This window comes from uncultured Proteiniphilum sp. (genome assembly GCF_937873925.1).
Taxonomy (GTDB): Bacteria; Bacteroidota; Bacteroidia; order Bacteroidales; family Dysgonomonadaceae; genus Proteiniphilum.
The window spans coordinates 1-57,671 of record NZ_CALNAT010000256.1 but is presented as its reverse complement, the minus strand read 5'-3'; the positions used below and the strand labels follow the sequence as shown (position 1 = coordinate 57,671).

At 47.7% G+C, this 57,671-nt stretch carries 45 protein-coding genes (1 of these 45 running past the window's edge); 22 read left to right on the top strand and 23 right to left on the bottom strand.

Annotated features, from left to right (window positions below):
- The 5 genes from Q0502_RS18525 to Q0502_RS18505 form a co-directional block, all read right to left on the bottom strand.
- Positions 1–394: the 5' end (the start) of a polyprenyl synthetase family protein gene (locus tag Q0502_RS18525; protein WP_298653986.1), read on the bottom strand. 587 nt of this gene lie to the left of the window's left edge; 394 of the gene's 981 nt are visible here — the first part of the coding sequence; the start codon lies at positions 392–394; its stop codon lies off the left edge, out of view.
- A 70-nt stretch (positions 395–464) separates the two neighbouring features.
- Positions 465–1,166, bottom strand: coding sequence for an energy transducer TonB (locus Q0502_RS18520; RefSeq protein WP_298653984.1), 702 nt, complete (start codon positions 1,164–1,166; stop codon positions 465–467).
- A 249-nt stretch (positions 1,167–1,415) separates the two neighbouring features.
- On the bottom strand, positions 1,416–1,952 hold the full coding sequence (hpt, locus tag Q0502_RS18515) for a hypoxanthine phosphoribosyltransferase (protein ID WP_298653982.1): 537 nt from the start codon (positions 1,950–1,952) through the stop codon (positions 1,416–1,418).
- Between the two features lie 75 nt (positions 1,953–2,027).
- Positions 2,028–2,459: a DCC1-like thiol-disulfide oxidoreductase family protein gene (locus tag Q0502_RS18510; protein ID WP_298653980.1), complete on the bottom strand. Its 432-nt coding sequence runs from the start codon at positions 2,457–2,459 to the stop codon at positions 2,028–2,030.
- A gap of 100 nt (positions 2,460–2,559) precedes the next feature.
- Positions 2,560–3,276, bottom strand: a complete 717-nt coding sequence (locus Q0502_RS18505) for a methyltransferase (protein WP_298653979.1) — start codon at positions 3,274–3,276, stop codon at positions 2,560–2,562.
- 103 nt (positions 3,277–3,379) lie between these two features.
- Between Q0502_RS18505 and lon the strand changes: the two genes are divergently transcribed.
- Positions 3,380–5,851, top strand: a complete 2,472-nt coding sequence (gene lon, locus Q0502_RS18500) for an endopeptidase La (RefSeq protein WP_298654018.1) — start codon at positions 3,380–3,382, stop codon at positions 5,849–5,851.
- On the opposite strand, the gene Q0502_RS18495 is transcribed toward lon, so the two are convergent.
- Positions 5,846–6,799 carry a calcium/sodium antiporter gene (locus Q0502_RS18495; protein WP_298653977.1) on the bottom strand — a complete coding sequence of 318 codons (954 nt, stop codon included), beginning with the start codon at positions 6,797–6,799 and terminating at the stop codon, positions 5,846–5,848. The genes lon and Q0502_RS18495 overlap by 6 nt on opposite strands.
- A 164-nt stretch (positions 6,800–6,963) precedes the next feature.
- Positions 6,964–7,482, bottom strand: a complete 519-nt coding sequence (locus Q0502_RS18490; protein WP_298653975.1) for an RNA polymerase sigma factor — start codon at positions 7,480–7,482, stop codon at positions 6,964–6,966.
- Between the two features lie 401 nt (positions 7,483–7,883).
- On the opposite strand from Q0502_RS18490, the gene htpG reads away from it, so the two are divergent.
- Complete coding sequence (gene htpG, locus Q0502_RS18485) at positions 7,884–9,779, top strand: molecular chaperone HtpG (protein WP_298653973.1); 1,896 nt, start codon at positions 7,884–7,886, stop codon at positions 9,777–9,779.
- A gap of 219 nt (positions 9,780–9,998) precedes the next feature.
- Positions 9,999–10,949 carry a type I pantothenate kinase gene (coaA, locus tag Q0502_RS18480; RefSeq protein ID WP_298653971.1) on the top strand — a complete coding sequence of 317 codons (951 nt, stop codon included), beginning with the start codon at positions 9,999–10,001 and terminating at the stop codon, positions 10,947–10,949.
- Between the two features lie 106 nt (positions 10,950–11,055).
- Here the strand turns inward: coaA and Q0502_RS18475 are convergent, their stop codons facing one another.
- From Q0502_RS18475 to Q0502_RS18465, 3 genes are all read right to left on the bottom strand, one after another.
- Entirely contained in the window at positions 11,056–11,448 is a 393-nt protein-coding gene (locus Q0502_RS18475; protein ID WP_298653970.1) for an HIT family protein, read from the bottom strand.
- A gap of 111 nt (positions 11,449–11,559) precedes the next feature.
- On the bottom strand, positions 11,560–12,030 hold the full coding sequence (gene greA, locus Q0502_RS18470) for a transcription elongation factor GreA (RefSeq protein ID WP_298653968.1): 471 nt from the start codon (positions 12,028–12,030) through the stop codon (positions 11,560–11,562).
- A 144-nt stretch (positions 12,031–12,174) separates the two neighbouring features.
- Positions 12,175–13,332, bottom strand: a complete 1,158-nt coding sequence (locus Q0502_RS18465; protein WP_298653966.1) for a TlpA disulfide reductase family protein — start codon at positions 13,330–13,332, stop codon at positions 12,175–12,177.
- Positions 13,333–13,762: 430 nt separating this feature from the next.
- Here Q0502_RS18465 and Q0502_RS18460 point away from each other — a divergent pair, with 430 nt between their 5' ends.
- From Q0502_RS18460 to Q0502_RS18415, 10 genes are all read left to right on the top strand, one after another.
- Positions 13,763–15,628 carry a response regulator gene (locus Q0502_RS18460; protein WP_298653964.1) on the top strand — a complete coding sequence of 622 codons (1,866 nt, stop codon included), beginning with the start codon at positions 13,763–13,765 and terminating at the stop codon, positions 15,626–15,628.
- Positions 15,629–16,125: 497 nt separating this feature from the next.
- Positions 16,126–16,503, top strand: a complete 378-nt coding sequence (locus Q0502_RS18455) for an HU family DNA-binding protein (protein ID WP_298653962.1) — start codon at positions 16,126–16,128, stop codon at positions 16,501–16,503.
- A 60-nt stretch (positions 16,504–16,563) separates the two neighbouring features.
- Positions 16,564–17,205, top strand: a complete 642-nt coding sequence (locus tag Q0502_RS18450) for a hypothetical protein (protein WP_298653960.1) — start codon at positions 16,564–16,566, stop codon at positions 17,203–17,205.
- 61 nt (positions 17,206–17,266) lie between these two features.
- Positions 17,267–20,161 carry a hypothetical protein gene (locus Q0502_RS18445; RefSeq protein WP_298653958.1) on the top strand — a complete coding sequence of 965 codons (2,895 nt, stop codon included), beginning with the start codon at positions 17,267–17,269 and terminating at the stop codon, positions 20,159–20,161.
- An 856-nt stretch (positions 20,162–21,017) separates the two neighbouring features.
- The gene (gene pnp, locus Q0502_RS18440) at positions 21,018–23,174 is read left to right on the top strand and encodes a polyribonucleotide nucleotidyltransferase (RefSeq protein ID WP_298653956.1); all 2,157 of its coding nucleotides are present in this window, start codon (positions 21,018–21,020) and stop codon (positions 23,172–23,174) included.
- 385 nt (positions 23,175–23,559) lie between these two features.
- Complete coding sequence (locus tag Q0502_RS18435) at positions 23,560–25,167, top strand: thiamine pyrophosphate-dependent enzyme (RefSeq protein WP_298653954.1); 1,608 nt, start codon at positions 23,560–23,562, stop codon at positions 25,165–25,167.
- Entirely contained in the window at positions 25,160–25,735 is a 576-nt protein-coding gene (locus Q0502_RS18430) for an indolepyruvate oxidoreductase subunit beta (RefSeq protein ID WP_298653952.1), read from the top strand. The genes Q0502_RS18435 and Q0502_RS18430 overlap by 8 nt, the downstream gene beginning before the upstream one ends.
- Before the next feature lies 1 nt (position 25,736).
- Entirely contained in the window at positions 25,737–27,032 is a 1,296-nt protein-coding gene (locus Q0502_RS18425; RefSeq protein ID WP_298654016.1) for a phenylacetate--CoA ligase, read from the top strand.
- A 52-nt stretch (positions 27,033–27,084) separates the two neighbouring features.
- Positions 27,085–27,510: an ACT domain-containing protein gene (locus Q0502_RS18420; RefSeq protein WP_298653950.1), complete on the top strand. Its 426-nt coding sequence runs from the start codon at positions 27,085–27,087 to the stop codon at positions 27,508–27,510.
- Positions 27,511–27,707: 197 nt separating this feature from the next.
- Positions 27,708–28,907 carry a PLP-dependent aminotransferase family protein gene (locus Q0502_RS18415; RefSeq protein ID WP_298653948.1) on the top strand — a complete coding sequence of 400 codons (1,200 nt, stop codon included), beginning with the start codon at positions 27,708–27,710 and terminating at the stop codon, positions 28,905–28,907.
- A 126-nt stretch (positions 28,908–29,033) separates the two neighbouring features.
- Here the strand turns inward: Q0502_RS18415 and Q0502_RS18410 are convergent, their stop codons facing one another.
- The 4 genes from Q0502_RS18410 to Q0502_RS18395 form a co-directional block, all read right to left on the bottom strand.
- Positions 29,034–30,242, bottom strand: a complete 1,209-nt coding sequence (locus Q0502_RS18410) for a sodium ion-translocating decarboxylase subunit beta (RefSeq protein ID WP_298653946.1) — start codon at positions 30,240–30,242, stop codon at positions 29,034–29,036.
- Between the two features lie 3 nt (positions 30,243–30,245).
- Positions 30,246–32,162 (bottom strand): biotin/lipoyl-containing protein, encoded by a 1,917-nt coding sequence (locus tag Q0502_RS18405; protein ID WP_298653944.1) that lies wholly within the window; start codon positions 32,160–32,162, stop codon positions 30,246–30,248.
- A gap of 19 nt (positions 32,163–32,181) precedes the next feature.
- The gene (locus tag Q0502_RS18400; protein WP_298653942.1) at positions 32,182–32,448 is read right to left on the bottom strand and encodes an OadG family transporter subunit; all 267 of its coding nucleotides are present in this window, start codon (positions 32,446–32,448) and stop codon (positions 32,182–32,184) included.
- Between the two features lie 181 nt (positions 32,449–32,629).
- Positions 32,630–35,305, bottom strand: coding sequence for a calcium-translocating P-type ATPase, PMCA-type (locus Q0502_RS18395; RefSeq protein ID WP_298653940.1), 2,676 nt, complete (start codon positions 35,303–35,305; stop codon positions 32,630–32,632).
- Between the two features lie 446 nt (positions 35,306–35,751).
- On the opposite strand from Q0502_RS18395, the gene Q0502_RS18390 reads away from it, so the two are divergent.
- On the top strand, positions 35,752–37,908 hold the full coding sequence (locus Q0502_RS18390; RefSeq protein ID WP_298653938.1) for an elongation factor G: 2,157 nt from the start codon (positions 35,752–35,754) through the stop codon (positions 37,906–37,908).
- A gap of 66 nt (positions 37,909–37,974) precedes the next feature.
- Here Q0502_RS18390 and Q0502_RS18385 read toward each other — a convergent pair whose 3' ends face one another.
- The 4 genes from Q0502_RS18385 to Q0502_RS18370 form a co-directional block, all read right to left on the bottom strand.
- The gene (locus tag Q0502_RS18385) at positions 37,975–39,201 is read right to left on the bottom strand and encodes an NADP-dependent isocitrate dehydrogenase (protein ID WP_298653937.1); all 1,227 of its coding nucleotides are present in this window, start codon (positions 39,199–39,201) and stop codon (positions 37,975–37,977) included.
- A 4-nt stretch (positions 39,202–39,205) separates the two neighbouring features.
- A complete protein-coding gene (locus tag Q0502_RS18380; protein WP_298653935.1) occupies positions 39,206–40,561 on the bottom strand; it encodes a citrate synthase in 1,356 nt (451 codons plus the stop codon).
- A 100-nt stretch (positions 40,562–40,661) separates the two neighbouring features.
- On the bottom strand, positions 40,662–41,918 hold the full coding sequence (gene icd, locus Q0502_RS18375) for an NADP-dependent isocitrate dehydrogenase (protein WP_298654014.1): 1,257 nt from the start codon (positions 41,916–41,918) through the stop codon (positions 40,662–40,664).
- Between the two features lie 94 nt (positions 41,919–42,012).
- A complete protein-coding gene (locus tag Q0502_RS18370) occupies positions 42,013–44,268 on the bottom strand; it encodes an aconitate hydratase (protein WP_298653933.1) in 2,256 nt (751 codons plus the stop codon).
- Between the two features lie 295 nt (positions 44,269–44,563).
- Between Q0502_RS18370 and Q0502_RS18365 the strand changes: the two genes are divergently transcribed.
- The 8 genes from Q0502_RS18365 (at position 44,564) to Q0502_RS18330 (ending at position 51,862) form a co-directional block, all read left to right on the top strand.
- Entirely contained in the window at positions 44,564–44,989 is a 426-nt protein-coding gene (locus Q0502_RS18365; RefSeq protein ID WP_298653931.1) for a SoxR reducing system RseC family protein, read from the top strand.
- 157 nt (positions 44,990–45,146) lie between these two features.
- On the top strand, positions 45,147–46,016 hold the full coding sequence (locus Q0502_RS18360) for a Fe-S cluster domain-containing protein (protein WP_298653929.1): 870 nt from the start codon (positions 45,147–45,149) through the stop codon (positions 46,014–46,016).
- A gap of 17 nt (positions 46,017–46,033) precedes the next feature.
- On the top strand, positions 46,034–47,365 hold the full coding sequence (gene rsxC, locus Q0502_RS18355) for an electron transport complex subunit RsxC (protein WP_298653927.1): 1,332 nt from the start codon (positions 46,034–46,036) through the stop codon (positions 47,363–47,365).
- Positions 47,366–47,385: 20 nt separating this feature from the next.
- Positions 47,386–48,351, top strand: coding sequence for an RnfABCDGE type electron transport complex subunit D (locus tag Q0502_RS18350; protein WP_298653926.1), 966 nt, complete (start codon positions 47,386–47,388; stop codon positions 48,349–48,351).
- Entirely contained in the window at positions 48,344–49,069 is a 726-nt protein-coding gene (locus Q0502_RS18345; protein ID WP_298653924.1) for an RnfABCDGE type electron transport complex subunit G, read from the top strand. Before Q0502_RS18350 ends, Q0502_RS18345 begins: the two co-directional genes overlap by 8 nt.
- Positions 49,062–49,661 (top strand): electron transport complex subunit E, encoded by a 600-nt coding sequence (locus tag Q0502_RS18340; RefSeq protein ID WP_298653922.1) that lies wholly within the window; start codon positions 49,062–49,064, stop codon positions 49,659–49,661. Before Q0502_RS18345 ends, Q0502_RS18340 begins: the two co-directional genes overlap by 8 nt.
- A gap of 12 nt (positions 49,662–49,673) precedes the next feature.
- On the top strand, positions 49,674–50,258 hold the full coding sequence (rsxA, locus tag Q0502_RS18335) for an electron transport complex subunit RsxA (RefSeq protein WP_298653920.1): 585 nt from the start codon (positions 49,674–49,676) through the stop codon (positions 50,256–50,258).
- A gap of 146 nt (positions 50,259–50,404) precedes the next feature.
- On the top strand, positions 50,405–51,862 hold the full coding sequence (locus Q0502_RS18330; protein ID WP_298653918.1) for a DUF6600 domain-containing protein: 1,458 nt from the start codon (positions 50,405–50,407) through the stop codon (positions 51,860–51,862).
- 72 nt (positions 51,863–51,934) lie between these two features.
- Here the strand turns inward: Q0502_RS18330 and Q0502_RS18325 are convergent, their stop codons facing one another.
- The 5 genes from Q0502_RS18325 to lpxD form a co-directional block, all read right to left on the bottom strand.
- Complete coding sequence (locus Q0502_RS18325) at positions 51,935–52,810, bottom strand: carbon-nitrogen hydrolase (RefSeq protein ID WP_298653917.1); 876 nt, start codon at positions 52,808–52,810, stop codon at positions 51,935–51,937.
- Positions 52,811–52,935: 125 nt separating this feature from the next.
- Positions 52,936–53,958, bottom strand: coding sequence for an agmatine deiminase family protein (locus Q0502_RS18320; protein ID WP_298653915.1), 1,023 nt, complete (start codon positions 53,956–53,958; stop codon positions 52,936–52,938).
- 3 nt (positions 53,959–53,961) lie between these two features.
- Complete coding sequence (lpxA, locus tag Q0502_RS18315) at positions 53,962–54,750, bottom strand: acyl-ACP--UDP-N-acetylglucosamine O-acyltransferase (RefSeq protein WP_298653913.1); 789 nt, start codon at positions 54,748–54,750, stop codon at positions 53,962–53,964.
- A gap of 18 nt (positions 54,751–54,768) precedes the next feature.
- On the bottom strand, positions 54,769–56,151 hold the full coding sequence (locus Q0502_RS18310) for a bifunctional UDP-3-O-[3-hydroxymyristoyl] N-acetylglucosamine deacetylase/3-hydroxyacyl-ACP dehydratase (RefSeq protein WP_298653910.1): 1,383 nt from the start codon (positions 56,149–56,151) through the stop codon (positions 54,769–54,771).
- A 170-nt stretch (positions 56,152–56,321) separates the two neighbouring features.
- Positions 56,322–57,368 carry a UDP-3-O-(3-hydroxymyristoyl)glucosamine N-acyltransferase gene (lpxD, locus tag Q0502_RS18305; RefSeq protein WP_298653908.1) on the bottom strand — a complete coding sequence of 349 codons (1,047 nt, stop codon included), beginning with the start codon at positions 57,366–57,368 and terminating at the stop codon, positions 56,322–56,324.
- Positions 57,369–57,671: the final 303 nt, after the last annotated feature.

Sequence of the window (57,671 nt, the reverse complement as noted above, 5' to 3'; positions counted from 1 at the left end):
AAATAACGGGAAGCACGCTGACGGGAGTTTTCGCGATATATTTATAAGCCTCGATCACTAACGCATCACCCGAAAGGATAGCACTGTTGTCACTCCATTTCTTGTGTACCGTCGGATATCCCCGCCTCAGATCGGCATCATCCATCAAATCATCATGCACCAGGGAAAAATTATGGAATATTTCTACTGCTAATGCGGCATCCAGAACCTCTTCCGCATTTTTACCAAAAAGATCTGCCGCCATAAGCGTCAAAAGTGGCCTGAGCCTCTTCCCTCCCAGCGACAGCATATATTCGGCGGGAACGAACAGCGTCCGGGGCTGACAATCTCTCAATATCCCCCTGATCGCTCCGTCGACAATTTTTTCAAAAACAGGTATTTTACCACCCATCATTCTAGTAAATATGAGTAAAAAAAGCTGCTTTTGGGATTCAAAAGCAGCTTTCCTTCTTTATATAATCATTTTAGTTTTGCAAGCGGAATACTACCGGCAGTGTAAACCGAACACGTACCGACGATCCACGCTGTTTTCCCGGTTTCCAACGAGGCATCTGTTGGATCACACGGATAGCTTCCCTGTCGAGTGAAGGGTCTACCCCACGTACCACCTGTACGTCGGTAATACTACCGTCCCTTTCTACCACAAAGTTACAAATCACGCGTCCCTGGATACCGTTTTCCTGTGCAATGACCGGATACTTGATATTGTCGCCCAGGAACTTCATCATAGCTGCATTCCCTCCGGGGAATTCCGGTTGTTCTTCCACCACCACGAAGATCTCTTCGGTCACCTCTTCCTCTTTCGGTTTGGGTGGTGGGGGTGGAACATAGGTCTGCATCTGTTTCTGAGACTGGTCGTCTTCAGACTGTATTTCCATTCTTACATCCACTTTTTCGTCTACCACCTCGATGATCTCCGGAGCTTCCGGTTCTGGCGGAGGCGGGGGGGGCGGAGGAGTCGGATCCCGACGAGTAATCTCGATTTCCTCTTCGGCCAAAACATCCTGAACAAGCACGTTCTCGTCCAGTTTTCTGGTTTCGGTCGACCATTCAAAAGCGAAGAAAAGGAGAGAAATACCCAACACCAACCCCATCAGGATGTAGGTGTTCCGTTGTCTTTCCAGATTCGCTTTTGGCGATTTTTTTACTTCATCTTTTTTGCTCATTGTGTGTCTTTTTTTATCTACTGCTTGTTTTTATCACTCCTAAGTTTAAATGCAAAAATAGCTATTTTTTTATTCCGTACCGCAATTTATAGAGAAAATTCCGAAAAAAGAACTTTTTAATTTCTTTTATACGATTATTATATATTTTGCACCCTGTTACATATGGAACCTGCAATGACTTTCAGTTATGCCGGTTTCGTCTTTTTTAATAAGACGATTTAAATCGGGTGAGGTTTAATGGAAACCGCTTTATTTTACCTTATAGATATCTTTCAGATTTCTTCCGTATCCGTCATAATCCAGTCCGTAACCGACGATGAAATCATTGGGGATCTCAAGGGCCACGTAATCGATAGGAAGTTTTTGCCGCAATGCAGCGGGTTTAAACAGCAAAGTGGCTACCTTCACCTCCCGGGGATGATATTTCTCAAGCTCCTTCTTTAATGCAACCATAGTATTTCCGCTATCCACGATATCTTCCACGATCACCACCGAGCGGCCTTCGATACTTTCGTTCAAACCCAGCACCTCCTGCACCCGGTTAGTGGTGGATGTCCCATGATAGGAGGCGAGACGCACAAATGTAATTTCACTGGGGATGGAAACCTCTTTCATCAACTCTCCGGCAAACATAAAAGCACCGTTGAGCACAGCCAAAAAGATAGGATCCTTTCCTTTCAGATCCGAATTTATCCGTCCGGCAATCCGTTTTATTCCCTGTTCAATGATCTCTTGTTCAATAAACAATTCAAACTGTTTATCTCTGATAGTAATGACTTCTTTCACTATTCCGGATTTTTTAAAGCGTCAAAATTACTACTTTTTATGATTCTACGAAAATGAAAATAACTTTTTCGGTATTTATAATGGATTATTCTCAGACAACCATTCCAAGAAATCCACATCGTTCAGAAAAAGTGTTTTTTCTTCTCTGTTAAACACGCGGCAGGTTCGCATGCTGATTTTTTTACGAACTGCTGCCATGCAATCATATCCGATGTCTGAGAGGAAACGGGGAAACACTTTCAGCATTTTATAGAAAATGGAACCGGGATTCAATTGAGAGAAAATATAGGAAACCGCTTCCGATTTGACTAAGAATTCCGTCCCATCCTTAAAGATGACGATGGAGTCTAAAGTCGCCTTCTTATCAAAATGCAAGAACAAATCGTTGGCGAAATCTGATTGCAATGATGCAAACCTGAAAACCCGGCCGGCATCTCTATCTATGATCCATTGCACCCAACGATGACAGAAGCCACATTCTCCGTCGTAAAAAACAATGGGTTTCATTTTCCTATTGATTATAAAAAAACAAAGATAAAAATAATTCAATGAAAGGAATCAAAAGGAGTCGGTTTTAAAACACTTTCGAAAAAGACCGGATAAAAATTCAGAGATGTAGGTAAAAACCACTTACCAAGTCGGAGAAATCTTTGGTGTATTGATGCCGGCTATTTTCGATGATCAGCGAACTTGTTTCAGTAAGGCCGGTATGTCGCAGGGTCAACTCAGTCAATAGTCGCTTCGGTTCGGTACCCGGCAAAGGATATACAATGGTTTTCCTTTTCATATAAAATGTATGCTTTTCACACAGGCACTTTAATTCGTCGCTCTTATCGTAGGGAAGAATAAGGGAAAGCGTTCCGTCGTTTTTAAGGCAACCCTGAGCGGATAACAATAAATCATCCAATGTCAGCGAGACGGAATGCCTTGCTTTTGCCCGTTCTTTATCCGGGGGCAAAAGAGAATCTGAAAAGTAAGGCGGATTGGAAACAATCAGGTCGAAACGTTTCGAAGTATTTTGAACAAACTGCCGGAAAGCAGAAAATTCCACGGTAATTCTGTCAGAAAAGGGGGAATTCCCGATATTTTCCATCGCCTGTCCCACAGCATTTTCATCCACATCAATAGCTATCACCTTTGCGAGAAGATTGCGCTGAGCCACCATTAATGCGATGAGTCCGGTGCCTGTTCCCACATCCAGTATCTCTGCCGCATTTTCCATGCTCGTCCAGGCCCCAAGCAGCACACCATCGGTTCCCACCTTCATGGCACACTTATCGTGAAAAACGGTGAATTGCTTGAATCGGAACCAGGGATTACCCATCACGGAACAAATTTTGATATATTTGGCACGGATTTTGTCTTATCCTATACAAAACTAAAACAAAAGTAAACATTTTTCTGTTTTGATGACAGAGATAGCTAAAATGATGAATCCATTCAAAAAATATATGACGCCTGAAGAGGCTCCCGAAGCAAATGTAATATCTTTCATTGCCAACGACTTCGTTGACGGCAACCAGGAGATCGACGAATCCCGGTTAAAGGAGACCCTTCCCTTGCTCCCTTTGCGCAATACCATCGTTTTTCCGGGGAGTACGCTCCCCATATCCGTGGGAAGAAAAAAATCGCTGGATCTGATCAAATCGCTTGGCAAGAAACAAAAATATATCGGACTGGTATGCCAGAAAGACTCGTCTGTGGACGACCCCGAAGAGGGCGATCTTTATCCGATCGGTGTGATCGCCGAAGTGATCCGTGTTATTGAACTTGGAGATAACAACTTCAGCATCATCGTACAGGCAAAGAAACGGTTTGAGTGGCAGCAGATCACACAGACCGAACCCTATATAAAGGCAACGTTCAGGCTGAGGGACTATGTAAAAGCGTCGAGAGAGGATAAAGAGTTCAAGGCGATCCTCGACTCCATCCGTGATTCCCTGCTCCATATGCTGCACCTGCTGGGAGAACCGCCCAAAGAGTTGACACAAACCATTAGCAGTGAATCTTTTTCCGATATGCTTATCAGCTACAGCGGCACCAACCTGCCCCTCGAGGGTCATGAAAAGCAGGAGTTGCTGAGTATCAACGACGAAAAAGAGCAGGCCTACCGCCTGTTGATGATCCTCAACCGCGAGTCTCAGGTACTGGAACTGAAGATGAACATCCAGATGAAGACCCGGGAAGACCTCAATCAACAGCAGAAAGAGTATTTTCTTCAGCAGCAGATCAAGACCATCCAGGAAGAACTGGGAGGGAATACCCAGCAGATCGAGATCAATGAATTCAGGAAACAGGCGAAGGAGAAGAAATGGAGCGAAGAGGTAGGAAAAACATTTGAAAAAGAGATACAAAAACTGGAACGTCTGAACCCGCAATCACCCGATTATTCGGTACAGTTCGGATACCTTCAGACCATTCTCGACCTGCCGTGGGGTGAATACACCAAAGACAATTTCAATTTGAAGAACGCCCAGAAGGTGCTCGACAAAGACCACTTCGGTATGGAGAAAGTAAAGGAACGTATTATTGAACACCTGGCCGTACTGAAACTCAAAGGCGATCTAAAATCTCCCATCCTGTGCCTTTACGGCCCTCCGGGTGTGGGAAAGACCTCCTTGGGCAAATCCATCGCCGAGGCACTTAACCGCAAATACGTACGCGTTTCGCTCGGCGGGCTGCATGATGAAGCCGAGATCCGCGGCCACCGCCGCACCTATATCGGCGCCATCCCGGGCAGGATCATCCAGAACATACAGAAAGCCGGCGCTGGAAATCCTGTGTTCGTACTGGATGAGGTGGATAAGATAGGGAATGATTTCCGGGGCGACCCATCCTCAGCGCTGCTCGAGGTACTGGACCCGGAACAAAATTCCGCATTTCACGACAACTATCTCTCTATTGATTATGATCTGTCGAAAGTGCTTTTCATTGCTACGGCGAACAATCTGAACTCCATTCCCCAACCGTTGCTCGACCGCATGGAACTGATCAACGTGGGAGGCTATATAACGGAAGAGAAGATCGAGATCGCCCATCGCCATCTTATCCCCAAAGAGCTTCAGAATCACGGTATCGAAAAAGGGGCTTTCTCTGTTTCCAAGCCCGCCCTGCAAAAGATCATCGAAAACTATACAAGAGAGTCGGGCGTGCGTGAACTGAATAAAAAAATTGCCAAAATCATGCGGAAGGTAGCCCGGAAGATCGCGTCGGATGAGCCCTATCCGAAAATCCTCAAAATATCCGACCTGAAAGAATACCTGGGTATGGAAGAATACAGCAGGGACAGTTATCAGGGCAACCAATATGCGGGTGTAGTAACAGGGCTGGCATGGACCGCAGTGGGTGGTGAGATCCTTTTCGTGGAAAGTTCACTCAGCAGAGGGAAAGGGGCTAAACTCACCCTCACCGGGAATCTGGGGGATGTAATGAAAGAATCGGCGATGCTGGCCATGGAATATGTGCATTCCCATGCACAAGAACTGGGGATCGATTCCGGAATATTCGAGAACTGGAACACCCACGTCCATGTGCCGGAAGGCGCCATACCCAAGGACGGTCCGTCGGCAGGCATCACAATGATCACTTCGCTGGCTTCGTTATATACCCAACGGAAAGTGCGCCCCAACCTGGCAATGACCGGCGAAATCACCCTGCGCGGGAAAGTACTTCCCGTAGGTGGTATCCGCGAAAAGATCCTTGCCGCCAAACGGGCGGGTATCAAAGAGATCATCCTCTGTAAGGAGAATAAGAAAGATATCGATGAGATCAACGCCGAATATGTGAAGGGACTGACCTTCCACTATGTAGGAGATGTGAAGGAGGTGCTGGATCTTGCGCTCATGAACGAGAAAGTAGATAGCCCGAAAGATTTTTCGGATACCCCTTCTATTTTATGATACGGAGAGTTTGATGAAAAAATAAATCAGATAAAACAAGATAAAGGCTACTCCCTGCCATCGGGTAATACGGGTGCTTGTCTTCATAAAGATCCATAACAGCAGGCTGATGCCTATCACGAACAGACTGTCCATAGAACTGATATCAGGCGTACTGATCGGATGGATCAATCCCGCCACCCCCAGGATAAACAGGATATTGAAGATATTTGATCCCACCACATTCCCTATCGCTATATCGGCCCGTTTTTTCATGGCCGCCACCACCGACGTGGCCAGCTCCGGCATACTGGTCCCTGCTGCCACAATGGTGAGTCCTATCATTGCTTCCGACATCCCCAGCCGCCCCGCAATAATTACCGCGTTCTCCACCAGCAAGCCGGAACCGTACACCAGGCCCAGTAACCCCACTCCGATAAACAGAATATCCAATGTCCAGTGTTTGCTCAAACGAATCTCAATCTCGATCTCATTTTCGTTATCATGATCCTTTACTTGTGCACTGTTCTTTTTTGAACTGATCAGAAGATATCCGGTATAGGAGACGAACAGAACAATAAACACCAGGGCTTCGATCTTCGAGATTTCGAAATCGAGAAACAACAGGAAAAACAACAGTGCTACCAGTACCATCACCGGCACATCGAACTTCAACAACTGCCTCTTCACCGCCAACGGGTAGATCATGGCCGACAGCCCCAGAATAATTCCTATATTAAAAAAGTCCGAACCCAGTACGTTGCCGATAGAGAGTGCACTCTGCCCGTTCAAAGCAGCCTTTACGCTCACCACCAGTTCCGGCGCGCTGGTGCCTATGGAAACAATGGTCAGTCCGATTACCAATGGACTGATGCCTATACGTTTCGCCAGTGACGATGCCCCGGAAACCAAACCTTCCGCGCTAAAATACAAAATAACCAGCGAAAGTAATAACCAAATAATCTCCATAATCCCATCTATTTTTCAATTACGATAAAATATATATTGCTATTTCAGTCCATAAGCAGAGAAATCACCGTATCCAAAAATATTCTATCTACTCATAAAAAAACCCCTTTACGTAAAAGGGGTTTCATGCACTGTTTTTCGTTCTTTACTCTTTATCCTCTATCTTACTCAGCGTAAAATCTAAAATCCTTAAGTAGCTCCTGAAGCCTTTTCCTGGCGAAAAATATCCTGCTTTTTACAGTTCCAATCGGTAATCCGAGGTGTTTGGCGATCTCTTCATATTTGTATCCTGAAACATGCATCGAAAAGGGCACCTTGTATTCATCGGTAAAACTGTTGATCGCCTTGTTGATCTCCTTGATCGTATAAGCCCCGTCGGGAGTATCGAAACCGGAATCCTGCGGCAGATTCAGATGATACAGGTTCTCGGTCTTGTCGATAATAGTCTGGCTCCTGACGATCTTGCGATAATTATTTACAAAAATATTATGCATGATGGTGAAAACCCACCCTTTGAAATTTACATTCTCATAATATTTTTCCTTATTATCCAGTACACGAAGAGTTGTTTCCTGCAACAAATCTTTGGCTTCTTCCCTGTCGGCTGTCAATGTCAATGCGAAATTGAACATGTTGTCCTGCAGCCCCAATAGCTGTTTTTCGAAAGAAATCTTTGTTTTCATAAGCGATGCGCTTTAGTTGTGTTAAATGACCGTTGTCTTTGCAAATATAAAAAGATATATTTAAAACCTGTCTCATTCATGCACGTAAAAACGATTAATGATTGTTAATAAAAAAAGAATACCCGAAATTGCACTGATAAACAGGTAGATAAATAGCAAAAAAAGCATCTTTGATAACCTTGATAACAGATAAAAATTATTTATATACCTGCTTATAGAATAAATTATTGTAATAAATACGGAAATTTAAGTTTTTTAGATTGATTCTAAATAGGAACTTCCGATTACGAACAGGAACTTTATATGTTAATTCCCTCTTCTGACAGGTGGCTTTATGGCATACAATTTGCATCGGGAGGGTATGATCAGATGTGAAAGATAAACCACTAAACAATAAATATATGGTACAAAAAGGACAGATAGGGGTAACGACTGACAATATTTTCCCCATTATCAAAAAGTTTCTCTATAGCGATCATGAGATTTTTATCCGTGAGATCGTATCGAACGCGGTGGACGCCACCCAGAAAATGAAAACTCTGGCCGATGTAGGCGATTTTAAAGGTGAGTTGGGCGATCTCTCCATACATGTTTTTATCGATAAAAAGAAGAAAACGCTCACGGTCACCGACCGCGGCATCGGCATGACTGCCGGAGAGGTGGACAAATACATTAATCAGATAGCGCTTTCCTCCGCCAATGATTTCCTGGATAAATACAAGGAAAACGCGAATGCCATCATTGGCCATTTCGGATTGGGGTTCTACTCCTCCTTCATGGTGTCCGGAAAAGTGGAGATCATCACCAAATCCTACAGGGAGGATGCACAAGCCGTGAAATGGTCATGCGACGGTACGCCGGAATTCACCATGGAGGAGGTTGAAAAAAAGGATCGCGGAACCGACATCATCCTATATATAGATGAGGATAACAAGGAATTCCTGGAAAAAGAAAAGGTTGAATCGTTACTCAAAAAATATTGTAAATTCCTCTCCGTACCGGTCGTTTTCGGAAAAAAACAGGAGTGGAAAGACGGAAAATACGTGGACACGGAAGAAGATAATATCGTCAACGACACCAATCCGCTATGGCGGCAGAAGCCGGCAGGATTAAACGAAGAAGACTACCTGAAATTCTATCGTGACCTGTATTCATTCTCCATGGCGGATGAGCCCATGTTCTGGATCCATCTGAATGTGGATTACCCGTTCCACCTTACCGGCATCCTCTATTTTCCGAAAATAAAAAGCAACCTCGATCTGCAACGCAATAAGATACAGCTTTACAGCAATCAGGTTTTCGTGACCGATTCGGTGGAAGGGATAGTCCCTGAATTCCTTACGCTACTGCACGGCGTGATCGATTCGCCCGATATCCCGCTGAATGTCTCCCGCTCTTACCTGCAAAGCGACCAGAACGTGAAAAAGATCTCGAACCATATCACGAAAAAAGCAGCCGACAAGTTGGAAGAGTTATTCAAAAAAGAGCGTACCCGGTATGAAGAAAAATGGGATAGCCTGAAACTCTTTATTGAATACGGAATGCTCTCCGACGAAAAATTTTGCGACAGGGCCATCAAATTTTCCTTATTGAAAAATATGGAAGGTAAATATTTCACTCCGGAAGAATACAAAACCCTTACCGAAACAACGCAGACCGACAAAAACGGAGACCTCATCTACCTCTATGCCAGCGACCGGCAGGACCAATACAGTCATATCGAGGCGGCGAAGGAAAAAGGTTACGATGTGCTTCTGATGGACGGTCAACTCGATATCCACTGGATGGGACTTCTGGAACAAAAATCGGATAAGACCCGCTTTGTGAGGGTGGACAGCGATACCATCGGACATATCATCGAAAAGGAGGAGACGACAAAAGTAGAATTGACCGATAAACAGAAAGAGAATATGTCGGAAGCGGTGAAATCGCAACTGCCGCCCATGGAAAAAACGGAATTCAATGTCGATTTCAAAGCGCTCGGAGAGACCTCCAGGCCTGTTCAGATCACGCAGAACGAGTTCTCCAGGCGGATGAAAGAGATGGCCGCCATGCAACAGCAAATGGCTTTCTACGGTGAGATGCCCGACACATATCAGATAGTATTGAATGTACAGCACCCGATGGTCAAAGCGCTCATCGACAAGAGTGAACACAAGGACAAAGAGCAGCTCCTGGCGCAAGTCTCGGCCGACAACCGTTTGAAACAGATGGTCGACCTGGCCCTTCTCTCCAACGGAATGCTCAAAGGAGAAGCATTGAGCAACTTCGTAAAAAGAAGTTTCGAAATGATTTGATTCAAGATTTCAGATTCAAGATTCAAGATTCAAAATCTTGAATTGAATTGAAAATCGACGTAATCAAATTATGAATTGAAAATCAACGTAGTCAAATCGTGAAATTTTCACTTTTAATGATATTCATGGTCGTTTCACCAAGAATCAATCGAGTAAAAAACCGGTAAACGGGTTCCGTTTACCGGTTTTTCGTCTATCTTTGCAGCAAAAAGCAGTGCAATGAATAAAGCCTACGAGGTGACCTTTTCTCCTTTTCGCGCCTTCACCCGTGAGGAGTGGAGTACACTGGAGGAGCATCCCATGTTTCCTATTTCTGATATAGATCTCACCAAACTGCAGGCGCTCAATGAGCCGCTCACCCTCAGCGAAGTGGAAAATATCTACATTCCCATGATCCGGCTGTTACAGATTCATCTCACCCACTACCGCAACCTGCACAAAGAACGGGATCAGTTTTTCTCCAACACAAGCAAACCCATCCCCTACATCATCGGCATTGCCGGTAGTGTGGCGGCAGGAAAGAGTACAACGGCCCGGGTATTGCAAAAACTGCTTTCCATGACACCGGAGCAACCAAGGGTAGAACTGATCACCACCGACGGCTTCCTCTATTCCAATGATGAGTTGCAAAAGAGGGGCCTGCTGAACAAGAAAGGATTTCCCGAGAGCTACAATGCCAAACAATTGCTGGCATTCCTTGCAAGTGTGAAATCAGGGCGGGATATGCTCGAAGTCCCCGTCTATTCGCATCTCTATTATGATGTGATCCCAGACGCGATCCAAACCGTTGAACGACCCGATATCCTCATCGTGGAAGGGATTAATGTGTTACAGGTCTCACCGGGTAAAAAAATGCGAAGAAGGGTCTTTGTGTCTGATTTCTTCGATTTTTCCATTTATGTGGATGCGAGTGAGAAAGATCTGCGTGAGTGGTATCTGGAACGATTTAAGAAACTGCAACAGACGGCTTTTCAGGATCCTTCCTCCTATTTCCATAAATACGCCTCTTATTCGGAAAAGAAACTGCTGAAATTTGCCAACAAGGTGTGGGATGAGATCAATCTGCCCAATCTGTTGCATAATATTCTCCCTACCCGCTTCCGGGCCGATCTGATCCTTGAAAAAGGAGAATGCCATTTTGTCAGAGGTATACGCATCAGGAAAATATAACCACCGCCGTTACTTCTAAAGATATTTACGGAGCATCTCACATACGGGAAATAAAAAAAGATGAGCCTCGCAGGAAACCCATCTTATTTTATCGTGATTCAATTTTCTACAACATTTGCCGGATCTTCTCCGCAATTTCCTCGAACTCTTCCGCCGGGAGTTGGAGTTTCGGGTTGGCAAGGCTCATATCTCCCTCTTTCCGGATGGGAATCAGATGGATATGTGCATGCGGCACCTCCAGGCCGATTACCATCATCCCCACCCTCTTGCAGGAAACAGCCTTTTCAATCGCCTTCGCCACCTTTTTGGCAAAAACAGCCATATCGCCCAGAAGAAGATCATCCAGATCGAAAAGGTAGTCGGTCTCCTGTTTAGGAACGACCAATGTGTGGCCCTTTGACATAGGGCTTATATCCAGGAAAGCATAAAACCGGTCGTCTTCGGCTATTTTATAGGAAGGGATCTCACCCGCGATAATTCTGCTGAAAATAGTTGCCATTTGAAAATTAAAAGTGGAAAAGTGAAAAACTAAATCCACGTAGTTAAAAGTAAAAAATTAGAAGCCCTGAATCTTGAATCTGAAATCTTGAATCCTGAATCCTGAATCTATTCAAATCGAGATTTCCACGATTTCAAATGTCATCATACCCGACGGCACTTTAATTTCGGCCACATCACCCACTTTTCTCCCCAGCAAACCCTGGGCAATAGGAGTGTTCACGGCAATCTTACCGCTCTTCAGGTCAGCCTCGCTCTCCGATACAAGCATATAAGTCATCATCTTCTTGGTATGCAGGTTTTTGATCGTCACTTTGTTCATGATCTGCACCTCATCTGTACCAATAGCGTTCTCATCAATGAGGCGGGCATTGGCAACAAGATTTTTCAATTGGGATATCTTCGCTTCCAGCATACCTTGCGCCTCTTTTGCCGCGTCATATTCGGCATTTTCCGACAGGTCCCCTTTATCTCTCGCTTCGGCAATCTGGCGTGATATTTCAGGTCTCTGTACAGATTCCAGTTCTATCAATTCTTCCTTCAATTTCCGAAGGCCTTCTTCGGTCATATACGTTACAGCCATAATCTCTTTTTTTATTCTCAAAACTCAACGTAAAGAAAAAGAATTCCGGCCTTTTATTACAAGACCGGAACCCCTTTTTTCCATGTTAATACTTTTACAAAGATAGCACTTTATTACCATTACACAAAATTTTCCGGATATGTTTTACAACACCTTATCCAGTTCGCCGGACAACTGACCATAATCCTCAATCCGGGCTATGATGTCTCCTTCCCGGTTGATGAGGAACGCCGTGGGGATCTGGCGCACATTATAGGTGGCCAGTAATGTGGTATTGACCGATTGGGGATCTCTTACGGTAAGCCAGGGGAGATTGGCAGCCGATGTTTTCCAGAAATGCTCATCCGAGTCGAACGAGATCTGATATATTTCAAAGCCCCGTGAATGGTATCGTGCATAGAGGCTGTTCAGCTCCATATTGTGTTTGGGTGAAAAATCGGCACCGTACACTACAAAATCGAGCAGTACCACCTTCCCGTTCAGGGATGATAACGCCACTTTCCGTCCATCCACTTCAGACAGGACAATATCGGGTAAACCCGTTCCCTCTTTCACCGGGATGTTCTCGAACAGTTTTGCCTGCTGTTCCTGCTGTCTCCGTGTTCTCAGCGCGTTCATGGTAAATTCATACAGATGTTTCGTCCTTTCGGTACCGGGATAATATCGATTCCATGAAGTAGCCACCGCGCCGAACATAGCATAATCCTGCCTGTTGTAGGGATCGAAGATCAGATAATCGTTTATTTTCTGGAAGATGGCATAATAGGCTGCCGCACCCGAGGGATTTCCCAGCACCAGCCGCGATACCGCCGTTTTATATTTCTGCAATGCGGTATCCAGTTGTGCGATGAACGTCATGTCGTCGATTGATCCGGCCTTATGCCGGTCTTCGAGGTTGGTGATCTCACGGGCGGCCAAACGGGTAAGGGCATCCACCTCTTTTATCTGGTCATTGGCGGGCGAATTTTCTACCGTAAACGAATAGTACAAGTCCGGGGCATCGGCGCTGACACGGAGAGTTTCCGTCGAATCCACCGCGAAGACGGCGATCCGGTCCCCGATACGCAACTGGTAGAACTCGGGGTTTTCGGGGGCTGGCTGCCTGAAGGCAAACGATCCCTCGTTTTTCAATACCGTGGAATCGAGTGCTCTGACACCCGCCAGGCCGCGATGTTCCAGATACAATGTATCTCCCTCCGCAGAGCCGATATTTCCCTCCACTTTAAAAGTCTCCCCCTGTTTACAGGAAAAAAGCACCGTACCGGCCAGCAAGACCGGCCACAATCTTCCCAATAATTTCATATTTATTTATCTTTATTTTTTAGATCGAATGAGATTGAAGGAGATCGAAGGAGATTAAACAACACATCAACACATCTGCAAATCTTCATTCCTTCGCAAATTTACATGATTTTCTTTTGAAACCGATACGATTCGAATAATTATTCCACATTCCCGACACTTCAGCCGGACTCCGCACAGATCAGTAAATCCGTCTTCGCATCTCATAGATTAACCAAGATAGGGCAAACTTAAAAAAATGCTAATTGTGGAGTTCATGATATTCCATTATGAAAAAAATATATTGTTAAAGATAAATAAAAAATCAGTCTTCGACCTATCAGCGTTTATGGGGAATTTTCAACATAAAAAAATGCCGGCATATTAGGAAAAAAAAGCATTATATTGCAAACCCAATATAGAGGTACGTATAAAACAAAATTCAAACATTGTGGAAACTCTTATTCTCTTGCTTCAAGTAAAAGAATACCTTATCAATTTACATCCTATGGAGCTATTTTACCTGCATCCATGCAATTTATCGCCGGACAACCTCCTTCCGTCCGGTATATCCGCCGAAGCCGTTTTTCTGCCAGTGTTGAACATACAGCTCCCCGATGTTTATTCCGGAAGAACAAGCATATATATCGGAGCGATCCTGTTCGTATTCGCCTTACTGACCCTATTATTCTCCCTCTTCGAGCGGATGAAAAACAATCGCATGCAGCAACAGGAAGAACGGCTCCTCAGTGATATCTTCGCCAAGATCACCCATGAACTCCGCACCCCGCTCACCGTCATCCTTGGGTTAAGCAAGCAACTCAAGGACCAAAAGAACCTGTCCAACGGCAATTTATCCACTTATCTCAACGCGATTGAACGGCAGGGAAGGAGCCTCTCCGATCTGGTGAACCAGCTGCTCGATATTGCCAATCTACAAACGTCCGACAAAACCGTGGAATGGAAAACCGGCAATATAGTCACTTTTGTGGAGATGATATCGGAAACCTTCCGTATTTATGCAAAGCAGAAGGAAATCGAGTTGTTCTTTTTCAGTAGTGAAACGGAGATTGAAACCGATTTCGTACCCGATTATCTTCAAAAGATCCTGTACAACCTTCTTGCCAACGCCATCAATTACAGCGACGAAGGTACCCGTATCAACCTTATCCTGGAAAGGGACACAAAAACCCGGCAAAAGATGATCATCAAAGTGATCGATCATGGAAAAGGGATCGGCAAGGAGATGCTTCCCCATATCTTCGACCTGTTTTACAAGAGCCCGCATGCGGGAATGGAAACCCCTGCCGGCAGTGGGATAGGGCTTACGCTCGTCAAACAGCTCACGGAAGCCCTGGGCGGTACTGTCCGGGTGGAAAGCGAAGTGGAAAAAGGATCTACGTTTACGGTCGAGTTACCTGTGCGGAAAAGTGAAAAACAGCTTTATTCATTCTGGAAGCCCGAAAAGAATATTCCGTATCCCGTAGCGGAAACTCCAACCCAGGAGGAAACCAAAAGGTTTATTTCTTCCGAAACTGATGAAGACGATCTCCGTAACACCATCTTATTAGTCGAAGACAATAAAGACATCGCCCTTTATATCCGTTCCATGTTCCCTCAGGAACAATACAATATCATATATGCCTCCAACGGGGAGAAAGCATGGGATATGGCTAATAAACAAATTCCGGACATCGTGATCACCGATGCGGTCATGCCGAAAAAAAACGGTATTGAATTATGCAGGGAGATAAAGGGATCGCCGCTGCTCAACCATATCCCTGTAATCATTATTTCCGCAAAAAACAAGGAAACGGATCTGATCGAGGGTTTAAGGAGCGGGGCCGACTGTTATATCCGCAAACCCTTTTACGCAGAAGAACTGCAGATACGCGTGGAGAATCTGCTGGAGACACGCCAGCTTCTGAAAGAGAAATACTACAGGACCGTACTGAAAGAAGAAAAAGCGGAATCGGGTGATAACAATATGAATACAGACTTCCTGCGTCATGTCACCGATATTATCTACCGTGAAATAAAAAATCCCGACTTCACTCCCGGAAAGCTGGCTCAGGAGCTGGCTATCAGTGTGTCTCAACTGAATAAAAAACTGAACGCCATCACGGGGTATCCCTCCTCCACTTATATTCTGCAGGTGAAGCTCCGGCATGCGAAAAAGATCTTTACCACATATAACAAGACCATCGGCGAAGTAGCAGCCGAATGCGGCATCTACGATGTGAATTATTTCTCCCGGATATTTAAAAAACATACCGGAATTACCCCTACTCAATTCAAACGTTTACCCCAAAATTAAGATACCGGCAAGCCTTATAAATATATCATCAAAAACAGGCAAAAGGGTTTTCTTTAACCTGAAAAAAATTCCGCATAAGAATAAAGTAGCATATCCATCCCGCTATTTTTCAATAATTTAACTTCAATCAATGCGCAAATAATCCTAACCGGTATAAATGTTAAAGCCTGTTTTATGCTAAATTTAACGAAATAAATCCTAACCGGGGGTTAGGGAAAAGCGTAAGTTTGTCATCAAAATAAATACCAGTTCAAAGGGACGTCCCGATATTTCCAAACGTTCGGAACCGGTAAAAACAGAAAAGCGAAAAAAACCGGCAAACGGTCGGAAGATTATCGGCAAACGGGCAAAAAAATTGCTCCAAGCGTAAACAAAAATGAAACCAACAACTAAACAGAGGTCACATTCAATCTTTTAGAGCAAACTCACAATATTAATTTCCATGTCTCCTCTTACGCGGTAAAAATCATATCAAAAAAATAATAAAATAACGGTCTATGAAGTATAAACTAATTCAAAAAGCCAATCCGCTTGAGCGCGAAACAGAACGGAAATGGTATGCCAGCCCTGTAAAAGCAGGTACGATAAACCATTATCAACTGAGTAAGGGAATTGCCGGCAAGTCATTTCTAGCGCGTGGCGCAGTGATGAATGTGATCGAGAACATGGTCGATGAAATTCCCCGCTATTTGATTGAGGGGTATAGTGTGAATCTGAACAATTTTGGCACGTTGCGCCTCTCCCTCTCGAGTGAAGGAGTAAAAGACCCGGAAGAATTCACTTCCGACAACATAAGAAATATGAAAGTAGTATTTACCCCTTCACCTGAGTTAAAAAAAACATTGTTAAAGATACACTTTGAAAAAGTAGAATAATACCCCGGCAGCAAATCACATTTTGTACTATACCGGAAAATAAATGGAATAATACAACCGATGGATAACAATTACGGACATATTTCCAGAAAACTTTTATCCAAAAGGCAATCACTAATGCTTCATGCATTAGGTTTTGTGACAGGCGATCCGAGCATCAGAATCGACTATCCTTATGTATTCCATCCGGGATTACAGGTACAGGTGAGTGAGCCGGGAGATTCCAAATGGATCTATATGATGTTGCCTGTTACCCGGGGCAGCCTGATTACCGATATAAAAATAGCCTATCACCGCACCGGATTGCAAAGTCGTATCACACTTATCCGTCTGGTAGAACAGCGTGAACCGGTATCTGCCACGGTAGTGCATAATGAGATCATTGAGAAGACAACTCCGGTTACCGACGTCATCAATACGGTCTGTCGGGTAGTGGTAAATGACAGTATCCTGCTGAAAGTATGCCTGGATTTTGCCAATACGGACGATATGATTGAGCTTGGAATGGTAGAGATATCCTATATACCAAATTACACCTCTTTTTCGGTACTGAAGAAAAAAGGAATAAAAACAGGATATCAAAAAGAGGATTCGATAACCGGCCTGTTCAGTAACAGCCCATCGTTGAATCTGCGCCGCCCTTCGCTGACAGAGTTATTCCTTCAGAAAAAGGAGAAAAGAAAATCAGTTTTTAAATTGTAAAAATATAAGAACACCAATTGTGTAATATTTTAATCCATTTTTATTATTAAATTTTTAGTGTATGAAAAAAAGTTATTTATTTAAGTTTTTTATCTTCGCGGTGATTGCGGCATTCGTCACAGTTACATCGTGTAAAGATTATGATGATGACATCAGCAATCTCGAGGAAAAGATTGCAGGTCTCAGTTCCACTTTGAACGACTTGAAAAGCAAAGTGGATGGGGGCGCCGTTATCACTCAAGTTGAGAGCACAGCTACCGGTTTGAAAGTTACTTTGAGTAACGGTCAAACGTACGACCTGAAAAATGGTGTTGACGGTGTTGACGGTGCGAAAGGCGATAAAGGTGACAAGGGAGATAAAGGAGACAAGGGAGATAAAGGAGACAAGGGAGACAAGGGAGATACAGGCACCGCAGGTCAACCCGGATCTGTTGTTACCGCTAATCCTGACGGTTTCTGGTATATTGACGGTGTGAAATCTGAATATACATGGAAAGGCGAAAAAGGTGATGCTGGAGAACAAGGTCCCGCTGGTCCGACTGGCCCCGCAGGAAAAGACGGTATTTATTATGAGCCTAATTCCGACGGCTACTGGTATAAGGTTGATGGTGACGTTAAAACAAAGACCGACGAACAGTGGTTGCTCCCCGGCATAATCACAGCCGTTGTGAATGAAGAAACAGGATCCATTACTCTTTCGAATGTAAAATTAGGAAATGGTGTTACTTCGATCACTTTCAGCTTTGCTAAAATCAACGAAATGATCACCAAGATCTCTTTGGATTATGAAAATGACGATATTTGGGCCAGAAACCGCTCCCTGAACTTCTCTACTGCCCCGGCAAGAAAGACCTGGGCATTCGGACAGGGGTTTGAAGGTGCCATTGCTTTCACCAATGGTCAACGGATACTCTATGCAGAGCAGACTATTGAAATCAAAGTAAGCCCCGCTACTGCTGATATAAGTAAAATGTTAGACAAGATCTATCTGATCAGACGTGACGGTAACAATCTGGTAAACAATTTTGTGAAAGCCGTAAAAGCTGAACGTTCTACCGCTTTGCGCGCTGCGCCTTCAGTGACCGGTCTTTGGAACGTAACATTCCAGATGCCTGCCGAAGCAAATGTAGTCGGACTGAACCCCTTGGTTGCTGATGTAAGTGGACAGTTCTTGTTTGCAATTGCCATCGAAAACAGTGTGGATGTAAGTGAAACGCCTGCAGAACGCTTTGTGATATCTGATTTTGGTGTCAGGATTCAAGCTTCAACCAAGACGCCTATTTATAATAGCCAGGATGCACCTGATGATCTGATCTTCTCGGTGAAGAAAGGAACTGAACCGGCAACCGCTTATAGATCGCACACCACCATCAAGAACCGTTATCTGACCAGCGAAACAGGAATCACTGCACCGGCTGATCAAAAATGGGCTACAGGTGTATGGAATACAGCAGAGACTAAAAATGCTGACCCTGCAGACGACAGGAGAGCACAGAATTTCTTCGGCGCTGAAATTGGTAAAACTTTCAACCTAAAATTAGATAACGCCGATGATGTTTTTGCTTACTATATTGTATTAGACAGGGCATGGGCTGTTGAAAGTTCTCCTTCTGAATTAAATGCATGGAACAGCTACGATATCGATGGCCTGGAAAAGGTTTATAAAGCGAGCGAAGTGGCCAACCTGCAGATTAATTCTGGTTCGGCAAACGGAGATATTATCGGTTTCCGCGTGATGGCTGTGAACTATGACGGTACACTGGTTGACCCCGACGGTAAGTCCTTCTACGTATATGTAGGTGATGTAGCTTCTTCAGGTCTCAACTTTACCCAGACAATTACAGCTCCGGTTCCGACCGCAGCGACTACTGTTCCTTCCAATATCCTCACATTTGCCCCGGGTGTAAATCTGGCTAGCGTAGGAAGCGCTACATTCAGTATGACGATCGGACATAGTGTTGTATTGGATCTGACTAATCTCATAAGATTAGATGCCAGTAACAATCCGGCAGCTACATGGGCTGATACCAAGAAACTTCAGATCATAAACGTAAAACCATCTGATCTTCAGGAAGGTGTAACTTACACCGGTACGCTTACGTTGAACAATAGCTTCGGAGTACCGTTCAGCACAACCAACGTAACCCTGACGAAAGTAATGCCTACCTTCGACGGAACTGGCATCGGATATAAGACCAGCATTCACCACGATGTGAACGGACAGGCGGTAATTTATGCTTATCCGTTACCGGGAACAAGAGAGTATAATCTTGCCAACGCATTGAACGGTATCGGTACTGACGGAGCCGGATATCTTGTAGAAAACACTACTACCCATCCTGTAGCTTCTAGACCGACATGGAATACTTCCAATACCAATGGTACCGTACCTGTGGCAGAAATTGGCGTGCCTTACCTGCCTGCACCCGCACCGGGCCACGGAAAGATCTATGACTTGAGACTGGCGAAAGACTTCGGTTATGTATTGTATAATGGAAGCGCAAACCATCGGGTTTACTGGGCACCGTCCACACCGATTAAAGCTGAATTCCGTTCTTATGTACAAGACCTGAAAGAGTGGCAGTACAAAGGTACTAACCAGGCAAATACTCCTGCACTGAAATATGCAGAAGCAGTAGCAGCCTATAGTATTTCAAATATCACTGCCTTACCACCTGTTGGAGCACGCGTTGATTTGACCAATACTCCTGCACTGCAAGACGGCAGAACCTTCAATGTTATTGATGTGAAAGTATTGACCGGAGCGCCCGCTTATGACAAGGTGAATGAATACTTTGTTCCGACACTTACCGGAACCGATGTTTCGTTCGCTCCTGTAATTACCAGTCCTCCGGCGGTACCTGTAGCTACTAAACTCCAGGTGACATTGAAAGATAATTTCGGACATGACTATACATTCATCATACCGAAAGAATTCAATATGGCCATTAACTAACAATAGTTAATCAAAAAAAAGCGGGAAGAAAACAAAGGAGTTTTCTCCCGCTTTTTTTAAATTCTCATTAAAGTTGATATCGAATAAGATGTTAGATCTCTGATCATCTGTCATCTTATTCTTTAATCAATACGAGGTCTATTAAAGTCAAGTATTTTCTTTCAGGCTTTTTCTGTGCTCGACATAGGCAAAACAAGTTTTATCTCTGTCCTCGCTGATCGAAAAAGTTCCTGAAACGGCATATTCAAGTAAACTTAGTTGTTTTCTACCGGTTAATACCGGTTAATATAAGGAAGTGCAAGACCAGTTTATCATGGAATCATGCCATGATCATTCATTTCAACCTGATAAAAATTTATTTAACAAGCCCTAATTGATTGACTTCAATGTGTAAAGCTTACTTCCACTATCTTCTTTGTGAGAACCGGACATTCTATAAGCAACTGGCAAAGAAATACGGTACGACCGGGTGGAGAGCATATCGTATTGCACAAGGTAAAAACAGCCGGACCTTTAAAGAATACCTTATTTTTTTGGAGCTCCATAGGAAAGGGATTATCAGCTGATCGCCATAAACAGAATTTTTTATCATCCACAAACATATAGTTTAAATAAAATATTTAACAATTCAATAACCTTGAACTTTCACTGAAAAGGGCCGAAGCTGTGAAGAAACACCCCTGACGGGGCGTTCCTGTTTTTTTATCAGGGCGGCCCCTTACAGTCAGTCAATAACATATCGTAAAATTATCGGACGCTCACATTTTCATATTTTATCGTTCCGGATGCATCATGAAACCAAAACTTTATGTATCTTTGGGGGATTTTATGCAAAGAAAATAATAACTTATCATTTATGACCAATCCAATTGTAAAGCGGATCGAGCTGTCAGACGGACGCACGATTACGCTGGAGACGGGGAAACTGGCGAAACAGGCCGATGGCTCCGTCACCCTCCGTATGGGTGACACCATGCTGCTGGCCACCGTTTGCGCCGCCAAAGATGCAACCCCGGGAACCGATTTTATGCCGTTACAGGTTGAATACAGAGAAAAATTTGCCTCATCCGGGCGCTTTCCGGGAGGATTTTTGAAACGCGAAGGAAGACCTTCCGATTCGGAGGTACTGACCAGCCGGTTAATCGACCGTGCACTGCGTCCCCTCTTTCCCGACGATTACCATGCTGATGTTTTTGTAAATGTCATCCTTTACTCCTCCAACGGCGAAGACATGCCCGACGCATTGGCAGGATTGGCTGCTTCCGCAGCGCTGGCCGTCTCAGACATACCTTTCAACGGTCCCATCTCAGAAGTACGGGTGGCACGTATTAACGGACAGTTCGTTATCAATCCTACATTCAAGCAATTATTCCAGGCCGATATCGATATCATGGTGGGCGCTACTATCGACAATATCATGATGGTGGAAGGCGAGATGAATGAAGTATCCGAAACGGAAATGCTCGATGCCATCAAATTTGCCCACGAAGAGATTAAAAAGCATTGCCGCGCACAGATGGAACTGACCGAAATGGCAGGCAAAACGGTAAAACGCACCTACAGCCACGAAGAGAACGACGAAGAACTCCGCAAACAGGTGTGGGACACATGTTATCAGCGTGCCTATGAGATAGCTTCCTCACAAAACCCCAATAAACATGAACGTATAGAGGCCTTCGAGGCGATCCTGAAAGAATTTCTGGAGTCGATCCCCGAAGAAGAAAGGGACGAGAAAAAGTTATTGGTCTCCCGCTACTACCACGCGGTAGAGAAAGAAGCGATGCGCCGCTGTATTCTTGATGAAGGAAAACGGCTTGACGGCCGCAGTTCCACGGAAATACGCCCTATCTGGAGCGAAGTGGATTTTGTTCCGGGTCCCCACGGTTCGGCATTATTCACTCGTGGTGAAACACAATCGCTGACCACCGTCACGCTGGGTACCAAATTAGATGAGAAGATTGTGGACGATGTACTGTTTCACGGTACCGACCGCTTCCTGCTGCACTACAACTTCCCGCCTTTCTCTACCGGCGAAGCCCGCCCGCAACGCGCTACCGGCCGCCGTGAGATAGGACACGGCAACCTGGCAAACCGCGCCCTCAAACGGATGATCCCCCAGGGTTATCCCTATGTGGTACGTGTGGTTTCGGATATCCTGGAATCGAACGGATCCTCCTCTATGGCGACTGTCTGCGCAGGTACCCTGGCGCTGATGGATGCCGGAGTGAATATCAAAAAACCGGTGAGCGGCATCGCCATGGGACTGATCTCGGAAAACAAGGGACAGAATTTTGCCGTCCTTTCCGACATCTTGGGTGACGAAGACCACCTGGGCGATATGGACTTCAAAGTGTGCGGTACTAAGGACGGGATCACCGCCACACAAATGGACATCAAAGTGGACGGACTCTCCTACGAGATCCTCGAGAAAGCTCTGGCACAGGCCAAAGCAGGCCGCGAACATATTATGGGGAAAATGATGGAGACTCTCTCCGAGCCCCGTGCGGACTTGAAGCCGCATGCTCCGCGGATCGAAGTGATCGAAATCCCGAAAGATTTTATCGGCGCCGTCATCGGCCCGGGTGGGAAAATCATTCAGGGAATGCAGGAAGAAACGGGTACCGTCATCACTATCGAGGAAATCGACAACAAGGGACGCGTGGAAATATCTGCCAACAATAAGGCTTCTATCGATGCCGCCATGGCGAAGATCAAGGGCATCGTGGCTATTCCGGAAATCGGCGAAGTATATGAAGCTACCGTCCGTTCGGTAATGCCTTACGGCCTTTTCTGCGAATTCCTTCCCGGAAAAGACGGACTCCTTCACATCTCTGAGATCGAATGGAAACGGTTGGAGAAAGTGGAAGATGCCGGCATCAAGGAGGGCGATAAGATTCAGGTGAAACTGATGGATATCGACCCGAGAACCGGGAAATTCAAACTGTCCCGCAAAGTATTGCTCCCCCGCCCCGAACGCCCCGAAAGAGGAGGCAACCCAGGCACAGAACAATAAATAAACACAAACATAGGATAAAAAGCGAGCCCGAAAAGGTTCGCTTTTTTGTGCTTTTTCCAAAATATAAATACCGTCTTTTCCTCGTTTATCTTAGCCTAATCGATTATTTTCGTACGGAATAGCCATTTAAGAACAAAGTAACGAGCAGACGAAAAGGAAAAACTACCTCTCCGGAAAATACAAAATACAGTCACTGATCCTGAACCTTGTTAGCCTTCTCTGATAAAAATGATTTAGAAACATTCTAATTTTGAGTATTTAAAATTTTAAAGGTTTATTTTTTGTACATTTGCAACCTGAATCTTTGATTTTTGAATAAAAACACACTATTGAGGAAGGTTTTTGTATAATTTGCAATCTGCAAAAACCAGACTGAAAAGATATGTACAAACAACTATTACTGGGTGCCGAAGCCATTGCGCAGGCAGCGCTGGATGCCGGAATATCGGGGGTGTACGCTTATCCGGGCACTCCTTCCACGGAAATTACGGAATTTATACAACAATCGGTACCGGCGAACGGGGCGCAAGTCCGATCGGCATGGGCGGCGAACGAAAAAACGGCTTTCGAAGCCGCACTGGGTATGTCGTTTGCGGGAAAACGAAGCCTGACCTGCATGAAGCATGTAGGACTGAACGTGGCTGCCGATGCATTCATGAACGCAGCCGTTACCGGTGTGCACGGAGGACTGGTAATAGCGGTAGCGGACGACCCTTCGATGCACTCATCGCAAAACGAACAGGACAGCCGCGTATATGCCAAATTCGCCATGATCCCGGTACTGGAACCTGCCAATCAACAAGAGGCCTATGATATGGTACGCTACGGATTCGACCTGTCGGAAAGAACAGAATTACCGGTGATGTTGCGTATCCCTACACGGCTTTCCCACTCCCGTGCGGCAGTCGTGCGCAGAGAACCACGGGAACAAAACGCATTATACCCTTCCGCAGATAAGGGGAAATGGATCCTCCTGCCTGCGAATGCCCGGAAAAACTATCAACACCTGCTTGAAAAACAGCAGGAACTGACAGCCTCCTCCGAATCATCGGATTTTAACAGGGTAACGGAAGGAGAAGGCCCCATGGCGGTTATCGCTTTCGGTATTGCTTACAATTACGCCATGGAAGTGATCAAGTCTTACCGGCTCCACATCCCGGTGCTTAAAATATCGCAATATCCATTACCTCAAGAAAAAATAAAAGAATTCGCAGAGAGATATTCCTCCGTTCTTATTGCGGAAGAAGGATACCCAGTTTACGAAGAACTGCTGAAAGGGTATTTCGGAAACGGGAAATTCAGGGGACGCCTGGATGGCACACTGCCCCGGACTGGAGAACTCTCCCCCCACCTACTGGCCAAAGCGCTGCAGACGGACACAGGCAACATAAGGACCGTCCCCGGGATCGTGACGGGACGACCGCCCATGTTATGCAAGGGTTGCAGCCACAGGGACCTGTTCGACGCCGTTAACCGGGTAATGGAAGATTATCCGGAGCGTCCTGTTTTCGGTGATATCGGGTGCTACACCCTGGGGGCGCTGCCCCCCTACGGTACCATCAGTACCTGCGTGGATATGGGTGCATCCATCACCATGGCAAAAGGGGCTGCCGACGCGGGTATGCGCCCTGCCCTATGCGTGATCGGGGATTCCACCTTCACCCATTCGGGAATGACGGGACTGCTCGATGCGGTGAACGACCGGTCTGCCATGACCGTCATCATATCCGATAACGGCACTACGGCAATGACGGGAGGACAGGATTCGGCGGGAACAGAGCGCTTTTACGGTATATGCAAGGGGATCGGCGTGGAGGAAGAACATATCCGGTTGATCGTACCGCTGAAAAAGAACCTCGATGACAACGTGAAAATACTGAAAGAGGAACTCGACTATCAGGGTGTTTCCGTCATCATCGCGCAACGGGAATGTGTGCAGACTGCGAAGAAAAGTGAAAAACGAAAAGTGAAAAGCGAAAAACATGCATAAGAACATTATCATTGCAGGTGTCGGGGGACAGGGGATACTTACCATCGCATCGATCATCGACCTGGCGGCAATGAATCTGGGGCTGAACGTGAAACAGGCCGAGGTTCACGGTATGAGCCAGCGCGGCGGTGCGGTGGAGTCGCACCTGCGTATCTCGTCGGAGGATATCTTTTCGGATCTGATCCCCCTGGGCAGGGCCGACCTGATCCTGTCGATCGAACCCATGGAGGCGCTCCGTTACCTCCCTTTCCTCTCACCCACGGGTATTATCATTACCGCCACCGAACCCTACAGGAATATCCCCGGCTATCCGGATGAGGAAAAACTGATGGCTACGGTCAGGGAATCAGCCGCACACGTGCCGGTAGAGGCAGGATCGCTAGCCAAAAAGGCGGGAAGTCCGAAGACTTTCAATGTGGTTATGCTCGGAGCCGCTTCTCCTTACCTGGGGATAGAGGAAAAGGAACTGGAAAAGGCGATCAGAATGTTTTTCGAGAGAAAGGGAGAAGAAATAGTTACTATGAACATAAAAGCGTTCAGGCTTGGAAAAGAATATGCATCGGAATAAGATGATCTGGAACCCCGCAAGAGAGTGTGCGGAAAGAGAACAAATGCACGCGCTGCAAAGCAGGCAACTCTCCGCCATGATACAACGGATGTACGACCACGTGCCGTTCTACAGGGCACAGATGAAAAAGAGAGGAATTGAACCGGGCGATATACGGAGCGTGGATCAGCTGAAAACGCTTCCGTTCACCACCAAAACCGACCTGAGGGAGAACTACCCCTTCGGGCTTTTTACCGTTCCTCAGAATGACGTGGTACGGATCCACGCGTCGAGCGGAACCACAGGAAAGCCGACGGTAGTGGGTTATACCCAACAGGATATCGACATCTGGGCGGAAGTGGTGGCGCGCAGCCTCACCATGGCGGGCATCCCCTGCGGAGATACCATCCAGATAGCCTACGGCTACGGCCCCTTCACGGGGGGACTGGGGCTGCACTACGGCGCGGAAAAAGTGGGGGCGACCGTTATTCCGATATCAAGCGGCAATACCAGGAAGCAATTGCAGTTCATGACCGACTTCAATGCCACTATCCTGGCCTGTACGCCGTCGTACGCGGCACATTTGGGCGAGAGTATCCTGAAAGAAGGGATCTCGCCGGAGGATGTTAAACTGCGGGCAGGCGTCTTTGGTGCGGAACCGTGGTCGAATGAGTTGCGCAGGGAGATAGAAAAACTGCTGCATATCAAGGCATACGATATTTACGGGCTGAGCGAAGTGATCGGACCGGGCGTCTCCATGGAGTGCGAGTGCCAATGCGGAAACCATGTCTTCGAGGATCATTTTATCCCGGAGATCATCCATCCCGAAACACTGGAGGTGCTGCCGGACGGGGAAATGGGAGAACTGGTATTCACCACGGTGAGTAAGGAGGCAATGCCGCTGCTGCGCTACCGGACACGCGACCTCACACGGCTGCACCGGGAGAAATGCGACTGCGGGCGGACGCTGGTACGCATGGAGAAATGTCTGGGACGTACCGACGACATGTTGATCATCCGCGGGGTGAACGTTTTTCCATCTCAAGTGGAATCGGTACTGATGGAGATGTCGGAAACCTCCCCGCACTACCAGTTGATCATCCGCAGGGAAAATAATCTCGATACGCTGGAGGTCCTGGTGGAGATCGATGAAAAGAACTGGTCGGACAGCATCCGTGAACTGGAAGGGATCAGGCGGCGTATCGAGCACAATATCAAAAGTATGCTGGGCATCAGCGCGGTTATCAGGCTGGTGGAGCCCAACAGCATAGAACGCTCCGAAGGAAAAGCAAAGCGGATCATCGATCACAGGAAATGATCCTTTTCTATTTCTGAAAGGCAAAAAGAAATCATCAAAAACAACAAACAGGATGCATATTCAACAATTATCCGTTTTTCTGGAAGACCGATCGGGACGGCTTACCGGCCTGACCCGCATTCTGGCCGAACATGATGTGAATATTACCGCGCTCAATCTGGCCGAGACAACGGACTACGGCATTGTGCGCATGGTGGTGGGAAGACCCGGACTGGCAAAGGAAGTGCTGGAAGAAGCAGGGTTCTCGATCGGACTGACCGATGTGGCTTGCGTGAACATACCCGATGAACCGGGCGCTCTGTACCGGATCCTGAAAATACTGACTGAGGAGAATATCAATGTGGATTATATGTATGCTTTCTCAAACAGGGATGTGGCGCTGGCCGTAATCCGGACCCCCGATATACCCGGAGTAACGGAAGTGCTGGAAAAGAGAGGGGTAAGACTGCTGTCCCAATCCGATATTTACCAGCTTTGATCAGATTTCAGATTCAAGATTCAAGATTCAAGATTTCAGATTTAAAGATTCCAAAATTTAAAGATTCAAGAGCCAAGACACGAGACTTGGGGTTTGGAATGTCGGATTTGGGATTAAAAACTCCCCCGTCTCCTCGTCTCTCCAGTCTCTCATTAGTCTCATTGGCACATTATTCATATTAGCACATTAAATCAACTATGCCCCGATTTGCAAATAGTGTGACAGATCTTCGCTCTTCGGAGATACGTGACCTGATGAGCCTCGCGACGGCTCCCGATATGATCTCTTTTGCCGGCGGTATGCCGGGAAATGAGTTATTCCCGCTCGAGACCATCGACCGGATCTATCAATCGCTTACCGAAAAGGAGAAGCAAATAGCCTTACAGTACGGACCAACCACGGGATTACCCTCGCTATTGGAATCGCTGTCGGACTATCTCGAAAAGAAGGGATTGCCGGTAAAAAGCAACCGGCTGATGATCACTACGGGATCGTTGCAGGCCATTTACATCTTGGCAAAGGCGTTTATTGATCCCGGAGATCCGGTTTTGGTGGAGACCCCCGGCTTTATCGGAGCGCTTTCTGCTTTCCGCTCCTGCCAGGCGAACCTGATTTCCGTCCCGCTGAACGGGGACGGGATGGATATCGAACAACTCAAAAGGAGGCTCGAGACTACCTTACCCGCGCCAAAATTCCTTTACTATACGCCCAATTTTCATAATCCCGCCGGGATCATCTACTCTCGGAAGGTGAAGCAAGAGATGACGAACCTGCTGAAAGGCCGGGAAATCCCCGTGATCGAGGATGACGCCTACAGCGAACTCTATTTCTATGAAGAAGATATACAGGAAATGCAACTGATGAAAGCGGCAGATCCGGAGGGAATCGATGTCTGCTATACCGGATCGTTCTCCAAGATACTGGGACCGGGATTGCGTCTGGGATGGATGCTGGTGCCGGACGGGATCTACCGGAAATGCGAGTTGATCAAACAATCGATCGACGCCTGTTCGCCCAGCATTTCGCAAATGATCGCCGATAAATTTATCCGGCGGGAAGAAATATACGATTATACGGCAAATATAAGGAAAGAGTACAAAAAGCGCGGACTGGCCATGATCGGGGCGCTGGAGGCGTTCCTGCCGGCGTATGTGACTTTCGAAAAGCCGCGCGGCGGATTCTATACCTGGCTGCGGTTACCCGAAGGCAGCGACTCTACCGCTGTACTGAAAAGAGCGATTGAGAAAGGGGTGGTTTTCGTGACCGGGAAGACCTTCGATCCCGATGGGGTTAAAAATGATTTTATGCGGGTATCGTTCTGCAATACCGATGAAGAAACTATCCGGCGGGGCGTCCCGCTGATCGCGGAGGCCATTCAAGAAGTGTGCGGCCCGTAAGCCGCACACCGCATAATAATTTCATTACAATCAGACTATTTCTCGCAACGGCATACTGTAAACAAGTTTGCTTTCTACCCGTATTGCTTAACGAAAACGTTCCTTATTTCTGTTAGCCGTTCTTTATCATCCTAAGAACGAGATCAATACGCCTGCCGCCACAGCCGACCCGATCACGCCGGATACGTTACTGGCCATACAGTACTGCAGGATGTGATTCGATTTATCGTATTTCAAAGCCACATCATTGGCTACGCGTGAGGCCATAGGCACGGCGCTCAAACCCGTGGCGCCCACAAGGGGATTGATCTTTTTCTTTGAGAACATATTGGTGATTTTCACGGCCATAATCCCGCCGGCCACCGAAACAGCGAAGGCAAGGAACCCACCCACAATAATACCCAACGTCTGGCCGGAGAGGAATACTTCAGCTGTCATGGTAGCGCCTACGGTCAGCCCCAGGAAAATAGTGGCCGTATTCATGATAGGGCCGGAAGCGGCCTCGGCGAGACGACCGGTATTGGCACCGATCTCTTTCACTAAATTACCGAACAGCAGCATGCCGAGTAGCGGGGCGGAAGAGGGTACGAAAACCGCCACGACCAGTCCCAGCACAATAGGGAAAATGATCTTCACGATCTTCAGATGCTTGATATCATGTTTGGGCGGATATTGCTTATCCATCTTCTTCATATGGATCTTAAACTCCTTCTCGGTCATCAGCAACTTAGCCACTGCAGGGATGATCACCGGCACCAGCGCCATATAGGAATAAGCAGCGATAGCAATGGGACCCAGCAGATGGGGAGCCAGCTTGATGGTGGTGTAGATGGCCGTAGGACCGTCGGCGCCCCCGATGATTCCAAGGGAAGCGGCTTCAGGCAGCGTAAATCCCATGATAACGGCGGCAATCAATACCGAGAAGATACCGAGCTGCGCCGCTCCGCCGAACAGAGAGAGTTTCAGGTTGCGCAGCATCGGCCCGAAATCGGTAAGCGCCCCTACCCCCATAAAGATGATAGGCGGCAAAATACCGGTCTTGATCAGCGCGTAATAGAGGAAATTCATAATGCCATGCTCGTTGGCAATATCAAGCAGGTTCATGTAACTACCGTCGGCATGCTGCACCAGGGCATTATCCACTATGCCGAGCCCTGCGCCGGGCAGGTTGGCCAACAGCACGCCAAAGCCGATGGGAACGAGCAGAAGCGGTTCATACTGTTTAAAGATACCGAGATACAACAAGACAAAAGCGATCACCCACATCAGTACGGTATCCCATCCCAGGATACCGAATCCGGTCATTTCGGTCAGACTGGCGAAAATTTCACTCATGCCTTATACCATTTTAATGAGTACATCATCTTCGTCCACCGCATCGCCGTTGGCAAAGCGGATCTCCGTCACTTTACCGCTCTCTTCGGCGGCCACGGCATTATAGGTCTTCATCGACTCGATGTAACCTATAATATCGCCCTCTTTCACGGTATCTCCTACCTTGACCGCAGTTTCCGAAGAGTCTTTGGTGAGAAAGAATTTTCCTTCCAGCGGTGAAACCACCTCTTTTGCCTGCCCGTTGGAAGAGGGTGACACGGCACTTACGGCAGGCTGCTGCGTCACCGGAGCAGTCGCCTGCGACGGTTGCGGCAGAGAAGTTCCTTCTCCCAATTCGGGATAGGAAATATTCACTATATATTCTTCATCATCAATATTGATGACTAATGTTCTGGGTTGGAATCCGTTGCCGCTGGCTGCTTCCGCTTTTGCAGACGCGGGAGCCGCCGATGCTTCTTTTTCCGCTTTTCTCCTGGCCAGATCGGCTTCGAAAGACTTTTTGGCTTCACCCGACTTATAGGCCCTGTATTGCTCGGGATGCATAGCCAACTCGAATAACTCTTCGTCGTCCTGCCCCAGATCCCAGTTATTTTTCTCCATCTCGGCGCGGAACTCGTCCAGTTGATCAGGATAAAGTTCCTGCGGATTGCCGGTATAGAACTCACGGCCCTGCTGCTTCGCCATTGCCACGATCTCCGGAGCCAGTTCGCCGGGGAGCTTACCCGACTTACCCAGGATCATGTCCCAGATATTGTCGGCAATCATCGACCAGCGCTCTTTGCCTTTCTCGAGTTGCAGCACATTCATCAGCGCCAGGTTCTTGACATACTGACTGAACGGTGTTACCAGCGGTGGATACCCTATCTTGGGCCACACATAGGTCACCTCATCGAACAGCCTGATAAGCAGATCGTCCTGGGTAAGCTCCGGCTGGTCGTTCTTATTTTTCCATTTGTTAAGGGAAGATAAATTATTTTCCAGGTCGGCCATCAGACTGCCCATCATACCTCCCGGCAATCCGGGAGCGATCAGCAGCGAGTTATTCAGTCGGTTTTTCGGGTTTATATAATATCCGAGGAAATCGTCTATATACTTCTGCGTGAGTGAACGCACTTTCATATAAGCCTTCATATTGATCTCCGGCACCTTGAAGCCGGCATCCTTGAGCATGGCCTGTACCGCCAGCAGGTCGGCATGGCCTGTCCCCCAGGAAAGCGGCTCCATGCCCACATCGATATATTCCGCACCGGCATAGGCGGCTTCGAGGATGGAGGCCATCTGGAAACCGGGGCCGGCATGGCCGTGGTACTGGACAAGGATATTGGGATGACGCTGTTTGATATTTTTGATGATCTTGCCGATGCTTGCGGGACGGCCCACACCTGCCATATCTTTGACACAGATCTCATCGGCGCCCATCGTGATCAGGGTATCGGCCAGCTCAGTGTAGTATTCTACCGTATGAATAGGCGATACCGTCAGACTAAGCGCAGCCTGGGAGATCATCCCCGCCTCTTTGGCAAATTGGATGGAATTCTCAAGGTTGCGGGGGTCATTCAGTCCGTCGAACGACCGGGCAATATCGGTTCCCTGTTTTTTCTTCACCCGGAACATCAGCCTGCGTACATCAGCCGGTACCGGGCTCATACGTATTCCGTTCAGTCCCCGCTCCAGCATATGCGTCTGTATACCCGCATCATTAAAGGGCTGCGTCCATTCGCGCACGGCTTTGTTGGGATTCTCCCCGAACAGCAGGTTGATCTGCTCGAATCCGCCGCCGTTCGTCTCCACCCGGGCAAAACAACCCATCTCAACAATCGCGGGAGCGACCTCCATGAGTTGCTTTACAGTAGGAATATACTTACCGGACGATTGCCACATATCCCTGTATAAAAGGCTGAACTTAATCTCTTTTCTCATATGAATATATTTTTTTGATTTATTTTTTCTCTATGGATTCCACACTGCCTTGCCCCTGCGTCACCACATCTACGGCAGCCACGATGGCGGCAAGCTTTTTGGTATGTGCTTTCTTTCCTGCAGAACCACCGTTACCCGATTTACCTGTTGCCGGACCTGTCACCGGGATAAAACGGTTCGTAAGACGAATCACCACATTGCCGATCACCACAACCAGACAGAGAATGATGAAGACAGTCACCATTCCCACCACTAAAAGGCCTAACGCCGTATTCATATTTTCCATATATACCTGTTTTTTAGCCCGAAAGACGATAACCTAGCAAAACTAAATTGAAAGGATAAGGGCGGATTTAACACAAGAGTGTAATTTTCGGATTTCAAAAATACGAAAAATATTCGATTTACTGCACAAAAAACTGCAATTTGCGCAATTTAAGGATTATTTAAGTAGCCTTTGCAAAGATTTAATATTCGTCTTTACTATGATTGATCTTCATCAGTTTTATCAATTCTACCACGACAATGGGGACCAGCGAGAGGAGTCCCACATATAGCCAGTGAGTGGCATCCATTGCCGTTACGCCGAAGATGTCCGTCACGCCGGGTATCACCAGCACGGTAAGCAATAGGAGTCCCGATAAGAAGATCGCACCGAGCAATGACTTGTTACTAAATATACCCGTCCGGAAAGAAGAATGTTTGTTGGAATGCAGGTTGCGCACATGCAGTAATTGCGAGAATCCCAGTACGGCAAATGCCATAGTTTGTCCCAATGGCTGGCCTCCGTCCTTAAAGCCGATGAGATAAGCGGCCAGCGAGATCAGACCGACCGTAGCGCCCTGGTAACCTATTCTCCAGATCATTCCTTTGGTAAAAAACCCTTGTTTCGGATCCCGCGGTTTGCGCGTCATAATATCATGCCCCCCGGGGTCCATGCTTAATGCCAGTGCAGGCAGACTATCGGTCACCAGATTGATCCATAATATAAGAATGGGTGTTAACGGATTACCTATATTGGCAATAGAGGCGATAAAGATAAGCAGCACTTCCCCCACATTGGCCGACAGCAGGAATTGTATCGCTTTCAGTATATTGTCATAAATGCGGCGCCCCTCTTCTACGGCGCTCACAATGGTTGCGAAGTTATCGTCTGTCAGGATCACGTCCGACGCCTCTTTAGCCACTTCGGTACCTACCACTCCCATCGACACGCCGATATCGGCCTGCTTGAGCGCCGGGGCGTCATTCACCCCGTCACCTGTCATTGCCACAATATCTCCGTGGGATTGCCAGGCCTTCACTATCCTCACCTTATGCTCAGGCGCTACGCGCGCATACACGGAATAGGCATCCACATCATTATAGAGCACCTTATCGTCCATCTCCTCCAGATCAGAGCCTGTAACGGCTTTGTCTCCTTCACCATAAATCCCTATCTCACCGGCAATGGCCACCGCGGTCACCTTATGGTCGCCGGTGATCATCACGGGACGGATGCCGGCCGTCCTACACTTGTTCACCGCCTCTACCACTTCGGGGCGGGCCGGGTCGATCATCCCGAGCAGACCCGTGAAAACAAGATCCTTCTCAACCGTTTCCACATCCACCTCAGTAGGCACGGCGTCAATATCTTTATATGCTACGGCCAGCACGCGCAATGCTGACTGCGCCATCCGGTGATTTTCTTCTTTTATGGTTTCCCTGTCTTCCTCCGTAACAGAGCGCACCACGCCATGCATCAGAATATGTGTGGAAACCGCGAGCACTTCATCCAGTCCCCCTTTCAGGTTTATACGGAATTTCCCATTCTCCATGCGGTTGATAGTCGACATTCTTTTCCTTTCGGAATCGAACGGCACCTCATCTACACGAGGGAAACGGCTTTCAAGTTCATTTTTATCCATTTTCAAGGCGAGCGCCGCATCCACGATGGCAATCTCGGTGGGATCCCCGGCAGCTTCATGCTCTACGCCGGACAGCCTCTTCAGATGCGCATCGGTGCAGAGCAAGGACGATTCAAGCAACATCCGTTCATCGCTATCGAGTTCTCCGGGAAGCGGAGGATTACGGAAATCGATGCGATTACCTCCGGCCCATCCCTCCACCACTGTCATTTTATTCTGCGTAAGCGTACCCGTTTTATCAGAACAGATCACGGTGGTACTTCCCAATGTCTCCACCGAAGGAAGCGTACGGACTATCGCGTTCAACTTCACAAGACGTTGTACGCCGATGGCCAATACAATGGTAGATACGATCTGCAATCCTTCGGGAATAGCGGCTACCGCCAGGCTGACAGCCATCATCAACATTTCCAGCCAGTTATTACCATAGAGGATCCCTATAATAAAAATAAAGGCACAAATACCCAGCGCCACATAGCCCAATACTTTACCAAGCTGCCCGAGCCGTTTACTCATCGGCGTTTCCGTTTCCTGAGTATTTTGGAGCATATGGGCAATTTTACCCACTTCAGTCTGCATTCCGGTACCGACCACTATCCCTTTTCCGCGTCCATAGGTCACGGTACTGGTAGAAAAAGCCATGTTGTTACGGTCCCCCAGAGGAAGTTCTTTGGTCTCCAGCAGATCATCACTTTTCTCCACGGGTACCGATTCACCGGTAAGGGCCGATTCCTGCACTTTCATGTTCACAGCTTCTATGAGCCGCAGATCGGCAGGGATAATGTCGCCGGTATCCAAAACGACGACATCGCCAGGAACAATTTCAGTAGATGTTATTTCCGTTACCTGTCCGCCCCGCAGTACTTTCGAATGGGGTGAACTCATCTTGTTGAGCGCTTCCAGTGACGATTGCGCTTTTTTCTCCTGTACCGTACCGATCACCGCATTAATCACCAATATGGCAAGGATCACAAAAGCCTCTACCAGCCCCTCGCCCTCCATTACGCCGATCATACCCGACAGAATAGCAGCAGCAAGCAGAATAACCACCATAATACTCTTAAACTGTTCAAAGAATATCATGAGGAGCGATTTCTGCTTTCGGGATTCGAGCTGGTTAGGGCCATAACGGGTAAGCCGCTCTTTCACTTCATCGTCTGAAAGCCCCTTATCTGATGAAACTTCAAATTGCTGCAATACCTCTTCAACCGGGAGATTGTAATAATGATCCTTCATTTTTTAATTTTTTAAAAATAATCCGTGCTTTCTTCATGTGGGGTAACTCTCCTGAAACGTATGCAAAATAAACAAACCGCAGAAAAAAATGTTTACCTTATTATAGACCCTCTCCTTTACAACTCCCACCGCGCACAACATCTCCGGATATGTTATATAACATAGTTGCATAATCACTGATTGTCGTACGTTTTTTATATATTGCGGCGCTATTTCATACGACTAAAATTATTTTTTTAAGGTGTCGTATGTAACTCGCATTAATCATGTTATTTTTTAATAATGATTATCATGCTCGTTTCGGATAGCATGACTTTGCCGGTTTTTATACCGCGGCAAAGTCTTTTTTCATACGATTGCTTAATTGACCAATTTGCATATTAGCACATTAGTCACATTGACACATTCGCATATTGACACATTAATAATTATAATAATTTCTAATCATGAAAGTTTATAAAACAAACGAAATTAGGAATATTGCCCTCCTTGGCAATAAAGGCTCAGGTAAGACCACTCTCGCAGAAGCCATGCTTTTCGAGTGTGGTCTTATAAAACGACGCGGTACGGTAGATGGAAAAAATACCGTGAGTGACTATTTTCCCGTAGAAAAGGAATATGGATATTCTGTCTTCTCTACTGTTTTTTCATATGAGTGGAAAGAGAAACTGATGAATTTTATCGATTGTCCCGGCTCGGATGATTTTGTGGGAGGAGTTGTTTCCGCCCTGAATGTTACGGATATGGCGCTGATGCTGATCGATGCCGCCAACGGGATAGAAGTGGGTACCGTCAACCAGCTCCGTTATGTGGATGACCTGAATAAGCCGCTTCTTTTCCTGATGAATCAGATGGACCATGAGAAAGCAGATTACGACAATACCCTTGCAAGCCTGAAAGAACAATACGGTAACAAAGTAGTGCCGGTACAATATCCTACCGGTAGCGGCGGTTCTTTCGACGGAATCATAGATGTGTTGAAGCAAAAACTGTACAAATGGAAACCGGGCGCTACAGCCCCCGACGTGTTGGATATTCCCGACAGTGAACAGGAGAAAGCAGGCGAGTATTATCAGGCATTGCTCGAAGCCGCAGCCGAAAACGATGAGGGACTGATGGAGAAATATTTCGACCAGGGCTCCCTTACCGAAGAAGAGATGCGTGACGGTATCCACAAGGGAATGATCAGCCGAAATCTCTTTCCGCTTTTCTGTGCATCAGCCGAAAAAAATATGGCAGTGCACCGCATCATGAACTTCCTGAGCATGGTGGCTCCCTCTCCCACCGATGTGTCTGCACCGCTCAACAGCGAAGGTGAAGAAGTAAAACCCGACGCATCAGCTCCCACCAGCCTCTTTTTCTTTAAAACAACCGTCGAACCGCATATCGGCGAAGTTTCCTACTTCAAGGTAATGTCGGGCTCGGTAAAAGAAGGGGACGACCTCGTCAACGCTAACCGCGGTTCAAAAGAACGGCTCGTACAGCTCTATACCGTAGCCGGACAGATCCGCAACAAGGCGGAAGAGTTACAGGCCGGCAGTATCGGCGCAGCGGTAAAACTGAAAGACGTGCGTACAGGAAATACACTCAACGCAAAAGATACCGAAAACAAGTTCGACTTCATCCGTTATCCGGAACCCCGTTACCGCCGGGCGATCAAGGCTGCCAACGAATCGAACTCCGAAAAGCTGAGCGAAGCGCTCACCCGCATGAAAGAGGAAGATCCCACCTGGTTGGTGGAAAACTCCAAGGAGTTGAAACAGATCATCGTTTCCGGACAAGGTGAGTTTCACCTGAGGACATTGAAATGGCGGTTGGAAAACAATGATAAGATCGAGATTGAATTCCTGGAACCCAAAATTCCTTACCGCGAAACCATCACGAAGTCGGCGCGTGCCGATTACCGCCACAAAAAGCAATCGGGTGGTGCCGGCCAGTTCGGAGAGGTGCATCTTATCGTAGAGCCTTATACCGAAGGGATGACCGTGCCGGAAGTTTACCGGTTCAACGGGCAGGAATACAAAGTACAGAACCGCGACACCCAGGAGATTAACCTGGATTGGGGTGGTAAACTGGTATTCGTAAACAGTATTGTGGGTGGAGCTATTGATACCCGCTTCCTGCCCGCTATCCTGAAGGGGATTCTGGCCCGTATGGAGCAGGGCCCCCTTACCGGATCGTATGCTCGCGACGTACGCGTGATCGTGTATGACGGAAAGATGCACCCTGTGGATTCCAATGAAATCTCTTTTATGCTCGCAGGACGTAATGCGTTCAGTACCGCTTTCAAAAACGCAGGTCCCAAGATCCTCGAACCTGTCTACGATGTAACAGTTTCCGTACCGGGTGAATATATGGGTGATGTGATGAGCGACCTGCAGGGACGCCGCGCCATGATCATGGGTATGGAAAGTGAAAAAGGATTCGAAAAACTGAAGGCGAAGGTGCCCCTGAAAGAGATGAGCTCCTACTCTACATCGCTGAGTTCGATCTCCGGGGGAAGGGCTTCTTTCTCCATGAAATTCTCGAGCTATGAATTAGTACCTTCCGATGTGCAGGAAAAACTGCTGAAAGCATACGAAGCACAGGAAAAGGAAGAGTAATAACATATATTATTCAACATCAGGGGCGACCATTTGGCCGCCCCTGTATTTATACTCAGATACTTCTCAGTGAGTTAATTTGGCATCTAAATTACGTTTCAACGCGTGCAGGAACTCCTGCGTAGTGAGGTACGTATCGCGTGATGCATCATTTCCATAGACCAGAAGTGCCAGATCTTTGGTCATCCTACCACCTTCCACGGTCTCTATACATACCTGTTCCAGCTTCTCACAGAAGTCGATAAGCGGCTGATTACCATCGAGCCGGCCCCGGTGCGCCAGTCCGCGTGTCCATGCGAAGATAGAGGCGATGGGGTTGGTACTGGTCTCTTTACCCTGCTGATGCTGACGGTAGTGCCGTGTTACCGTCCCGTGTGCCGCTTCGGCTTCTACCGTCAGGCCGTCGGGCGTAACCAGTACGGAGGACATCATCCCCAATGAACCGAATCCCTGTGCTACCGTATCTGACTGTACATCACCGTCATAATTCTTACATGCCCACACAAATCCGCCACTCCACTTCATAGCCGACGCCACCATATCGTCGATCAACCGGTGTTCGTAAGTGATGCCGGCTTTCTGGAATTCGGTTTTGAATTCATTCTCATACACCTCCTGGAAGATATCCTTGAAGCGTCCATCATAGGCTTTCAGGATAGTGTTCTTGGTGGACATATAGAGCGGGTATTTTTTGGTCAGCGCCATCTGGAAGGATGAGCGGGCAAATCCGTAGATAGATTCGTCGGTGTTGTACATCGCCATGGCCACACCGTCGCCGTTGAAGTCGTATACCTCCCAGCTCTGCGTTTCACCCTCTTCATTGGTGAACGTAAGGCGAAGCGTCCCTTTCCCCTTAATCACCTTATCGGTGGCGCGGTACTGGTCTCCAAAGGCATGACGGCCGATAACGATCGGCTCGGTCCATCCCTGTACATAACGGGGAATATTGCTGCAGATGATCGGTTCCCGGAATACAGTCCCACCCACGATATTACGGATAGTTCCGTTGGGAGACTTCCACATCTGCTTCAGTCCGAATTCCTTCACACGCGCCTCGTCGGGCGTGATAGTGGCACACTTGATCCCTACATTGTATTTTTTGATGGCTTCGGCAGCCTCTACCGTCACACGGTCCTCCGTTGCATCGCGATGTTGTATACTGAGGTCGTAATATTTAATATCCAGGTCGAGATAGGGTAAGATCAACTGTTCTTTGATGAACGACCAGATGATACGGGTCATCTCATCGCCATCCAGCTCAACGACAGGATTATTTACTTTTATTTTTTGCATTCAATTATCTTTGATTCATCGGGACAAAGGATTGTTTTTCACGCACATTCTTGTATGCGGGACGGATCAGGCGCTTGCTGGCGAAATTCATCTCCTCGATCCGGTGAGCCGACCAGCCCACAATACGGGCCATCGCGAAGAGTGGTGTGAATACTTCCGACGGCAATCCGATGGCATCGTATACAAACCCTGAATAGAAGTCGACATTGATACAGGTCCGGGCTTTGGCCGTACTTTTTTTGAAACCGAGAAACACCTCCACGGCACGCTCCTCTATCAACTCCATAAAGGCGAATTCATCTTCACGTCCTTTCTCTTTGGCCAGGTCGCGCGCCATCTCTTTCAACAATATGGCGCGCGGGTCGCTCACGGTGTAAACAGCATGACCAATCCCATAGATAAGTCCGGTACGGTCGTACGCCTCTTTTTTCAGTATCTTCATCAGATAGTCGTCCACCTGCTGCGGGCTCGTCCAGTCTTTCACATTTTTCTTCATATCTTCCAGCATACCCTGCACCTTGATGTTGGCTCCTCCGTGGAGAGGCCCTTTCAATGAACCGATACCGGCTGCAATGGCAGAATAAGTGTCCGTTTCGGTCGAACTGGTGACCCGTACCGAGAAGGTGGAGTTATTTCCTCCTCCATGTTCCGCATGAAGGATCAGCGCCAGGTCGAGAATCTTCACATCGAGCTCGGTATAATTGTCCCGCCCTTTCACCATAAAAAGGAAGTTTTCGGCCACGGAACAGTCTTCATGGGGAAGGCGCACATGTAACGATCGTCCCTCGTGATCGTGCCGCAGCACCTGGTAAGCATAGGCGATGATAGTAGGGAACTTAGCAATCAGATTAATAGACTGGTTCACAAGATTATCGGCAGAGATATCATCCGGGGTTTCATCGTAGATATACAACTCCAGCACACTCCTTGCCAGAATATTCATGACGTCTTTACCTTTCAGTGAGAGGATGCTCATAGTTGCGTTATGGTTCAGGGGCATGGTCTGTGCGATCAGTCGTTTCATGGCCTCCAGTTCCTCCCTGTTGGGCAGGCTGCCCGACAGGAGTAGAAAAGTGGTCTCCTCGAAACCCAAACGGTTTTCCCGCTGTATGCCTTTCACCAACTCCTCCACATCCATTCCGCGATAGTAGAGTTTGCCGGGAATGGGAGTCAATGTGCCGTCCTCCTGGCGTTCGTAACCCACGACATCTCCTACACGGGTAAGCCCGGCGAGCACTCCCGAATGATCTTCATTACGAAGGCCGCGCTTCACACCCATCTTAGTAAAAAGTTCCTTGTCGATATTGCTTGTGAAGGCAACGGAGTCCGACAATGTTTTCCTCAATTGTTCATTATCCATAGTGATATATTTTGTTTTTATTCTTAAATGGCGACAGATAATGGTATTCCTGTCTTTTTAACATTCTCTTACCTCTTTTTGTTTACAAAAGCGAGCCTTTTTATAAATTTTCAATCACTTTGCGGGAAAAATCGGATGTCGACAAGGGTTTGCCGTTTTCCATAAACCGCGCCAGATCGGAAGTTCCGTACCCGTTTTCAAAGAGTGTCTCCAGTGCATGGGTAATCAGGTTACCGGCTTCCTGCCATCCCATATACTCCAGCATCATTACAGCCGAGAGCAGCATGGAACAGGGGTTTGCCTTGTCTTTTCCTACAATATCGGGCGCTGTTCCGTGGGTCGCCTCAAAAATGGCATGCCCCGTATGGTAATTGATATTGGCGCCCGGTGCTATACCGATGCCGCCCACCATGGCCGCCAGCTGGTCGGAAATATAATCGCCGTTCAGATTAAGGGTTGCGATCACGGAATACTCTTCCGGTTTAAGGAGAGTATTCTGAAGGAACGCATCGGCAATCACATCCTTAATAAAAACCTTTCCCGATTCAACGGCAAGATTGTAAGCTTCCACCGCTCTTTCGAGGCCCCGTTCAGCCTTTATCTTATTAAAACTATGTTCAGTAAATGTCTGGTCGGGAAATTCCCGCTCGGCAAGGGCATAGCCCCATTTCTTGAAACCGCCTTCGGTAAATTTCATGATGTTGCCTTTGTGTACCAGGGTCACCGAAGGCAGCCCGTGCTTCAGGGCATACTCGATAGCCGCCCGCACCAACCTCTCCGTTCCCTCCACAGAGACAGGCTTGACGCCGATAGAGGTAGTCTCCGGAAACCGGATCTTCCCTACGCCCATCTCCTCCTGCAGGAATTTCAATACTTTCTTCAACTCCGGTGTGCCGGCAGCCCACTCTATGCCGGCATAGATATCCTCCGTATTCTCGCGGAAAATAGTGACATGCACCTTTTCAGGATGCAATAAAGGTGTCGCCACTCCCCGGAACCATCGCACGGGACGAAGGCATACATAGAGGTCTAATTCCTGGCGCAGCGCCACATTGAGTGAGCGTATCCCCTCGCCTACCGGTGTGGTGAGCGGCCCTTTTATTCCCACCAGGCAGGTGCGGAACACCTCCATCGTCTCCTTTGGCAGCCAGCTCCCCACTTCATTGAAAGCTTTTTCGCCTGCAAGCACCTCTTTCCACTCAATTTTCCGTTTCCCTCGGTATGTTTTGTCGACAGCCCTGTCGACAATCCTCTGTACATGAGGGGTGATTTCTTTGCCTATCCCGTCGCCCTCAATATAAGGTATGACCGGATGACCGGGCACGGCAAGCCGGCCGTCCTGGCGGGTTATATACATGAAAGGGGCATCCAAGTTATCAGATCCTGAGTCATGAGTATCGCGGGTTTCATACACCATACCGTAGAAAATCGTATAAAATGAAGATCAAGATTTATTTATTCATGGCATTCAGGGCACTTCCTGCTCTGAACCACTCTATTTGTTGTGTATTATAAGTGTGGGCAGCTTCAAAAGTATTTTTCGTGCCGTCGGCATGAAGCAGTTCCACAGTCAGGGTTCTGCCGGGAGCGAAATCCTTCAGCCCTTTTACGCTGATCTTGTCCCTCTCCTGCACCTTATCGTAATCCTCTTTATTCACAAAGGTGAGCGCCAACATACCTTGTTTCTTCAGATTGGTCTCATGAATCCGGGCAAACGATTTGACCAGGATCACCTTCACGTTCAGATGGCGCGGCTCCATGGCGGCATGCTCACGGCTCGACCCTTCCCCGTAGTTCTCCTCGGCAACCACCACCGACCCTACCCCCCCGGCCTTGAACTTCCTGGCCAGTACCGGCACGGGGGAATAGCCCATGGTACCGGGATCGAGTACGGCGTTGGTTTCGTTATTGAAAGCGTTCACCGCCCCGATCAGCATGTTATCGGAAATATTGTCGAGATGACCGCGGAAGCGAAGCCACGGCCCGGCCATGGAAATATGGTCGGTAGTGCATTTTCCTTTCACTTTAATGAGCAGTGGCAGCCCTATATAGTCCTCGCCATTCCATGCAGGGAAAGGGTCCAGTTTTTGCAGCCGTTTCGAATCGGGATCGATGGTTACCTGCACGTTCCTTCCGTCTTCCGAGGGCGCCAGGTATCCCGCATCTTTCACATCGTAACCGCCGGGCGGCATTTCGAATCCAGTCGGTTCGGCCAGTTTCACCTGCTCCCCTTTATAATTTTCGAGCGTATCCGTCAACGGGTTGAAGCAGAGATCGCCGGCAATGGTGAGCGCGGCCACCAGTTCGGGCGATGTCACAAACGCATGTGTATTGGGATTGCCGTCGTTCCGCTTGGCGAAATTACGGTTGAACGAAGTAACGATGGAATTAACGCGGTCCTTCACATCATCATCACGCTTCCACTGACCGATACAGGGGCCGCAGGCATTGGCGATAATGGTGGCTCCGGCATCCTCAAACACCTGCAGGATCCCGTCGCGTTCCGCCGTATACCGGATCTGCTCCGAGCCGGGGTTGATCAGGAACTGCGCTTTCACGGGCACTCCCTCCTCACGCACCTGTTTCACAATGGAAACCGCCCGGGTAAGATCTTCATACGATGAGTTGGTACATGAACCGATCAATCCCACCTCCATTTTTCGCGGATAGTTATTCTCTTTCACCGTCTTGCCGAATTCCGAAATGGTATAGGCCGCATCGGGGGTAAACGGCCCGTTGATATGCGGTTCCAGGGTAGAAAGGTCTATTTCGATCAGTTGGTCATAATATTGTCCGGGCCGGGCAACCACTTCCGGATCGGGCTGCAGGTGCTCCCTGATCTTACGCGCCTCGTCGGCCACCTCTTTCCTGCCCGTACTTTCCAGATAGGCCGCTGATTTTTCGTCGAACGGGAAAATGGAGGTAGTAGCCCCCACTTCGGCTCCCATATTACAAATGGTACCTTTCCCTGTGGCCGAAAGCGATTCCGCTCCCTCGCCGAAATATTCGATAACGGCATTGGTACCCCCTTTCACAGTGAGAATACCTGCCACTTTCAGTATCACATCCTTGGGGGCGCTCCATCCCGACAATCTCCCTGTAAGCTTCACACCGATCAACTTCGGCATCTTCAGTTCCCAGGGCAGGCAGGCCATCACATCCACCGCGTCGGCGCCGCCCACGCCAATGGCGATCATACCCAGCCCGCCCGCGTTGGGCGTATGCGAGTCGGTACCCACCATCATTCCGCCGGGGAAAGCGTAGTTTTCGAGCACTACCTGGTGAATGATCCCGGCGCCGGGTTTCCAGAAACCGATCCCATATTTATTGGAGACATCACGAAGGAACTCGTATACCTCCCTGTTGGTTATGTTGGCAGTCTCCAGATCGGTATCGGCATCCTTATAGGCCTGTATCAAATGGTCACAGTGCACAGTGGAAGGTACCGCTACGCTGGTCCGTCCGGAATTCATCAGTTGCAGCAGCGCCATCTGCGCTGTGGCATCCTGCATCGCCACGCGATCGGGAGCAAAATCCACATAATCGTTTGCACGCTGGTAATCCTTTACCGGAACCCCGGACCAGAGATGCGCAAAAAGGATCTTTTCGGTCAGAGTCAAAGGCCGCTGTAAGATATCTTTTGCCTGCCTGATTTTTTCAGGAAGATGATTATAAACCATTCGAATCATGTCAATGTCAAAACCCATAAGGATAGAGTATTAAATATGTTACTTTTTAAATTCGCCGTTCTGCACCGCTATTCAGCTTTTTAACAAATATCTTTCCGTAAATGTTCGGCTGATTCAGCGAAACTTATTGCGGTTATATTATAAATAAAATCTATACTTCGCACCGAGATATCAGAATGAAAAATCGAATACCGAATACTTCAATCGTTTCTTAACGTCTGAACCATGAGTAAGTTCAAAAAACTTTTACTTATCACGAAAATAATCTTAACTTTGTACTTAAATTACATGTGAGAGAGTAAGGGATTATTTCATGATCGAACACGAAGGAATCATTGAGAAAATCAGCGGCAATCAGGTAACCGTACGTATCCTGCAACAATCGGCCTGCAGTGCGTGTCATGCCCACGGGACCTGCATGGCTGCCGACTCGAAAGAGAAGCTGATCGAAATAGCTGACTTTTCCGGCCGGTTCCGTGAAAACGAACGGGTGATTATCGAAGCAAAAGAGTCAATGGGCCACAAAGCTGTTGTCTGGGCGTTTGTTCTTCCGCTGATTATCCTCATTTTAACGCTTATTTTCACTCTATCGTTGTGGAATTTCAATGAAACGGAGGCGGCAATCAGTGCTATGGGCGCTCTCATTCCCTACTACCTGATGCTTTATCTTCTGAGAAAAAAAATGGCAAACTCGTTTCAATTCGGTATAAAAAAGGTGATTGGGTGGGAAGATGATTAGATGAACTAATTTGATGATGTGACGATGAGATGATGTGACGATGATTGATCAAGTGGTTAAGTAATATCACAAATCTCAATTCCCAAACCAAAGATCCCAAACTTTTCACTTTTAGCTTTTAGTTTGAAACTTTTTACTATAATCATAAAATGAAAATATGAGTGTATTACTTACGGCCGTGGTAACTTTAGGTGTGATCGGCGCCGGTAGCGCCGCCATATTGTACCTGATAGGACAAAAATTCAAGGTAGAGGAAGATCCTCGCATACAGGAGGTTCAGGATGCCTTGCCCGCTGCCAACTGTGGCGGCTGCGGATTTCCCGGATGCGCGTCGTTCGCATCGGCTTGCGTGAAAGCTGAAACGCTGGAAGGGCTCAACTGCCCCGTAGGAGGCCAGACGACCATGGATAAGGTAGCGTCGATCCTGGGGCAAGCAGCTCCGGTAGCGGTAAAAAAGATAGCGGTGGTGCGCTGTAGCGGGACATGCGAACATCGTCCCCGTACCAACCTATATGACGGAATTTCCAACTGTACCATCGCCGCTGTACTTTATGGCGGTGACACCGGATGCTCTTTCGGCTGTCTCGGCCTGGGCGACTGTGTGGAATCCTGTGCGTTCGACGCCATTCACATCAATCCGGAGACCATGCTCCCCGAAGTGGTGGAAGATAAATGTACCGCTTGTGGCGCCTGCGTGAAAGCATGCCCGAAAGATATCATCGAGCTGCGTAAACAGGGTCCCAAATCGCGGCGTATCTATGTGAGTTGCGTGAATGAAGAAAAAGGAGGCGTAGCCCGGAAGTCGTGCGAAGTAGCATGTATCGGATGCAGCAAATGCCAGCAGGTCTGTCCGTTTGAAGCCATCACCATTGAAAATAACCTGGCTTATATTATTGACGACAAATGCCGGCTCTGCCGTAAATGCGTGCCGGTCTGCCCCACCAATTCCATCCTGGAGTTGAATTTCCCGCCCCGGAAAGAGAAACCGGAGTTGCCCAAAGGGGAAAAAGCTACAGTTGACGCATAAGATTAAGGATAGTATATATGTTAAAAACTTTCAGAATTGGCGGTATTCACCCGAAAGAACAGAAAATATCTGCCGGAAACGCAATACAATCCATTGCTACTCCCGATCAGGTGATCATTCCGCTTGCCCAGCACATCGGCGCTCCCTGCCAGCCTGTGGTAAAAAAAGGAGACGCCGTGAAGGTCGGTACCCTCATCGGCAAGACCGTGGGATTTGTCTCGGCCAATATTCACTCTTCCGTGTCGGGTACCGTTGTGAAAATCGACAAAGCGATCGATGCAAGCGGCTACCGGCGTGATGCCGTGATCATCAAAGTGGAAGGCGATGAGTGGGAAGAGTCAATCGACCGCTCACCCGACCTGAAAAAAGAGTGCCGGCTCTCATCCAAAGAGATCCTCGACAAAATTGCCGCCGCCGGTATTGTCGGCATGGGTGGTGCCACTTTTCCCACGCACGTAAAACTGACGCCTCCTCCGGGCTCCAAGCCCGAAATACTGATTATCAACGGAGTAGAGTGCGAGCCCTGGCTCACCTCCGATCACCGGCTGATGATGGAGAAAACGGAGGAGATCATAGTGGGGATCACCATCGTGATGGAAGCATTGAATGTGGATAAAGCCATTATCGGTATTGAAAACAACAAGAAAGACGCCATTGAGAAATTCGGGAAATATGCGAAGGCATACCCCAACATCAGCGTAGAGGCCCTGAAGGTACAGTATCCCCAGGGAGGGGAAAAACAGCTGATCGACGCCCTGACCGGACGCCAGGTTCCGAGCGGCGCCCTGCCCATTTCAGTGGGTGCGGTGGTACAAAACGTAGGAACTATTCTGGCTGCCTATGAGGCGGTACAGAAGAACAAGCCCCTGGTTGAACGGGTAGTGACCGTCACCGGAAAGGATGTGAAACAGCCCTGTAACATCCTTTCACGCATAGGTATTCCTGTGGGCAACCTGATCGAGGCTGCCGGCGGACTGCCGGACACCACCGGAAAGATCGTCAGCGGCGGCCCCATGATGGGAAAAGCGCTGGCAAGCACCGACGTACCGGTGACCAAAGGAACTTCGGGTATATTGCTTATTCCCACGCTAGAGGCAAAACGGAAGGCGATGAAGGATTGTATCCGTTGCGCTAAATGTGTAAGTGTGTGCCCCATGGGCCTGAACCCTACCCTACTGATGAACCTGACGGAGTTTGAAGTATGGGACAGGGCGGAAAATAACCGTATCACCGATTGTATTGAATGCGGTTCATGCAGTTACACCTGTCCCGCCGACCGGCCGCTGCTCGATTATATCCGGCTGGGAAAAAGCAGAGTGAACACAATCATCAGGACAAGAAAGAATTAACGCGTAGAGTAACTTTAAATATGGAAAACAAACTGGTTGTCTCCCCTTCACCTCATATACACAGCGGAGACACGATTCAAAAAAATATGTACGGGGTGCTTATCGCGCTCATTCCGGCGTTTTTGGTTGCTTTGTACGTCTTCCGGCTGGATGCACTGATCATTACCGCTTTGGCTGTGCTTTTTTGCGTGGGATTTGAATATCTCATCGTAAAATATATGATGAAGAAAACGCCCACCGTGCTCGACGGTTCGGCCATCATCACCGGCGTACTGCTGGCATTCAACGTACCGTCAAACCTGCCCGTCTGGATTCTGGCACTGGGGTGCCTGTTCGCTATCGGCGTGGTAAAGCTCTCTTTCGGAGGATTGGGGAATAACATCTTTAACCCGGCCATCGCGGGACGTATCTTCCTGCTGATCTCATTCCCGGCACAGATGACCGTCTGGCCGGCACCGGAAACCGCCTTCACGATCGATGCCGTCAGTTCGGCGACCATACTCGGCAACCTGAAACTGAATCCGGAACTGCTGCCCTCTTTACAGACCATGTTTTTGGGTACCGAAGCCGGCTCCCTGGGAGAAATGAGCGCACTGGCACTGCTTCTCGGCTTAGGATGGTTGCTCTGGAAGAAAATCATCACATGGCATATCCCCATTTCTATCATGGCGACCGTCGCCATCTTCACGGGAATACTTTACATCTTTAATCCCATCCCGCTCTACAACCCGCTGATCCACCTCTTTTCGGGAGGATTAATGCTGGGTGCGGTCTTCATGGCGACCGACTATGTAACATCGCCCATGACAAAAAAGGGAATGCTTATTTACGGTGTAGGCATCGGCTTTATCACCATCGCCATCCGCCTTTGGGGAGCCTATCCCGAAGGGGTTTCATTCGCGATCCTGCTGATGAATGCCTTTACGCCACTTATCAATAATTACACAACGCCAAAACGATTCGGGGAGGTAGTGAAACATGGCTAAATTAGAATCAACCTTCAAAAATATGTTCCTGTCGCTATCGCTGATATGCCTGACGGTAGCCGTATTGCTGGCCCAAGTGAACAAAATGACGGCAAAGCCGATAGCAGATGCCAAAGCGATGAAATTGCAGAACGCCATCAGCGAAGTGGTGCCCGCGTTTGATAACGACCCGATCGCCGAAGCATTCCTGATGCCGGACGGACAGGGGGACTCACTGCTGGTTTACCCTGCAAAGAAAGGGGATGAGATCGTGGGTTATGCACTGAACAGTTTCTCCACCAACGGATTCAGCGGAAATATACAGATCATGGTAGGCTTCGATATGGAACACAGGATCGTGAATTACTCGGTACTGCAACATGGTGAGACACCGGGACTGGGTTCGAAGATGTCAGAGTGGTTCAGGGATGCAGCCAAACCCTCGCAGTCGATCATCGGACGAGACCTGTCGAAAGGAGCCTTGGCCGTTTCGAATGACGGAGGAAATGTGGATGCCATTACCGCATCGACCATCACCTCGAGGGCATTTCTCGAAGCGATCAACAGGGCTTACGCTGCCTACTCGGGAAATATGGATGCGACAAGCGGAGCTACCCAATCTGAAAGCGACACTACCGGAACCACCCAATCAGGCAGCGTAACAAACATTTCCGGGGAAACAAATGACAATGATGAACAGGATATAACATCACAGGAGGGAGGAAACGACAATGAATGACAACCTGAAAGTGCTGATCAACGGCATTATTAAAGAAAACCCTATTTTTGTATTGCTTTTAGGGATGTGCCCCACACTGGCAACTACCAGTTCCGCCATCAACGGTATGAGCATGGGACTGGCAACCATGTTTGTATTGATCTGCTCCAACGCGGTGATCTCGATGCTGAAAAACCTGATCCCCGACATGGTACGCATTCCGGCTTACATTGTGGTGATCGCCACCTTCGTGACCATTATCGAAATGATGATGAACGCTTATGTACCGGCACTGGCCGACAGTTTAGGTATCTTCATTCCTTTGATTGTAGTGAACTGTATCGTGCTGGGACGCGCTGAGTCGTTCGCTTCGAAGAACAGTGTGATCTCATCGGTTTTCGACGGGATAGGCATCGGACTGGGATTTACCTTCGCACTCTCACTATTGGGTGCTGTACGTGAATTACTGGGCACCGGACAGATATTCTCACTGAACATCTACCCCGAACAGTTCGGCTCATTGATATTTGTATTGGCGCCGGGCGCTTTCATCGTGCTGGGATACCTGATCGCCATTTTTAACAAGCTTCAGAAGAAGGAAGGAACAAACTAACCCTCAAGGATTATGGAAATTATCGGAATCATTATCGTTGCCATATTTGTAAACAACGTGGTGCTGGCCCAGTTCCTGGGCATCTGCCCGTTCCTGGGTGTATCGAAGAAAGTGGATACGGCTATCGGCATGGGACTGGCTGTCACGTTTGTACTGACTATCGCTACCATCGTCACATTCCTTCTGCAGAAAGGTATTCTGGAACCTTCCGGGTTGGGATACCTGCAAACCATCTCCTTTATCCTGGTGATTGCCGCATTAGTGCAGATGGTGGAGATCGTACTCAAAAAAATATCACCGGCGCTTTACCAGGCGCTGGGAGTGTTCCTGCCGCTGATCACCACCAACTGTGTGATCCTGGGAGTGGCGATTCTGGTGATACAGAAGGATTATAACCTGTTGGAGTCGGTTATCTACGCCGTAGCTACCGCCATAGGTTACGCCATGGCATTGATCATTTTTTCAAGTATCCGCGAGCAACTGGCGCTCACCAAAGTTCCCAGATCAATGAAAGGAATACCCCTTGCGCTGATCACAGCCGGCATCATGGCCATGGCATTTATGGGATTCTCAGGGATCGATCAGGTGTTTAAATAAAAGTGAATAGGGGGTTAGGTCGGAAGGGAGTCAGGTAAAACCCGATCTTTTCAGGTTTCCCATTGAGAATGTTAAACCATTCTATAAAAAGGATGTCATATTGCTAAAGAAAAGAAATGAAGTTACATCCTTTAATAACTACGGATATGAAAGCTTTAAGACACCCCCTCGTCCTGATGGTAATTGCACTGGTATTCTGGTCATGCGGGACCTCCCGGAGTTATCTCTATTCCCAGGGATACGATGATGGCTATTACGAAGATGAATACTATTATGACGATTACGCCGGAAGCGACATCTCGTTCAATGTATTTTACAATGAGCTGAGGCCTCACGGGCGATGGATCAACGACCGCACATACGGTCGCATCTGGATCCCCAATGTAGGGAGAGACTTTCATCCGTATGCCACTAACGGATACTGGGTAATGACCGATTACGGAAACACCTGGGTGTCAAACTTCTCGTGGGGCTGGGCTCCTTTCCATTACGGGCGCTGGTACTACGACGACTACTACGGCTGGGCCTGGGTTCCCGGCTACGAATGGGCACCCGCATGGGTGACATGGAGAAGCGGCGGCGGTTATTACGGATGGGCGCCCATGGATCCCCGGATAAGCATCAATATTTATGTGAATATGCCTACCAGCTACTGGACTTTCCTGCCTTCCAGATATATGTATAACAGCAATATGCACAGGTATTATAACAGGTACAGCCCTACTATTTATAACAGGACGACCATCATCAATAACACCTACATATACAACGATAACCGTTACTACAGCGGCCCGAGCGCCAGGGACTACGAACGTGAAACAGGAAGAAAAACTACGGTACGCCGACTCGAAAGCAACAATAATCGCTCCGGCAGGGCGACAAGGGTCAGCGGCAACGCAGTAAGCGTGTATCGTCCCGATGCAACCAGCAGCAGAACCAATACGAGATCTTCCGTAAGCGGCAGGAGCACAGACAGAAGTACTACCGGCAGCGGAACTGTCAGGAACAGCAACAGCAATACAAGGGTTTCGGAAGGGACAACTTCGCGGAGCGGAACATCTACAAACCGTAACGCAACGGGAAGATCCTCTGAAAGCACCCCAAGAGGCAGTTCATCCAATAGCAGCACCACGGTTACACCGTCAAGTTCCACCAGAAATAACAGCAGTACGACGGTCAGGTCACAAAACTCTTCGGGAAGCAATGACAGGAGTACTACCGTAAGATCTCAGGAGAATTCCTCCGGCAGGAGCAACAGCAGTTCGGTAACCGATACGCGAAGCAGTTCATCCGACACCAGGAGCACCACGGTTACACCGCAAAGTCCCACCAGAAGTAACAGCAGTAGTACAACGGTCAGATCACAAAACTCCTCCGGAAGCAGTAGTAGAAGTACGACAGCGAGTCCGCAACAAAGTTCTTCGAATAACAGAAACGAGACTACGACAAGATCGAGTTCCGGCTCCTCAAGAAGCAATAACGAAAGTACTACGGTAAGGTCGAGCTCCGGTTCCTCGAGTAGGAACAACAGCAGCACAACCACTTCGTCTTCAAGGAGCAGCAGTGAAAACAGCAGCTCCGGCAGATCTTCCGGACGCAGATAATTAATTCGAAAAATAAGGTATAAAAAAAGGTCGCTCATAATCGGGCGGCCTTTATCTATTCGTCAAAAAAAATCAGTCGATCCAGCGTTTGGTCAATTTTCCGTATTCATCGATACGGCGATCCCGGAAAAAAGGCCACCAACGGCGCACATTCTCGGTACGCACCTTGTCGATCTCAATCATATGGACAACTTCTTCACGGTCGGCAGCACGATATAGAAATTCTCCCTGCGGCCCGCACACAAAACTGTTCCCCCAGAAATGAATACCATTGGTGAGTCCCGACGGGTCGGGTTCAAAGCCGGTACGGTTTACGGCAATAACGGGTAAACCGTTAGCTACGGCATGTCCCCGCTGCAGGGTGACCCACGCATCGAGTTGTCGTTGTTTTTCCTCCTCAGGATCGGTAGATTCCCAGCCGATAGCGGTAGGATAAATCAGCAGTTCCGCTCCGGCCAGCGCCATCAGGCGCGCCGCTTCGGGGTACCATTGATCCCAGCAGACCAATACTCCCAACTTTCCCACCGATGTTTCAATGGGATGAAAACCCAAATCGCCGGGGGTAAAGTAAAATTTCTCATAATACGCCGGATCGTCAGGGATGTGCATTTTCCGGTATTTTCCGGCAATGGTTCCGTCTCTCTCAATCACTACTGCCGTATTATGGTAAAGGCCGGAAGCGCGCTTCTCAAACAGGGAAAGCACTATGACCAGCCCCAGTTCTTCTGCCAGCCGGCCGAAGGAATCGGTGGACGGGCCAGGAATAGATTCCGCCTGGTCGAACACAGCCGTATCTTCCGTTTGACAAAAATAGAGACCGTTATGCAACTCCTGCATCACAATCAACTCTGCTCCATCTTTAGCAAGCTGTCTGATTTTTTGCTGTAAGCGCTTTACGTTTTCTTCCCTGTCGGACGTATTGGCTTGTTGAATGATTCCTACTTTCATATTTTTAGAATTTAGAATAAAGAACAAAGAACCAAGACGGAATTAGTAATTGGCAGATTGGCGATTAAATAAATCGTCAAATCGACATATCTTCAAATCATTAAATCGATTACCTCCACTTTCCATCAGAGAAATCCAATAGGCAACTGCATAGTTACGCAGTGCAGGGAACCGTGTTGACGGATAAGCGGTCGGCAATCGATACCGACTATTTCCCGGTCCGGGAATGCTTTCTGCAATTGTCTTTTTGCAATCTCATCTTTTTCCGTGCCGTAGAACGGGAGCAGCACCGCACCGTTGATAATGAGAAAATTAGCATAGGTAGCGGGCAGGCGTTCTCCATCGTGGTAGACGGCATCGGCCATAGGTAAATCAACCAGGCGATAGGACCGGCCGTCGTATGCAACAAACGATTCCAATTCCTTTTCCATTGCTTTCAGTTCGTCATAATGCTCGTCCTCGGGATCGTCGCATTTCACATAGGCAATGGTACGTTCCTCACAAAAGCGGGCAAGCGTATCGATATGACTGTCGGTATCATCTCCCGCCAGAAAGCCGTGACGGAGCCATAGAATACGTTCGGCGCCCAGGGCATGCTTCAGATAATTTCCGATCTCATCTTGCGTCATCGGCTGATTGCGGTTGGGAGATAAGAGGCACTCCGTAGTAGTAAGTATCGTCCCTTTTCCGTCCGATTCTATCGATCCTCCTTCAAGAATGAAATTCAAACGGTTCAGGTAGACAACCTCAGGCCGCAAAACGGCTTTTTCGAAAAGCTTGCCTGTAATCAGGTTATCACGGTTGGCAGCGAATTTCAATCCCCATCCGTTGAAACCGAAATCTGAAATTGTGGGTTTATTATCTACAAAGAGTGAAATCGCCCCGTGGTCCCGCGCCCACGTATCATTACTCTCTATCTCCACACAGAGGAGGTTTTCCCGCTCATCCCCGGAAAAATATTTTTCTACTTCACCGGTATCCCGGCACACAACCAGCAACTTTTCCCTCCGGAGTATCTCTTTCGATAGAGCCACATAACAGGCGGTTACTTCTTCCAGAGACTCTGCCCAGTCGGTATTCCGATGCGGCCAGGTGACCTGAACAGCGCTCTGCGGATACCATTCGGCCGGAAAAATAATACCAGGCATGTTCTACCCCTCCATATTACCGCGTACGATGCCGCGGCTTGAAGAACGGATAAACTCCAGGATATCATTACGATCGTCCGTTTCAGGCAGTTCATTTTCGATCCGTTCCGTTGCCTGCGTAACATTGAACCCAGATTGGTACAGATAACGGTATATTTCCTGGATAGAGTTGATGCGCTCACTGGTAAAACCTCTGCGTCGCAGTCCCACCACATTGAGTCCCACATAAATGATCGGTTCACGTCCGACCATCACATACGGGGGAATATCCTTGGGAACCTTGGCGCCACCCTGTATCATCACATGAGCGCCAACTCTGGTGAACTGGTGTACCAGCGAACCACCACTGATAATCGCATAATCATCAATCTCCACTTCGCCTGCCAGCTGGGTAGCATTACCCAGAATTATATGATCGTTGAGCACACAATCGTGCGCCACATGACTATACGCCATAATCAGGCAGTCGGCCCCTACTTTTGTGAATCCTTTCGAGGCGGTGCCTCTGTTCACGGTGGCGCATTCGCGTATGGTGGTGTTGTCTCCGATAATCGCTTCTGTATCTTCACCCCGGAACTTAAGGTCCTGCGGGATGCCGGCTACTGTAGCGTGAGGGAAGATGGTACAGTTTTTTCCGATACGTGCCCCGTACAGCACCGTCGCATGTGTCATCACACGAGTACCCTCTCCTATTTCCGTATTGCGATCGACATACGCAAAAGGCTCTATAATTACATTTTCCCCGAGTTTAGCCTCAGGGTGCACATAAGCTAAAGATGAAACACTGTTCATATATCCGGTCGGTTTATCTTATTTGTTTTTGATGATCTGTGCCGTAAGATCGGCTTCGGAAACTACTTTGTCCCCAAGAAATGCCAGTCCCCGCATGGTAGCAATGCCCCTGCGCATTTCGCTGGTGAGCTCTACCCTGAAGAGAATGGTGTCCCCCGGAACCACTTTATGGCGGAATTTCACATTATCAATCTTGAGAAAATAGGTAGAATATCTCTCCGGCTCATCTAATCCGGCAAGGACGAGCAGTCCTCCCGTCTGAGCCATCGCTTCTACCTGCAATACCCCCGGCATCACCGGTTCCTGAGGAAAATGTCCGACAAAAAAAGGTTCATTGGTAGTAATATTTTTCACGCCCACAATAAACTTGTCCGTCATCTGTATAATTTTATCTACCATCAGGAAAGGATAACGGTGAGGTAACAATTCGCGGATGCGGTTGTTGTCCATGACTGGCTCTTTGGTCACATCGTATACGGGGGGTTGCACCTCATTGAGTTTGATATCTTTGCGGATCATCCGTGCCAGTTGATTGTTGATCTTGTGACCGGGTCGCATGGCAATAAGGCGCCCCATGATAGGTTTCCCGATGAGCGCCATATCGCCGATAATGTCAAGCAGTTTGTGGCGCGCCGGCTCATTGGGGAACATCAGTTTACGATTGTTCAGATAGCCCAACTCATCAGCGTTGTGGTGAGGAACATTCAATTCATCAGCGATATTATCCAATTCTTTCTGTGATAATTTCCTCTCATAAATTACGATCGCATTATCCAGATTTCCTCCTTTGATAAGGCCTGCCTTGCGTAATTGCTGGATCTCGCGTACAAATACAAAAGTACGTGAAGGAGCGATCTCCGTCTCATAATCGGTGACGGTATCCAACGAAGCCGATTGATTGGGTATATATTGCGATTCAAACTCTATGAAGGAGTTGATACAAAACGAATCGTCAGGCAGCAGTGTCAGTTTCGAGCCGGTCTCCGGATCGGATACTTCTATCTTCTTGCGTACAACATAAAAGTCTTTGTCTTTATCCTGTTCCTGAACACCCGCTTTCCGGATCGCTTTCACATATTCGATTGCGCTCCCGTCAAGAATGGGAAATTCGGACGCATTTACTTCGATCAGGCAATTATCTATTCCAAGGGCAAACAGTGCGGAAAGCCCGTGTTCGATGGTACTTACGGTTGCATCACCTTTAGCGATCACTGTCCCGCGTTGCGTATTCACTACATTTTCGGCCAACGCCTCAATCACCGGTTGATCTTCGAGGTCAATTCTCTTTATTTTATATCCATGGTCTACAGGTGCGGGATTGAAAGTAACTACGATATCCAATCCGGTGTGGAGACCTACGCCGCTTAATGTGAAGCTGCTTTGTAATGTTTTCTGTTTCACCTTATATTTAATTTATTTCTCATTTCTCCTATTTATGTGCAAAGATAACATCAACTTAACGATTTTACCCCATTACCGTGGAATAAAATGCATATTTACTCACATGACCAGTTGCACAGATTCTTTCCGAATTTGTGAAATGTATACCAATTTCTTAACGGAAACGTTGTTTAATCACCGGCGGCGAGCTTCTTTTTGAGTTCAAGAAGTTCTTTTTCCAAGGCATTCAGCTGCCGGTACATGTCAGGTAGCTTGGGCAAAAGGATGCTTGACCTGAAAAAACTTTTCACTGGCATGGCCGGAGAGCCTATGACCTCCGATCCCTCTTCAGTATTGCTGATGATGCCGGACTGTGCCCCGATCCGGCTGTTTTTCCCGATAGTGATATGTCCGCCAATACCTACCTGCCCGCCAAACACGCAATTTTCACCGATCTTGGTGGAACCGGCGATCCCTACCTGGGCAGCCATAGCCGTATGCTCACCAATTTCACAATTGTGGGCTATCTGTATAAGATTATCAAGTTTTACTCCACGGCGGATTACAGTGGAGCCCATCACGGCACGGTCAATAGCAGTATTGGCCCCGATCTCCACATCATCTTCAATGAGCACATTTCCCAACTGGGGAATTTTATGGTACACCTCCTCCTCTTTGGAAAAGCCAAACCCGTCTGCACCGATCACCGCACCCGAATGTATGATACAATTGTCACCTATCGCGCAACCGTGATAAATCTTTACCCCGGGATAGATGATTGTATTTTTCCCGATCTTCACGTTCTCTCCTATGTAGGATTGCGGGTAGATCTTGCTGTCATCCCCTATCTCCACGTAGTCGCCGATGTAGGCGAATGTCCCTACGTAGACCTGTTCTCCAATCTTCGCGGTAGGTGCTACAAAACTCATTGTATCGATTCCGCTCTTCCGGGGAATACTCTTATTTACCATCTCCATCAACGATGCCAATGCCGCATAAGCATTAGGCACTTTTATGAGGGTGGCACGAATAGGTTTCTCGGGCTCGAAGTCATTATTTACGAGCACAATATCGGCCTCTGTCTTATAAATATAAGGTGTGTATTTCGGGTTGGCCAGAAAAGTGATGGTTCCTGCTTTCCCCTCCTCAATCTTCGAAAAATTGGAAACTTCTACTTCCGGATTGCCGACTATCTCACCTTTCAGGAAAGCGGCTATTTGTTTTGCAGTGAAGGTCATTTAATATAACTATTTTATTTTCATTCTGTTGAAACTCAATGCCGATAGCATGTTCATCACTTTCCCATTCAGATATCACAGCAATGGGGAGTCAAAGAATTATCAACAATCTCTTTACTTATATTTTGAGACGCAAATTAACAACTATTTTTTTATCCGATCACAAATAAATTCATAATATACATTAAACAAAGCAGAATCTAAATTTGCGTAATTCAAATTTAAGTGATAATTTTGCACTCACTTTTGCGGGATGTAGCTCAGTCCGGTTTAGAGTACTCGTCTGGGGGGCGAGTGGTCGCT

Bases quoted from the DNA above. Each gene is read 5' to 3' on its own strand.
- Q0502_RS18520 (WP_298653984.1), bottom strand. From the start codon at position 1,166: ATGAGCAAAAAAGATGAAGTAAAAAAATCGCCAAAAGCGAATCTGGAA.
- Q0502_RS18510 (WP_298653980.1), bottom strand. From the start codon at position 2,459: ATGAAACCCATTGTTTTTTACGACGGAGAATGTGGCTTCTGTCATCGT.
- Q0502_RS18505 (WP_298653979.1), bottom strand. From the start codon at position 3,276: ATGGGTAATCCCTGGTTCCGATTCAAGCAATTCACCGTTTTTCACGAT.
- lon (WP_298654018.1), top strand. From the start codon at position 3,380: ATGATGAATCCATTCAAAAAATATATGACGCCTGAAGAGGCTCCCGAA.
- Q0502_RS18495 (WP_298653977.1), bottom strand. From the start codon at position 6,799: ATGGAGATTATTTGGTTATTACTTTCGCTGGTTATTTTGTATTTTAGC.
- Q0502_RS18490 (WP_298653975.1), bottom strand. From the start codon at position 7,482: ATGAAAACAAAGATTTCTTTCGAAAAACAGCTATTGGGGCTGCAGGAC.
- htpG (WP_298653973.1), top strand. From the start codon at position 7,884: ATGGTACAAAAAGGACAGATAGGGGTAACGACTGACAATATTTTCCCC.
- coaA (WP_298653971.1), top strand. From the start codon at position 9,999: ATGAATAAAGCCTACGAGGTGACCTTTTCTCCTTTTCGCGCCTTCACC.
- Q0502_RS18475 (WP_298653970.1), bottom strand. From the start codon at position 11,448: ATGGCAACTATTTTCAGCAGAATTATCGCGGGTGAGATCCCTTCCTAT.
- greA (WP_298653968.1), bottom strand. From the start codon at position 12,030: ATGGCTGTAACGTATATGACCGAAGAAGGCCTTCGGAAATTGAAGGAA.
- Q0502_RS18465 (WP_298653966.1), bottom strand. From the start codon at position 13,332: ATGAAATTATTGGGAAGATTGTGGCCGGTCTTGCTGGCCGGTACGGTG.
- Q0502_RS18455 (WP_298653962.1), top strand. From the start codon at position 16,126: ATGAAGTATAAACTAATTCAAAAAGCCAATCCGCTTGAGCGCGAAACA.
- Q0502_RS18450 (WP_298653960.1), top strand. From the start codon at position 16,564: ATGGATAACAATTACGGACATATTTCCAGAAAACTTTTATCCAAAAGG.
- Q0502_RS18445 (WP_298653958.1), top strand. From the start codon at position 17,267: ATGAAAAAAAGTTATTTATTTAAGTTTTTTATCTTCGCGGTGATTGCG.
- pnp (WP_298653956.1), top strand. From the start codon at position 21,018: ATGACCAATCCAATTGTAAAGCGGATCGAGCTGTCAGACGGACGCACG.
- Q0502_RS18435 (WP_298653954.1), top strand. From the start codon at position 23,560: ATGTACAAACAACTATTACTGGGTGCCGAAGCCATTGCGCAGGCAGCG.
- Q0502_RS18430 (WP_298653952.1), top strand. From the start codon at position 25,160: ATGCATAAGAACATTATCATTGCAGGTGTCGGGGGACAGGGGATACTT.
- Q0502_RS18425 (WP_298654016.1), top strand. From the start codon at position 25,737: ATGATCTGGAACCCCGCAAGAGAGTGTGCGGAAAGAGAACAAATGCAC.
- Q0502_RS18420 (WP_298653950.1), top strand. From the start codon at position 27,085: ATGCATATTCAACAATTATCCGTTTTTCTGGAAGACCGATCGGGACGG.
- Q0502_RS18415 (WP_298653948.1), top strand. From the start codon at position 27,708: ATGCCCCGATTTGCAAATAGTGTGACAGATCTTCGCTCTTCGGAGATA.
- Q0502_RS18410 (WP_298653946.1), bottom strand. From the start codon at position 30,242: ATGAGTGAAATTTTCGCCAGTCTGACCGAAATGACCGGATTCGGTATC.
- Q0502_RS18405 (WP_298653944.1), bottom strand. From the start codon at position 32,162: ATGAGAAAAGAGATTAAGTTCAGCCTTTTATACAGGGATATGTGGCAA.
- Q0502_RS18400 (WP_298653942.1), bottom strand. From the start codon at position 32,448: ATGGAAAATATGAATACGGCGTTAGGCCTTTTAGTGGTGGGAATGGTG.
- Q0502_RS18395 (WP_298653940.1), bottom strand. From the start codon at position 35,305: ATGAAGGATCATTATTACAATCTCCCGGTTGAAGAGGTATTGCAGCAA.
- Q0502_RS18390 (WP_298653938.1), top strand. From the start codon at position 35,752: ATGAAAGTTTATAAAACAAACGAAATTAGGAATATTGCCCTCCTTGGC.
- Q0502_RS18385 (WP_298653937.1), bottom strand. From the start codon at position 39,201: ATGCAAAAAATAAAAGTAAATAATCCTGTCGTTGAGCTGGATGGCGAT.
- Q0502_RS18380 (WP_298653935.1), bottom strand. From the start codon at position 40,561: ATGGATAATGAACAATTGAGGAAAACATTGTCGGACTCCGTTGCCTTC.
- icd (WP_298654014.1), bottom strand. From the start codon at position 41,918: ATGTATATAACCCGCCAGGACGGCCGGCTTGCCGTGCCCGGTCATCCG.
- Q0502_RS18370 (WP_298653933.1), bottom strand. From the start codon at position 44,268: ATGGGTTTTGACATTGACATGATTCGAATGGTTTATAATCATCTTCCT.
- Q0502_RS18365 (WP_298653931.1), top strand. From the start codon at position 44,564: ATGATCGAACACGAAGGAATCATTGAGAAAATCAGCGGCAATCAGGTA.
- Q0502_RS18360 (WP_298653929.1), top strand. From the start codon at position 45,147: ATGAGTGTATTACTTACGGCCGTGGTAACTTTAGGTGTGATCGGCGCC.
- rsxC (WP_298653927.1), top strand. From the start codon at position 46,034: ATGTTAAAAACTTTCAGAATTGGCGGTATTCACCCGAAAGAACAGAAA.
- Q0502_RS18350 (WP_298653926.1), top strand. From the start codon at position 47,386: ATGGAAAACAAACTGGTTGTCTCCCCTTCACCTCATATACACAGCGGA.
- Q0502_RS18345 (WP_298653924.1), top strand. From the start codon at position 48,344: ATGGCTAAATTAGAATCAACCTTCAAAAATATGTTCCTGTCGCTATCG.
- Q0502_RS18340 (WP_298653922.1), top strand. From the start codon at position 49,062: ATGAATGACAACCTGAAAGTGCTGATCAACGGCATTATTAAAGAAAAC.
- rsxA (WP_298653920.1), top strand. From the start codon at position 49,674: ATGGAAATTATCGGAATCATTATCGTTGCCATATTTGTAAACAACGTG.
- Q0502_RS18330 (WP_298653918.1), top strand. From the start codon at position 50,405: ATGAAAGCTTTAAGACACCCCCTCGTCCTGATGGTAATTGCACTGGTA.
- Q0502_RS18325 (WP_298653917.1), bottom strand. From the start codon at position 52,810: ATGAAAGTAGGAATCATTCAACAAGCCAATACGTCCGACAGGGAAGAA.
- Q0502_RS18320 (WP_298653915.1), bottom strand. From the start codon at position 53,958: ATGCCTGGTATTATTTTTCCGGCCGAATGGTATCCGCAGAGCGCTGTT.
- lpxA (WP_298653913.1), bottom strand. From the start codon at position 54,750: ATGAACAGTGTTTCATCTTTAGCTTATGTGCACCCTGAGGCTAAACTC.
- lpxD (WP_298653908.1), bottom strand. From the start codon at position 57,368: ATGACCTTCACTGCAAAACAAATAGCCGCTTTCCTGAAAGGTGAGATA.